At 59.3% G+C, this 56956-nt stretch carries 51 protein-coding genes, 3 tRNA genes and 1 pseudogene (1 of these 55 running past the window's edge); 26 read left to right on the forward strand and 29 right to left on the reverse strand.

The genetic code is table 11. The features are described from left to right. Positions 1 to 258: 258 nt before the first annotated feature. On the forward strand, positions 259 to 1395 hold the full coding sequence (gene mnmA, locus ACNA0I_RS21370) for a tRNA 2-thiouridine(34) synthase MnmA (RefSeq protein WP_415808044.1): 1137 nt from the start codon (positions 259 to 261) through the stop codon (positions 1393 to 1395). Positions 1396 to 1668: 273 nt separating this feature from the next. Further along, positions 1669 to 2493, forward strand: a complete 825-nt coding sequence (locus ACNA0I_RS21375; protein ID WP_415808045.1) for a sulfite exporter TauE/SafE family protein — start codon at positions 1669 to 1671, stop codon at positions 2491 to 2493. Between the two features lie 163 nt (positions 2494 to 2656). Here ACNA0I_RS21375 and ACNA0I_RS21380 read toward each other — a convergent pair whose 3' ends face one another. After that, a complete protein-coding gene (locus tag ACNA0I_RS21380) occupies positions 2657 to 3274 on the reverse strand; it encodes a glutathione S-transferase N-terminal domain-containing protein (protein WP_415808046.1) in 618 nt (205 codons plus the stop codon). Between the two features lie 156 nt (positions 3275 to 3430). Here ACNA0I_RS21380 and purB point away from each other — a divergent pair, with 156 nt between their 5' ends. The 3 genes from purB (at position 3431) to ACNA0I_RS21395 (ending at position 6766) form a co-directional block, all read left to right on the forward strand. After that, positions 3431 to 4807, forward strand: coding sequence for an adenylosuccinate lyase (purB, locus tag ACNA0I_RS21385; RefSeq protein WP_415808047.1), 1377 nt, complete (start codon positions 3431 to 3433; stop codon positions 4805 to 4807). A gap of 53 nt (positions 4808 to 4860) precedes the next feature. Continuing rightward, positions 4861 to 5319, forward strand: coding sequence for a c-type cytochrome (locus tag ACNA0I_RS21390; RefSeq protein ID WP_094838177.1), 459 nt, complete (start codon positions 4861 to 4863; stop codon positions 5317 to 5319). A 235-nt stretch (positions 5320 to 5554) separates the two neighbouring features. Then, positions 5555 to 6766: a tyrosine-type recombinase/integrase gene (locus ACNA0I_RS21395; RefSeq protein ID WP_415808107.1), complete on the forward strand. Its 1212-nt coding sequence runs from the start codon at positions 5555 to 5557 to the stop codon at positions 6764 to 6766. 263 nt (positions 6767 to 7029) lie between these two features. On the opposite strand, the gene ACNA0I_RS21400 is transcribed toward ACNA0I_RS21395, so the two are convergent. The 7 genes from ACNA0I_RS21400 to ACNA0I_RS21430 form a co-directional block, all read right to left on the reverse strand. Then, positions 7030 to 8517: an efflux transporter outer membrane subunit gene (locus ACNA0I_RS21400; protein ID WP_415808048.1), complete on the reverse strand. Its 1488-nt coding sequence runs from the start codon at positions 8515 to 8517 to the stop codon at positions 7030 to 7032. A gap of 10 nt (positions 8518 to 8527) precedes the next feature. Continuing rightward, positions 8528 to 9457, reverse strand: coding sequence for an efflux RND transporter periplasmic adaptor subunit (locus tag ACNA0I_RS21405; protein WP_415808049.1), 930 nt, complete (start codon positions 9455 to 9457; stop codon positions 8528 to 8530). Next, positions 9450 to 9644, reverse strand: a complete 195-nt coding sequence (locus ACNA0I_RS21410) for a DUF1656 domain-containing protein (protein WP_415808050.1) — start codon at positions 9642 to 9644, stop codon at positions 9450 to 9452. Before ACNA0I_RS21410 ends, ACNA0I_RS21405 begins: the two co-directional genes overlap by 8 nt. Beyond that, a complete protein-coding gene (locus tag ACNA0I_RS21415; RefSeq protein ID WP_415808051.1) occupies positions 9634 to 11769 on the reverse strand; it encodes an FUSC family protein in 2136 nt (711 codons plus the stop codon). Before ACNA0I_RS21415 ends, ACNA0I_RS21410 begins: the two co-directional genes overlap by 11 nt. Before the next feature lie 120 nt (positions 11770 to 11889). After that, the gene (locus ACNA0I_RS21420) at positions 11890 to 12822 is read right to left on the reverse strand and encodes a LysR family transcriptional regulator (protein ID WP_415808052.1); all 933 of its coding nucleotides are present in this window, start codon (positions 12820 to 12822) and stop codon (positions 11890 to 11892) included. 131 nt (positions 12823 to 12953) lie between these two features. Further along, positions 12954 to 13814: an EamA family transporter gene (locus ACNA0I_RS21425; protein ID WP_415808053.1), complete on the reverse strand. Its 861-nt coding sequence runs from the start codon at positions 13812 to 13814 to the stop codon at positions 12954 to 12956. 7 nt (positions 13815 to 13821) lie between these two features. Continuing rightward, positions 13822 to 14706 (reverse strand): MurR/RpiR family transcriptional regulator, encoded by an 885-nt coding sequence (locus ACNA0I_RS21430; protein WP_415808054.1) that lies wholly within the window; start codon positions 14704 to 14706, stop codon positions 13822 to 13824. A gap of 75 nt (positions 14707 to 14781) precedes the next feature. Between ACNA0I_RS21430 and ACNA0I_RS21435 the strand changes: the two genes are divergently transcribed. Further along, positions 14782 to 15672, forward strand: a complete 891-nt coding sequence (locus ACNA0I_RS21435) for an oxidoreductase (RefSeq protein WP_415808055.1) — start codon at positions 14782 to 14784, stop codon at positions 15670 to 15672. 170 nt (positions 15673 to 15842) lie between these two features. Here ACNA0I_RS21435 and ACNA0I_RS21440 read toward each other — a convergent pair whose 3' ends face one another. The 3 genes from ACNA0I_RS21440 to ACNA0I_RS21450 form a co-directional block, all read right to left on the reverse strand. Then, on the reverse strand, positions 15843 to 16535 hold the full coding sequence (locus tag ACNA0I_RS21440; protein ID WP_415808056.1) for a cytochrome b/b6 domain-containing protein: 693 nt from the start codon (positions 16533 to 16535) through the stop codon (positions 15843 to 15845). Positions 16536 to 16710: 175 nt separating this feature from the next. Continuing rightward, positions 16711 to 16998, reverse strand: coding sequence for a hypothetical protein (locus tag ACNA0I_RS21445; protein WP_415808057.1), 288 nt, complete (start codon positions 16996 to 16998; stop codon positions 16711 to 16713). Positions 16999 to 17408: 410 nt separating this feature from the next. Further along, positions 17409 to 17795 carry a hypothetical protein gene (locus tag ACNA0I_RS21450; RefSeq protein WP_415808058.1) on the reverse strand — a complete coding sequence of 129 codons (387 nt, stop codon included), beginning with the start codon at positions 17793 to 17795 and terminating at the stop codon, positions 17409 to 17411. Positions 17796 to 17890: 95 nt separating this feature from the next. Here ACNA0I_RS21450 and ACNA0I_RS21455 point away from each other — a divergent pair, with 95 nt between their 5' ends. From ACNA0I_RS21455 to ACNA0I_RS21465, 3 genes and pseudogenes are all read left to right on the forward strand, one after another. Next, positions 17891 to 18583 (forward strand): DUF3053 family protein, encoded by a 693-nt coding sequence (locus tag ACNA0I_RS21455; RefSeq protein ID WP_415808059.1) that lies wholly within the window; start codon positions 17891 to 17893, stop codon positions 18581 to 18583. Between the two features lie 58 nt (positions 18584 to 18641). Beyond that, a pseudogene (locus tag ACNA0I_RS21460) lies at positions 18642 to 19673 on the forward strand (AI-2E family transporter); the annotation flags it as partial. 399 nt (positions 19674 to 20072) lie between these two features. After that, on the forward strand, positions 20073 to 20444 hold the full coding sequence (locus ACNA0I_RS21465) for a hypothetical protein (RefSeq protein WP_415808060.1): 372 nt from the start codon (positions 20073 to 20075) through the stop codon (positions 20442 to 20444). A 17-nt stretch (positions 20445 to 20461) separates the two neighbouring features. Here ACNA0I_RS21465 and ACNA0I_RS21470 read toward each other — a convergent pair whose 3' ends face one another. The 7 genes from ACNA0I_RS21470 to ACNA0I_RS21500 form a co-directional block, all read right to left on the reverse strand. Then, on the reverse strand, positions 20462 to 21427 hold the full coding sequence (locus ACNA0I_RS21470) for a Bug family tripartite tricarboxylate transporter substrate binding protein (protein WP_415808061.1): 966 nt from the start codon (positions 21425 to 21427) through the stop codon (positions 20462 to 20464). 96 nt (positions 21428 to 21523) lie between these two features. Then, positions 21524 to 22702: a CaiB/BaiF CoA transferase family protein gene (locus ACNA0I_RS21475; protein WP_415808062.1), complete on the reverse strand. Its 1179-nt coding sequence runs from the start codon at positions 22700 to 22702 to the stop codon at positions 21524 to 21526. 30 nt (positions 22703 to 22732) lie between these two features. Next, positions 22733 to 24013: a TRAP transporter large permease gene (locus tag ACNA0I_RS21480; RefSeq protein ID WP_415808063.1), complete on the reverse strand. Its 1281-nt coding sequence runs from the start codon at positions 24011 to 24013 to the stop codon at positions 22733 to 22735. Then, on the reverse strand, positions 24010 to 24612 hold the full coding sequence (locus ACNA0I_RS21485) for a TRAP transporter small permease (protein ID WP_415808064.1): 603 nt from the start codon (positions 24610 to 24612) through the stop codon (positions 24010 to 24012). The genes ACNA0I_RS21480 and ACNA0I_RS21485 overlap by 4 nt, the downstream gene beginning before the upstream one ends. A 3-nt stretch (positions 24613 to 24615) precedes the next feature. Continuing rightward, positions 24616 to 25644, reverse strand: a complete 1029-nt coding sequence (locus ACNA0I_RS21490; RefSeq protein ID WP_415808065.1) for a TRAP transporter substrate-binding protein — start codon at positions 25642 to 25644, stop codon at positions 24616 to 24618. 74 nt (positions 25645 to 25718) lie between these two features. After that, positions 25719 to 26690: an SMP-30/gluconolactonase/LRE family protein gene (locus tag ACNA0I_RS21495; protein ID WP_415808066.1), complete on the reverse strand. Its 972-nt coding sequence runs from the start codon at positions 26688 to 26690 to the stop codon at positions 25719 to 25721. 15 nt (positions 26691 to 26705) lie between these two features. After that, on the reverse strand, positions 26706 to 27644 hold the full coding sequence (locus ACNA0I_RS21500; RefSeq protein ID WP_415808067.1) for a hydroxymethylglutaryl-CoA lyase: 939 nt from the start codon (positions 27642 to 27644) through the stop codon (positions 26706 to 26708). A gap of 254 nt (positions 27645 to 27898) precedes the next feature. Here ACNA0I_RS21500 and ACNA0I_RS21505 point away from each other — a divergent pair, with 254 nt between their 5' ends. Next, positions 27899 to 28783 carry a LysR substrate-binding domain-containing protein gene (locus tag ACNA0I_RS21505; protein ID WP_415808068.1) on the forward strand — a complete coding sequence of 295 codons (885 nt, stop codon included), beginning with the start codon at positions 27899 to 27901 and terminating at the stop codon, positions 28781 to 28783. Positions 28784 to 28895: 112 nt separating this feature from the next. Here ACNA0I_RS21505 and ACNA0I_RS21510 read toward each other — a convergent pair whose 3' ends face one another. Together ACNA0I_RS21510 and ACNA0I_RS21515 are read right to left on the reverse strand one after the other, a co-directional pair. Beyond that, positions 28896 to 29801 carry a LysR family transcriptional regulator gene (locus tag ACNA0I_RS21510; RefSeq protein ID WP_415808069.1) on the reverse strand — a complete coding sequence of 302 codons (906 nt, stop codon included), beginning with the start codon at positions 29799 to 29801 and terminating at the stop codon, positions 28896 to 28898. Between the two features lie 84 nt (positions 29802 to 29885). Continuing rightward, positions 29886 to 30701, reverse strand: a complete 816-nt coding sequence (locus ACNA0I_RS21515) for a prohibitin family protein (protein WP_415808108.1) — start codon at positions 30699 to 30701, stop codon at positions 29886 to 29888. Between the two features lie 321 nt (positions 30702 to 31022). Here ACNA0I_RS21515 and ACNA0I_RS21520 point away from each other — a divergent pair, with 321 nt between their 5' ends. The 8 genes from ACNA0I_RS21520 to rhuM all read left to right on the forward strand — a co-directional run bounded on the left by ACNA0I_RS21520 (position 31023) and on the right by rhuM (position 41305). Then, entirely contained in the window at positions 31023 to 32057 is a 1035-nt protein-coding gene (locus tag ACNA0I_RS21520) for a DNA/RNA non-specific endonuclease (protein WP_415808070.1), read from the forward strand. Positions 32058 to 32227: 170 nt separating this feature from the next. Continuing rightward, positions 32228 to 34600: a type VI secretion system Vgr family protein gene (locus ACNA0I_RS21525; RefSeq protein ID WP_415808071.1), complete on the forward strand. Its 2373-nt coding sequence runs from the start codon at positions 32228 to 32230 to the stop codon at positions 34598 to 34600. A 14-nt stretch (positions 34601 to 34614) separates the two neighbouring features. Beyond that, positions 34615 to 37227, forward strand: coding sequence for a DUF2169 family type VI secretion system accessory protein (locus ACNA0I_RS21530; protein ID WP_415808072.1), 2613 nt, complete (start codon positions 34615 to 34617; stop codon positions 37225 to 37227). A gap of 3 nt (positions 37228 to 37230) precedes the next feature. Then, positions 37231 to 38289, forward strand: a complete 1059-nt coding sequence (locus ACNA0I_RS21535) for a pentapeptide repeat-containing protein (RefSeq protein ID WP_415808073.1) — start codon at positions 37231 to 37233, stop codon at positions 38287 to 38289. Beyond that, positions 38289 to 39029 carry a DUF3540 domain-containing protein gene (locus tag ACNA0I_RS21540; RefSeq protein WP_415808074.1) on the forward strand — a complete coding sequence of 247 codons (741 nt, stop codon included), beginning with the start codon at positions 38289 to 38291 and terminating at the stop codon, positions 39027 to 39029. The genes ACNA0I_RS21535 and ACNA0I_RS21540 overlap by 1 nt, the downstream gene beginning before the upstream one ends. A gap of 24 nt (positions 39030 to 39053) precedes the next feature. Next, positions 39054 to 39440, forward strand: a complete 387-nt coding sequence (locus tag ACNA0I_RS21545; RefSeq protein WP_415808075.1) for a PAAR-like domain-containing protein — start codon at positions 39054 to 39056, stop codon at positions 39438 to 39440. Between the two features lie 42 nt (positions 39441 to 39482). Beyond that, positions 39483 to 39992, forward strand: coding sequence for a hypothetical protein (locus tag ACNA0I_RS21550; RefSeq protein ID WP_415808076.1), 510 nt, complete (start codon positions 39483 to 39485; stop codon positions 39990 to 39992). A 317-nt stretch (positions 39993 to 40309) separates the two neighbouring features. Further along, on the forward strand, positions 40310 to 41305 hold the full coding sequence (gene rhuM, locus ACNA0I_RS21555) for a RhuM family protein (protein WP_415808077.1): 996 nt from the start codon (positions 40310 to 40312) through the stop codon (positions 41303 to 41305). Positions 41306 to 41358: 53 nt separating this feature from the next. Here rhuM and ACNA0I_RS21560 read toward each other — a convergent pair. Beyond that, a tRNA-Met gene (locus ACNA0I_RS21560) sits at positions 41359 to 41435 on the reverse strand. A 225-nt stretch (positions 41436 to 41660) separates the two neighbouring features. Between ACNA0I_RS21560 and ACNA0I_RS21565 the strand changes: the two genes are divergently transcribed. Beyond that, positions 41661 to 41819, forward strand: coding sequence for a hypothetical protein (locus tag ACNA0I_RS21565; RefSeq protein WP_415808078.1), 159 nt, complete (start codon positions 41661 to 41663; stop codon positions 41817 to 41819). Between the two features lie 26 nt (positions 41820 to 41845). Here ACNA0I_RS21565 and egtB read toward each other — a convergent pair whose 3' ends face one another. The 5 genes from egtB to ACNA0I_RS21590 form a co-directional block, all read right to left on the reverse strand. After that, positions 41846 to 43153, reverse strand: coding sequence for an ergothioneine biosynthesis protein EgtB (gene egtB / locus ACNA0I_RS21570; protein WP_415808079.1), 1308 nt, complete (start codon positions 43151 to 43153; stop codon positions 41846 to 41848). A gap of 43 nt (positions 43154 to 43196) precedes the next feature. Continuing rightward, positions 43197 to 44174, reverse strand: coding sequence for an L-histidine N(alpha)-methyltransferase (gene egtD / locus ACNA0I_RS21575; protein WP_415808080.1), 978 nt, complete (start codon positions 44172 to 44174; stop codon positions 43197 to 43199). 218 nt (positions 44175 to 44392) lie between these two features. Then, on the reverse strand, positions 44393 to 46099 hold the full coding sequence (locus ACNA0I_RS21580) for an FMN-binding glutamate synthase family protein (protein ID WP_415808081.1): 1707 nt from the start codon (positions 46097 to 46099) through the stop codon (positions 44393 to 44395). 111 nt (positions 46100 to 46210) lie between these two features. After that, entirely contained in the window at positions 46211 to 47491 is a 1281-nt protein-coding gene (locus ACNA0I_RS21585; protein ID WP_415808082.1) for an arsenic transporter, read from the reverse strand. Positions 47492 to 47584: 93 nt separating this feature from the next. Further along, the gene (locus tag ACNA0I_RS21590; protein ID WP_415808083.1) at positions 47585 to 48526 is read right to left on the reverse strand and encodes an AEC family transporter; all 942 of its coding nucleotides are present in this window, start codon (positions 48524 to 48526) and stop codon (positions 47585 to 47587) included. Positions 48527 to 48633: 107 nt separating this feature from the next. On the opposite strand from ACNA0I_RS21590, the gene ACNA0I_RS21595 reads away from it, so the two are divergent. Then, the gene (locus tag ACNA0I_RS21595; RefSeq protein ID WP_415808084.1) at positions 48634 to 49074 is read left to right on the forward strand and encodes a GNAT family N-acetyltransferase; all 441 of its coding nucleotides are present in this window, start codon (positions 48634 to 48636) and stop codon (positions 49072 to 49074) included. A gap of 76 nt (positions 49075 to 49150) precedes the next feature. On the opposite strand, the gene ACNA0I_RS21600 is transcribed toward ACNA0I_RS21595, so the two are convergent. Continuing rightward, positions 49151 to 49235 (reverse strand) — tRNA-Leu (locus ACNA0I_RS21600). Between the two features lie 153 nt (positions 49236 to 49388). Here ACNA0I_RS21600 and ACNA0I_RS21605 point away from each other — a divergent pair. Beyond that, complete coding sequence (locus ACNA0I_RS21605; RefSeq protein ID WP_415808085.1) at positions 49389 to 50243, forward strand: tRNA-uridine aminocarboxypropyltransferase; 855 nt, start codon at positions 49389 to 49391, stop codon at positions 50241 to 50243. 41 nt (positions 50244 to 50284) lie between these two features. On the opposite strand, the gene ACNA0I_RS21610 is transcribed toward ACNA0I_RS21605, so the two are convergent. After that, positions 50285 to 50369 (reverse strand) — tRNA-Leu (locus tag ACNA0I_RS21610). A gap of 171 nt (positions 50370 to 50540) precedes the next feature. Here ACNA0I_RS21610 and rnr point away from each other — a divergent pair. The 4 genes from rnr (at position 50541) to ACNA0I_RS21630 (ending at position 56002) form a co-directional block, all read left to right on the forward strand. Continuing rightward, on the forward strand, positions 50541 to 53018 hold the full coding sequence (gene rnr, locus ACNA0I_RS21615; RefSeq protein ID WP_415808086.1) for a ribonuclease R: 2478 nt from the start codon (positions 50541 to 50543) through the stop codon (positions 53016 to 53018). A 242-nt stretch (positions 53019 to 53260) separates the two neighbouring features. Continuing rightward, positions 53261 to 53998, forward strand: a complete 738-nt coding sequence (gene rlmB / locus ACNA0I_RS21620; RefSeq protein ID WP_415808087.1) for a 23S rRNA (guanosine(2251)-2'-O)-methyltransferase RlmB — start codon at positions 53261 to 53263, stop codon at positions 53996 to 53998. 123 nt (positions 53999 to 54121) lie between these two features. After that, positions 54122 to 55363, forward strand: coding sequence for a cystathionine gamma-synthase family protein (locus ACNA0I_RS21625; RefSeq protein ID WP_415808088.1), 1242 nt, complete (start codon positions 54122 to 54124; stop codon positions 55361 to 55363). Between the two features lie 366 nt (positions 55364 to 55729). Then, a complete protein-coding gene (locus tag ACNA0I_RS21630) occupies positions 55730 to 56002 on the forward strand; it encodes an HU family DNA-binding protein (RefSeq protein WP_003812968.1) in 273 nt (90 codons plus the stop codon). Between the two features lie 226 nt (positions 56003 to 56228). Here the strand turns inward: ACNA0I_RS21630 and ACNA0I_RS21635 are convergent, their stop codons facing one another. Next, positions 56229 to 56594 (reverse strand): MerR family transcriptional regulator, encoded by a 366-nt coding sequence (locus ACNA0I_RS21635; protein ID WP_415808089.1) that lies wholly within the window; start codon positions 56592 to 56594, stop codon positions 56229 to 56231. Between the two features lie 89 nt (positions 56595 to 56683). On the opposite strand from ACNA0I_RS21635, the gene ACNA0I_RS21640 reads away from it, so the two are divergent. Then, positions 56684 to 56956: the beginning of an alpha/beta fold hydrolase gene (locus ACNA0I_RS21640; protein WP_415808090.1), read on the forward strand. The gene runs 636 nt beyond the window's last position; only the first 273 of its 909 coding nucleotides appear in the window; the start codon lies at positions 56684 to 56686; its stop codon lies beyond the right edge, outside the window.

Here is a 56956-nt window from a genome sequence, read left to right on the forward strand (position 1 = left end):
CGNNGGGGCCAAACTCGCTGCGCTCAAACATGCCCAGCCGACTGCCCCCCCGCCTGACAAGGCAGGTTCGGCGGGCTCTACGGGCCGGCATGGCATTTGCCCGCCAACACGCGGCTCACGTTGTCTTCAGGTTGCGGATGCTTGCACGGCATTGAGCATCAGACTTCCTCGGCGGGCTCACTGAAACAAAAACACCCTGTTATCCGCATGGGAATACAAACAAGGGAATCAGGCAAGACGCGATAAAATCCCGTCATCATGTCTTTAACTTCCCATTCTCCCTCCGGCAAAGGCCGCGTCGTCGTCGGCATGTCCGGCGGCGTTGACTCTTCGGTAACCGCTTGGCTGCTCAAGCAGCAGGGTTACGAGGTCATCGGCCTGTTCATGAAAAACTGGGAAGACGACGACGATTCCGAGTACTGCTCGACCCGCCAGGATCTGCTGGACGCAGCCAGTGTGGCCGATTTGGTCGGCGTGGATTTCGAATACGTCAATTTCGCTGCCGAATACAAAGACCGCGTCTTTGCGGAATTTCTGCGTGAGTATTCCGCAGGGCGTACGCCAAATCCCGACGTCTTGTGTAACGCCGAGATCAAATTCAAGGCGTTCCTCGATCATGCCATGACGCTGGGCGCTGACCACATCGCGACCGGGCATTACGCGCGCGTGCGCGCCGTCGAGGGTCAGCACGGCCCCGAATACCAGTTGCTAAAAGCCCTGGATGGCAGCAAGGACCAGAGTTATTTTCTGCATCGCCTGAACCAGGCGCAGCTGTCGCGCACGTTATTCCCCTTGGGCGAAATCCATAAAACCGAGGTCCGGCGCATTGCGCACGAAATCGGTTTGCACAACGCGGCCAAGAAAGATTCCACCGGCATTTGTTTTATCGGTGAACGGCCTTTCCGCGAGTTTCTGAATCGCTATTTGCCGACTGAGCCGGGCGATATCCTGACGCCAGAAGGCAAACGGGTCGGACGCCATCACGGTTTATCGTTTTATACCCTGGGTCAGCGCAAAGGCCTGGGCGTGGGCGGTGTCAAAGGCAGTCAACGCGACGACGGTACGGCGGACGCCTGGTATGTCGCCCGCAAGGATCTGGCGCGCAACGTGTTGTACGTCGTCCAAGGCCATGATCATCCCTGGCTCTTGTCAGACCGTTTGCAGGCGCTCGATGCCAGCTGGATCGCGGGCCGGCCGCCCGAGGCAAAGGATTACGGTGCCAAAACGCGCTATCGGCAGCCCGATGCGGCCAGTCGTGTGGTGTCGGCCGACTTGAGCGCGTTCGAGTTGTCGTTCAGCCAAGCGCAATGGGCTGTGACACCCGGTCAATCGGCGGTGTTGTATGACGGAGATGTCTGCCTGGGTGGAGGGATTATCGCGTCCTCCGAGACGTAGTTTGATGACGGAGACGGCGCGTCGCTCATGATCTGGCGCCACAACGGGCAGATTGGCGCAATGTACTTTCCAATGCCATGACGGACAATACGCGTTGTCCGTCATTACGCTATAAACCGGGATCGCTCGATGCGTTTCCTGGTGCAATGCCACGATGCAGCTTGAGCGCATCAGATGATTTGATCCGCCGTCCGGAGGGGACTGCGTTGTTACCTGAGTCACGGCACATGCTGCGATGGTCTCAGGTGTGTCGTTAACGAAGAGGAGGTCGAAGTGGATGTCAATGTCGTGCTAGTGGTGTGCTTGCTGGCGTTGGGGGCGGTTGCCGGGTTTGCGGCAGGGTTGCTGGGCATCGGCGGTGGAATGTTGTTGGTGCCGTTCTTGACGATGTTGTTTGCCTGGAATGGCATGCAACCAGACTTGATCGTGCATGCTGCGATTGCCACGTCGATGACCTCGATTCTGTTCACTTCGCTATCGAGTGTGCGGGCGCACCAGCGCAAGGGCACCATCCAGTGGAAGATCGTCCTCGCCATGGCGCCTGGCATTATCGTGGGCGGCCTGTTGTCGGGCGGCGCGGCATTTGCCGCGATCAGCACTGCCTGGCTGTCGCTGTTTTTCGCCTTGTTCGTCAGTTACTCGGGCTGGAACATGCTGCGTAACTCCAAGCCCAAACCATCTCGTCAAATGCCTGGCATCGTCGGTACCTCCGCCGCGGGGGTGGGGATAGGGTTCATATCCGGCCTGGTGGGGGCAGGGGGCGGCTTTCTGTCCGTGCCTTTCATGGTGTGGTGTAACGTCGCTCTGCATGCGGCGGTATCGACGTCGGCTGCCTTGGGCTTTCCGATTGCGCTGGCAAATAGCGCGGGATATATCATCTCGGGCCTAGGCCAGAGCATCTCGCAGCCGGGTATGCTGGGTTATATCTATTGGCCCGGTTTGCTGGCGTTGGTGGCTACCAGCGTATTGACGGCCCCCGCAGGCGCCCGTATGGCGCACCGATTGCCGGTCAGCACGTTGAAGCGGGTTTTTGCCTGCCTGTTGTTCGCCCTGTCGGCCTACATGCTGTTCAAGGCCGTGCAGGCTTTCAGTCACTGAGCGATGAGCAGGGCGCGGGCTGTTTTTTCACGAGACGGCCCTGCGCAGACAATCAAGTTTCAGGAAAAAGCAGCCCACACTGTGCCGTGTTGGCGGCCCGCTCAAAAAAAAGCCCCGCAGACCGGACTCGACATCCGGCATGCGGGGCTTTTTTTAGCCTTGCTCAGGCTGCGGGAGGCGGCGGGACGCTATCGATAAACGATTGGCGTGCCGAGAGTTTTTCGTAATGGCGTGCCAGGTTGGCATGGCTTTCGCGCCAGTTCAGGTGCGAAAAACGCAAGTCCAGATAGCCGAGGGCGCAGCCCACGGCGATGTCCGCCAGGCTGTAATTGATGCCCATGCAGTGAGCCTGTTCGCCCAGGCTCTCGTCCATGGCGTGCAGGGCGGCGTCGATTTTGCCATATTGGCGTTCGATCCAGTCAGCGCTGCGTAGCGCCTCGGGGCGCAGGTTTTCGCGAACGATCAGGATGCCGGCGTCCAACAGGCCATCGGCGATGGCCTCCCAGCATTTCACCGCGGCGCGATCGCGGCCAGATTGAGGAATCAGCCGCGCTACAGGCGAGAGCGTGTCCAGGTACTCGACGATCACGCGCGAATCAAACAGCGCGCCGCCGTCTTCCATGACGAGGCACGGCACTTTGCCTAGCGGGTTGTAGGTTTGGATTTGCGTGTCGGGTGACCAGACATTTTCGAGTTCGAGCTGATAATCCAGCTTTTTCTCGGCCATGACGACTCGCACTTTGCGAACGTAGGGGCTAGTGAGTGAACCGATTAGTTTCATGAGGGCCACAGGCGAAGTCGAAAGCGGGCGAAGTATAGCAGGGCAGACCCCGCAAAAATGCAAAGATCGGCCTACGTGACGTTTTTACCGCATGCTGGCCCGGTCCTGGGTGATAAAATCACAGGTTGCCTATCTCTTTTTTCATCCGTTCACGCCATGCAGATCGCCGACCAAATCAGTCACCTCAATGCTCTTTCGCCGCTAGATGGCCGCTATGCCTCGCGCGGGGATGCGCTGCGGGGCTTGTTGTCCGAAGCCGGCTTCATGGCGCACCGCGTCGAGGTCGAGGTCGCCTGGCTGGTGGCGTTGTCGGATGCCGGCCTTCCCGAGCTGCCGAGCTTTTCGCAGGGCGCACGGGCGCGCCTGGCCCAGTTGGTCAGCGACTTTTCCGAGGCCGACGCCGCTCGTATCAAAGACATCGAGCGCACCACCAATCATGATGTAAAAGCGGTCGAATATTGGCTGAAAGAAAAGGTCGCCGGCGATGAAGAACTGGCCCGCGCCGCCGAGTTCATTCACTTTGCCTGCACTTCCGAGGACATCAACAACACGTCCCACGCCCTGATGTTGACGCGCGCTCGCGCCGAGGTCGTGGTGCCGCGTTTGCGCCAGATCGCGGACACGCTGGGCGGCATGGCACGCCAGTATGCCGACCAGCCCTTGCTGTCGCGGACCCACGGTCAACCCGCCAGCCCCACCACGCTGGGCAAGGAATTCGCCAACGTCGCCGCGCGTCTGCAACGCGCGATCGTCGCGATCGAGGCCGTCGAACCGCTGGCCAAACTCAACGGCGCCACGGGCAACTACAACGCGCATCTGTCGGCGTATCCCGAAATCGATTGGCCCGCTTTCAGTGCGCGCGTGCTCGGCGGACTGGGTTTGACACAAAACCGTCATACCATTCAGATCGAACCGCACGACTGGATGGCTGCCTTGTTCGATGCCGTGGCTCGCGCCAACGTCATCGTGCTGGATCTGGACCGTGATATCTGGGGCTATGTGGCGCTGGGCTATTTCAAGCAGCGCTTGAAAGAAGGCGAGGTCGGTTCGTCCACCATGCCGCACAAGGTCAACCCGATTGATTTCGAGAATTCAGAAGGCAATCTCGGCCTGGCCAACGCCGTGTTGCGCCACTTGTCGGAAAAACTGCCCGTGTCGCGCTGGCAGCGTGATCTGACCGACTCGACGGTGCTGCGCAACCTCGGTGTGGGCTTGGGTTACTGCCTGGTGGCATGGGATTCCTGCCTGCGTGGCCTGGGCAAGCTCGAGGTCAACGCCGCCGCCATCGATGCCGACATCGACGCCTGCTGGGAAGTCCTGGCCGAGCCCGTGCAGACCGTGATGCGCCGCTATGGCCTGCCGCAGCCGTACGAGCAACTCAAGGCCCTGACCCGCGGCAAAGGCATTACCGAAACCGCCTTGCGCGAATTCGTCAGTGGGCTGGCCTTGCCTGACGAGCCCAAGGCACGTCTGTTGGCCATGACGCCGCGTTCCTATATCGGGCTGGCCGCAGGTCTCGCACGAGAGGTATAGTCGTGTGTGCCGGCTGGTCCGGCACCTCGTCGCACCTATCGGGAGATCCCCCTATGAAGCAATTCCCCTTGCTGGCCGCTGCGGCCTGTACGATCGCTGTGTCTTTGTGGTCCGCGCCTGCGCAGGCGCAGTTTGCCAAGCCGGCTGACGCTATCAAGTACCGCCAGGCCGCTTTGACACTGATGGCCTCGCATTTCGGCCGCATGCAGCCTGTGATCAAGGGGCAGGCCCCCTATGATGCCGAACAGATCAAAGCCAATGTGAAATTGCTCAACACGCTGGCCGAACTGCCCTGGGCAGGTTTCGGACCGGGTACCGAGGGCGGCGAGGCGCGCCCGGAGGTCTGGAGCGACGCCGCGGGTTTTCAGCAAAAGCGTGACGCACTGAAAGAAAATCTGGCCAAGCTGCAGGTGGCGGCCGACTCCGGCGACCTGGACAAGGTCCGAGCGGCGTTTGGCGGCGTAGGCTCCAGCTGTAAATCCTGCCACGACAGCTATCGCGAAAAGAAATAAGCATGTAGCAAATGGCCTGTAGACCCACCCGCTGCATCAGGCATGGGTGGGTTTTTTCATTTCACACTGACTCCAGTACCGCATTTCGCTGGACTGCGCCGAAGCTCGATACAGCAGGTTTATCAATAGCTTAGGCGCGTGCACCATATGCCGGTGCTTTCCGAAACCTGACCCGGCTTCCCTGCTGATGGTCCTCATGAGGCTCCTGGGAATCGGGTCGTTCCGAGGAGTCATCATGGCGAAAATCAAGCTCACCAAGTCCGCAGTCGATGCGGCACAACCCCAAGCGCAGGCCATCGAACTCCGGGATACGCTGGTGCCCGGCTTCTTGTGCAAGATCACCCCAGCGGGCCGCAAGGTGTTCATGCTCCAGTGTCGCACGAATGCGGGCGAGCGCCGCAAGCCTGCCTTGGGCCAGTACGGGGAATTGACCGTCGAACAGGCCCGCTCGCTGGCGCAGGAATGGCTGGCCCAGGTGCGCCGAGGCGGCGACCCCGCCGCCGACAAGGCAGCCGCCCGCAAAGCGCCCACGGTCAAGGAATTGTGCGCGAAGTTCATGGAGGACTACTCCAAGGTACGCAACAAGCTCAGCACGCAGGAAGGCTACCAGAGCGTTATCGACCGCAACATCGTCCCGCTGCTGGGCCGCATGAAGGTGCAGGAGGTGAAGCGCCCGGATGTGGCCGCGATGATGAAGAAGATGGCCCACAAACCCGCCGACGCGAACCGGACATTCAGCGTCATGCGCCGCATGTTCAATCTGGCCGAAGTGTGGGGCTATCGGCCCGACGGCACCAACCCGTGCCGTCATGTCCCGATGTTCCCCAACGGTAAGGCCACCCATCTCATCAGCGACGAGGACATGGGCAAGATATTCCGGCAACTGGACAAGACCGATGCCGAGGGACTGGAGAACTACGCCGTCCCGCTGGCGATCCGGCTGCAATTCGAGTTTGCCGGTCGGCGCGGCGAAATCGTTACGCTCCAATGGGCCTGGGTGGACTTCGAGAACCGGCGTGTCGTCTGGCCTGACAGCAAGGTCGGTGGTATGTCCAAACCCATGAGCGAAGAAGCCCATCGGCTGCTTTCGACAGCGCCACGCGTGGAAGGCGGCCTCTATGTCCTGCCGTCCCCGACCCATCCCGGCCAGCACCTGACCACGGGCGAGTATTACAACGGCTGGAGCCGTGTACTCAAAGCCGCTGGCGTAACTCATGTGGGCACCCACGGCATCCGCCACCGCTCCGCAACCGACATTGCCAATTCGGGTATCCCGGTCAAGGTCGGGATGGCGCTGACGGCGCACAAGACCGTGGCGATGTTCATGCGCTACAAAGTGCCACTGTGGCTATGTGCTGTAGACATGGAAGTAGGCCGCATCGAAGACGCATCGATCCGAGCTGCCTACCACACCGGGAAAAAGCTCAGCCTATGTATGCGAGTGTAAGGAATATTCAGTAGAATGCACTAATCGTCAAGGGGACGATTAGTGCATTGACGTAATAATACGGATAGCAATGGTCACAAAAACAGCAGCCCAAAAGGCACCTTCCAATAAGCGGCCCCGAAGCACATCAAACTTACATCGCTTTGAGCCGGCAAAGCTTGACTCGCTATTTGTTGTACTGGGCGAAATGGAGTTCTTCGGCAACGGCCAGGAAACAGCGAAGATGACGTAGCTCCATTGAGCACCTCCTCTGCCTCAAAGGGTCATTGCGTCGCCGCTGTTTCTGCGGCGGCGCGTTCGTCAGGCTCCGGGACCAACACCGTGTCCGTCCCTCCCGCGCCCAGCGCCTTGTACAAGGCAATGCCGCCTTGCAACTGCGCCAGTTGGCTGAGGGCAAGCGCATCGCGTGCCTGGTTCAGGCTGCGCTGCGCCACCAGCACCGGCAAGTAGGCGCTCAATCCCCGCGCGTAGAGTTGGGCGGTCTGTTCCAAAGCTTGTTGGCTGTCGACCAGTGCTTTCTGTAACGCTGCTTGCCGCTGGCGTTCGCTGGTCCATGCCGTCAAGGCATCTTCGACATCGCGCAGCGCCGATCGCACGTCCCGTTCGTAGACACGCCGTACGGCGTCGGCGTTGGCCTGCGCCGCTGTAACGCCGGCTTTGGTGCGTCCTGCGTCGTAAAGCGGCTGGCTGCCCTGCATCGCCGCCGACCACGCCAGGCTGGCGCCGGAGAACAGATCATGGATGACGCTGGCTGTCGTGCCGATTCCCAGAGGAATGCGGAACGTGGGAAAGCGTGCGGCCTCGGCTACGCCGATCTGCGCGGTGGCGGCGGCCAGGCGTCGTTCGTCCGCACGCAGGTCGGGGCGTTGGCGAATCACTTCCGAAGGGAGTGACAGCGGCAAGTCGGCCGGCATGGGCAATGCCGGTGCAGACGTGGCGAGGTCGGCATGCCAATCCCCGGGAAAGCCGCCCGCCAGCACACCGATGGCATGGCTGAAACGCGCGATGTCCGCTTCCAGCAAAGGCGGTTGCGCCTCGGCCGTTTCTCGCTCAGCGCGGGCCTGAGTGACGTCGGCCAGCGTGCCCAAGCCGCCGCGGTGTGCATGTTCGGCCAGGCGTTCGGCTTCGGCCAGCGTACGGATACTGTCTTGCGCAATGGCCAGACGCAGTTGCGCGGCGCGCAGCCCGGCGTAGTCGGATACCAATTCGGCCACAAGACTCACTTGCAGCGCGCGATGGTCTTCGGCGAGCGCCTGGATGCCGGCGTCAGCGGCTTCGACCGCGCGGCGCGTGCCGCCGAACAAGTCCAGTTCCCAACTGGCATCGAATCCCAGGTGCCAGGTTCGTGCCCGCCCGCCGGGCTGCGCGCTGAGTGCCTTGCTACTGCGCACCGCCTCGCCGGCGGCGCCGACCGAGACTTCGGGCATGGCGGCTGATGCGATCTGCACGCGTTCGGCGCGTGCCTGGCGCAGGCGTGCCAAGGCAATATCTAGGTCCTGGTTATGTGTCAAGGTCTGATCGACCAGGCGGTCGAGCAACGGATCCTGCAAGGCGCGCCACCAGGTACTACGTAGGCCATCGTGGTCGCCCTCGGACATGGCGGCGTCGGCCTCGATCCAGTGCGCGGGCACATCCAGCGTCGGCGTGCGGTAGTCCGGGCCCACGGTGGTGCAGCCGGCCAGGGCGGCCAGCAGTGAGGCCAGCATTGCCTGCCGAAGGCGCGGCTGTGTGCAGGGGATGGGTGCATGCATGGCTTTGTCCTCACATCCAGCGGTGTAGCAGCGAAATCAACCGGCCTTGCGGTACCGGCGTGCCTGCCGAAGGCGTGACCTCAATGCTGCCGGTCATGCCTGCGGCCAGCACGACCTCGTGCGGGACATGCTCGAACTCGACGCGTACGGGAATGCGCTGCGCCAGCCGGACCCAACTGAAGCTGGGCTCCACGCTCGGCAGGCCCTGCGCGTCGGCCTGCTGGTTGCTGTCGGTGATGCCGCGCCCGATGCTGGCCACCCGTCCTGGCAACACTCGGTCGAAGCCCATCAGGCGGATTTGCGCCGCCGCGCCGGGCTTGATGCCGCGCAATTTGGTTTCCTCGAAATAGCCGGTAATCCAGAAGCTATGGGCGTCGATCAGGGCCAGGTTCGGCTGGCCCGCCACGGCGTAGTCGCCCTTGTTCAAGCGCAGGCGCGTGACGTAGCCATCGGTTGGCGCACGCAGTTCGGTGCGCGCCATATCCAGCTTCGCCCTGTCCACGGCGACCCGTGCACCGCGAAGTTCGGCCTGGGCGATGGCTACGGCCTGATTCGCTCGCTGGATGTCCTCGGCAGGCACCAGGCTTTCCATACCCCGGCGGCGGCGCGCCTCCTCAGTCTTCTGGCGCAAGGACACCTCGGCCGCCGCCAGCTGCGCCTCGGCCTGGGCCAATGCCAGCGCGAAGCTGGCATTGTCGATGCGGTAGAGCACCTCACCCCGTTTGACATATTGATCGTCCGCGACCGAGACCTCGGCGACGGTGCCCGACACCTCGGGAGCGATGCGCACGATCTGCGCGCTGACGCGGCCATCGCGGGTCCAGGGGGCTACGACGTAGGCGCGCCACAGCGCACTGACCAGAAACCCGGCGGCAACGACCACCGCGAGAGTGAGTCCTGCCCGCAGCAGGCGCTGGGCGGAAAATGAGCGTTCAGACATAAAGCACCAACAGGGAAACGAGGCAAAGGGAGATGGCGAACTCGAACAGACCTGGATGCCACACCCAGCGCAGCACCCCGCTGCGCGCGAGCACGAAGCGAAGGCCCAGATAGACCGGCAGCGCCAGGCAGGCGTAGGCAAAGAACGGCGGCAGGTAGATGCCGCCCAACGAGAATTCACTGAGCATGGGTTTGGCCTCCAGAGGGGAACGGAACGTCGTTCGCATGACGCTCCAGCAATGCGGCGATGTCGAGCAATACGGCCGTCACGCGCCGCACGTCATCCATCGCGGCGCTGGGCCGTACCGGCAAACGCGCCAAGGAGGCCGCCGCGTGGCGGGCATGGCGTGCGGCCCGCGCGGGGTCACCGGTCCGCTGACGCATATGGAGCAGCGCGCGCGTCGCCACGCGCGGCCACTCGGCGTCCTGGGGCGCCTGGCGCAGCCAGCGGCGAAGGCGTAGCACCTCTCGGCCCAGGTGCAGACTGGTCAGCGCCTGGGCAATGGCACGATCCATCGCCTGCGGCTGCGCTTTGAGCAAGGCGCCGAGTTGCGCGATGCGGTGCTGCTGACGCCATTGCCAAGCCGGCGCATCCGTCGGCTCCCCGCGTAAGGTGCCCAGCGCCGAATCGCGGATTCGCAGGCGCAAGCGCGTGACGTCACGCCCCCCGTTGCGCGGCAGCACGATCCTGAAGCCCAACAGCGTGAAACACGTCGCCAGGATCCAGGCCACAGCCCCATTGAGGAACACTGCAAAGTCGTAGCGCATCGGGTTGTCCGCCGCTGCGAGTGTCGTGAATGCCACCAGATAAGCCACGCCGGCCAAGGCATAGCGTGGCATCGTGGTGGCAAGCACGCCGGGCAGCCAGAACAGGCTCAGGGTTACCAGCAGCAGCGGCAGGCCCGAGACGTGCGGCAGCACGATGAAGGTGCACAGGAAGGCCATCGCCACGGCGGCCACCGTACCCTTGATGAATTCGACCGCACCCAGTGCGGGATTGGGCGCGGTGGACAGCAGCGCGCAGGCCGCCGCCAACCCCGCCAGCATCATGTTGCCTTCCGTCCAACCGGTGGCGATCCAGAAGGCGCCGCCCATCAGCACGGTCAACAAGGCGCGTGCGCCGTTCTGGAGGGCTGCCACCGTGTCGCGGTGGAACGGCACGGACACGCGAGCCGGCGCCGGCCTGGGTTGGTGGAAACGTTCGATGCCTTCGAGGGCTTGCAGGTAATCGTCGAGTTGCTCGATCAAGCGATCGCCCGCGATCATCATTGTGGCTTGCTCGGAGGCGTCGTCGAACGAGGTGGCAGTGAGCGCGTCCACCAGCCGGGCGCGCAGGTCGGTCAAAAGCCGGATAGCACGTGCTCTTTCGGCCGTGCCAGATTCCTGCCCCAGCGAGTCGCCGACCTCCCGCCATGCCTTTTCCCAGTCCGGCTGCAACCCTTTCAGTACAGCGAGGCTGGCGCTTGGCCCGTGCAGGGGCGGCGCACCGCCCACAAGAGCGGAAAACAGCGACACCATTGCGTGCCGCACCGTGCCGGCACGATGGGCCAGGTCGGCGGATTCGGCCTTGCCCAGAGCCAGCAGATCGTCCACGCCATAGACCTCGGTGATGAGGGTGCGCCGTGCGGCATCGAGGGGCTTGGCATCTGGTCCGTCGCTACCTTGAATGGCCTGGTGATGCGTCGCAAGCACGCCGGCCGTGGCGCCCGCAAGGCGGTCGAGCACCGCGGCTAAGCGGCTGTGCACGCTGCGGCTGCTGAACAGGGCCGAGACCAGCGCCAGGCAGACCACGCCGATCATCACGGATGCCCCGCGTCCCATTACCTGGTCGAAGGTGCGTTCCGGATGCTGCATGGCGCCGTAGGCCGCCAGGCCCACGGTATAGCCTGCCAGCGTGGCACCATAGGCCCGGAAATGACGCAGCAGGGTCATACCCACCACACACACACCCAGCCACAGGCCGAAACCGAGCAGGAACAACCAGGGCATCTGGCCGAAGGCGCTCATCAGCACGAAGGCCGCCAGCATGCCGATCAGCGTGCCCAGTACTCGCCACACCCCCTTGCCGATCACGCCGCCCTGGACGGGGTTGATGACCAGCAGCACGCTGGAAGCCGCTGCGTAGGGCGCGTGCAGTTCCAGCAGATAGGCCGCTACCAAGGCCAGGCAAGCGGCCAGGATCGAGCGCATCACATAGGTCGCTCGTGGCGTGGTCAGATCGAGATAAGGCAGGCCACGCGCCAACCGCTGCCGCAACCGGGAGAGGTGTAAGGAGACGCCTGAATCCGCGTCAGGCACGTTTGCCGAATGCACGATGCAACCCTTCCACAGTGATCAATATGCATCACTGTAGGCAGGGTCGAGCATTCCGAAAAGTGAATTTATTGCACTCAGATGAGTGCGTAAAACGCATTCATAGAGCCAGTCGCCTAGTTAGGGCTTGGCGCGTTTGGCCGCTTGCGCCTGGCTCTCGTTGCATAGTGTATGGATGGTCTGCCGCAGCCATTGATGGGCCGGGTCGCCCTCCAGGCGTGGGTGCCATGCCTGTGTCAGCAGCACCGTTTCCAGCGGGGTCGGCAGGTCGAACAAGCGAATACGCAGGCCCGCGGACAGCGCAGTACTGGCCAGATGCCGGGGCATCGGCAAAAGCAGATCCGAATCTTGCAATGCGAACAACGCCGTGTACGGATTGGGCAGCACCAGCGCAACGTGTCGGCGCAGCCCCTTCGCCTCCAGCGCGGCATCGACCGGCCCGGCGGCCTTGCCACGCCGCGACACGTTGATGTGCTCCCAATGAGTGAGGCGTTCGGGCGTGATTTCTTCGTCGAAAATCGGATGGTTGGCACGCGCGACACCCACGAACGTGGTGGTGAACAGGGACTGCACGCGAATCTCCGGCACCAGCTTACGCGAGGCGCTGATGAACAGGTCGATGCGACCGCTGCGCAACGCTTCTTCGTCCACATCGTCTTCCTCCGGCGAAAAGCGCAGCATCGCCCGAGGCATCTCCCGCGCCATCGCATCCAGGAGATGGCCCAGGTGGATGCTCACGAACTCATCGGTAGCGCGGATATTGAACCGCCGATCCAGCGATTTGAGGTCGATCTCGGCGTCGGAGGCGAACACCTGCGAGGCCTGATCGACCGCTAGCCGCACCTGCTCGCGCAGCGCCAGCGCCCTGGGCGTGGGCACGAGCTTGCGGCCGACCTGGACGAACACCGGATCGCCAAGCGCCTCACGGATACGGCTCAAGGTGCGGCTCATCGCCGGCGCGCTCAGATGCATGCGGCGCGCGGCGCCGATGACGCTGCCCTCGTCGAGCAGCGCATCCAGCGCCAGCAGGAGATTGAGATCAGGACGCGACATGGCTGGCCCTCCTATAATTTACCTTCATGCAATCATAGGCTCTTTCGTATAGCGAACGAAGCATTCAACGGCAAGCCTGCCTTCAGTTCATCATCAATTGATGAATGCGCACCAGCGCGCGGCAAAAAGCATCACAGACTGATTGCCGCGATTCCGATCAGCACGACGACCGCACCCACGATGCGGCGCGCGAGATGGTCTTCACGAAAGAGCAGATACGCGAAGAGGGAACCGATGATGATGGACGACTCGCGTAAGGGTGCGACGAGTGCAAGGGGAGCCGCCAGCATGGCGTTCAGCACCAGGATGTAGGCCAGTGGGGAGAAGATAGCCACAACGAGAATAGGCACGGCATTGGTACGAAGTGCTGCGGGGATGTGCCGTTGATACCGCAGTGCGCCCGGCGTCAGAGTCAGGCTTTGGAGCAGAAGCGTTCCCGCGTAGTAGCTCACTGGCGCGACATGCAGCGACGTGACCGCGTAACTGTCCCAGACGGTATAGCTGGCGATGGTGGCACCTGTGGCGGCCCCCCAAAACATGCCCTGGAGCGGGCGGCGACTGCCGCTTCGGAACGGGTTGCCTGCGACGACAAGCACGCCTGAGACGACCAGGAGCGCTCCGAACAGCGCGACGACGTTGAGCCGCTCGTCCAGAACAAGTATCGCGAACAGCATCGTCAGCACTGGCCCCGCGCCACGGGCGATCGGATAAACCACCCCAAGGTCGGCGCGATCGTAGCCAGCCTGCAAGGTCAGCGAGTACGCAATGTGCAATGCCGCCGAAACAGCCGCTGCCACCGCCAACTGCCCATCTATCGTCTGCTGCCCTTGCTCCATGAGACCGACCGCGATAGGGATCCACAACAGTGTCGAAGCGCAGCTGTAGGCCCAGACGAATAGCAAGGTGTTTCCCCGCTTGTACTTCGACGCCAGATTCCACACCGCATGCGCTACCGCTGCGGCAAGAACCATGGCAATGGTGTCGGGCTGCATCAGGGCATCAGGAAATGTCAGGCAGATCAATGCCTGCCCGCTCCGCCAAGCGGCTGCGATCTGGATCGCGCAGCGCAAGGGTGGCGACCAGCGCGTCAAGAACGACGAGTTGCGCCAGCCGACTTCCCGCAGCGGCCATCTGTGCCGGTAGCGGCGCGCCGCCGACGACAAGTGCGACGTCCGCGAGGGTTGCTAAAGGCGTGTCGTACTGGTTGGTGATGGCAATCAGCGAGGCGCCGGCCGATGACGCTGCGTCGGCGACGGCAAGCGTGGATGACGTGCGGCCAGTCGAACTGACGGCGATGACGACGTCCTCGGCGCCCAGGAGCCGCGCTGCAATCATGGCCGACAAGTGATCTGTGATGCCCACCGTCATCACGCCGACCGCGCGCAGACGGAAGACAGCATCGGCGGCCACCGTCGAGGAAGGGCCGGCACCGAACGCAAAGACCTGCCGAGCGTGTTGGATCAAACCCACGGCCTTATCCAGCGCAGAGAGTTCGATGGCCCCGCCCAGCGCAGTGAGTGCATCGGCACCGGCACGGATGGAGGTTTCCAGCACGGAGGCCAACGTCGCATCCGCGCTGAGCACTTCGGGCGGAGCGAAGAACCGGGCTGTACCGCGAGCACGGGCAATTTCGATCTTCAGTTCGGGAAAGCCGCTGAACCCAAGCGCACGCGCCGCGCGGATCACCGTCGGCGGCGAAACGCCGGCCCGGGCAGCAACCTGGGCGGTCGTGCTGGCCCCAATAAACAAAGGATCGGTGAGCAGCAGATCGACAACCTTCGCCTCGCTCGCGGCGAGGTCACCGCTCCGCGCTTGAATGCTGCCGATCCATTGCTGCAATCGTCGCTCGCCTTCTGTAATTTCATTACCAATATCTTTATTCATGTGTAATATATTACATGCTCAGCATGAGTGGCACAACGGTCCCGTGCACAGATGCCGTTAAAGGAATTCGCTTTCATGAACACTGAAATCAACACTGCTGTCGTGGGGCCCGGTGCGATTGGAACCACGCTCGCGGCGATGCTGCATGAGGTCGGCCGCACGCCCTTGCTGTGTGGACGGACACCCCGCGATCACCTGACTTTGCTGGAGGGAGGCCGCTCCATGACCATCCCCGGTCCGGTTCGGACGAGCCAGAAGCAGATAACTCGCACGGCTGATCTTGTCTTTCTGTCGGTCAAGGCCACGCAGATCGAGGCGGCGGCAGAATGGCTGGCGGCACTGGTCGGCCCGCAAACCGTCGTGAGCGTCTTGCAGAACGGTATCGAACAGGTGGCAAGGGTTCGCTCACACGCGCCTGGCGGGCGTATCGTTCCCGCTGTCGTGTGGTTTCCGGCACAGGCGCAATCCGATGGCTCGGTCCGCCTGCGCGGCAAGGCGCGTCTGACTCTGCCGAATACGTCTGCCGCGCACGTTGTGGCCCAGGCACTGCAAGGCACACGGTGCGCCGTGGACTTGGCAGAAAACTTCAGCGCACTCGCCTGGCGCAAGCTGTTGCAGAACGCGGTGGCGGGCCTCATGGCACTCACGCACCGTCGCTCGGGCATGTTCGGCCGCGCCGACATCGCCGGGCTGGCACTGGCCTATTTGCGCGAATGCCTGGCCGTGGCACGCGCAGAGGGCATTGAACTTGGCGAGGACGTGCTGCAAGAGATCCTCGGCAAGTTCCAGTCGGCCCCAGCGGACATGGGCACCTCCATCCTCACGGATCGGGAAGCAGGCCGGCCACTGGAATGGGATATCCGCAACGGCATCATCGCGCGTCGCGGACGGGTTCATGGCGTTCCGACGCCGATCAGCGACATCCTGGTGCCGCTGCTTGCGGCTGCGAGTGACGGTCCTGGCTGACCCCTTAGGGTCGATGCTCTCCTAACGCTTATTTTCCTCCTCGCCCTTGGCGCAGTCCTCAGCGGTATGACCCATAAAGCTTTTCCTGCACCTGCCCGGCCCTCAAAAAGTCTTGACACCGGACATTTTCATTGTCGGATGGTGCAGGATGGGCGTGGCGACTCTGCAGCCTATGAAAACGAAAAATCCGCCACGATTTCCAGCGAGCGGATCCACAGCACCAGGGCGGTTACCGCGGCCGCGATGATCGCCGCGCGCAGCCAGATCATGGGGCCATCCTCGGTTGGCGGCGTGCCGGCCGGCAGGTCCTGAGGCCGGGCGTTACCGGTAATCATCGGACCTACGATACGCCGCCGGCGCATCGCGACGTACCAGATGATGGCGACCAGATGCAGGGCAACCAGCGCGATGATGATCCATTCATTACGCTCATGCCATGAGGCGAGCCAGGACGAGATCCCCTCATCGACTCGGCCGTATAGCGGGCCCTGCGTCATGATGTCGTCGGTGATGAACAGGCCGCTGACCGCCTGAAAACCGAGTACCGCCAGTATGGCGATGACGGACAAAGCGCCCAGGGGATTGTGGCCGGCAGAGGCGGCAGCGCCTTGCAGATAGCGTTTGATAGCGCCGGGACCTCGGACAAAAGTGGAAAAACGCGCGTAGCGTGGCCCGACCAGCCCCCAGATCACGCGGAACATAATCAGGCCCAGCGTGGCCAGTCCGAAGCGGACATGCCAGTCCATGTACAGGCCGCCCAGCTTGACGCTGACGTAGGCGCCGGTGACGCAGATGGCTAAGGCCCAGTGGAATAGGCGAGTGGGAAAGTCCCAGATACGGATACAGGAACGCGTGTGCAGCATGGGCGGAGCCGGCTCGGAAAAGGGAAAACCACTTTATCACGGGCTCGTTGCTTTCTGCGCTCCGAGGTCAGTGCTTAATCGTCCAACGCAGGCAGTGCGAGGCCCAAGCTTGCCGTATCAAGTGCCGTGCGCTCGGGCCGGCTGCCGTTGGACTGAACCGATCATTTGATGGGAATCAGGCCGCCTGTTTGCGGACAGGTTCGATCCGATGCACGTGTTCGTGACGGAATCGAATGCGCATGCCTGACTGATCCGAGCAGCCACGAGGGCGCACGACGTCGGTCGTGTAGGTCACGGTACCGTTGATCGGCGCGTTGTAAATCACCGTGGCGCGAATTGCTGGGCCATTGGCCGGACGCAGGTGCACGATATCGCCGACGTGGATCGGCACCTGATCGAGATTGGTATGTGCGCGGCGAGGCAGCAGTTCAGACGGCGTAATGGGGTGAATGTAGTGGTTCATTTGAGTTCTCGTTATGGTTATGGAAATGCAATGACAAGCCTTGAGCAAGCTGCGTAAAAGCAGGAATGACAAAAGGGTGTCAATCTCTAGTCGCAAATGCTGCACGGACGTTGGCCGTATGCGTTGCGGCGTATGCCTCGGTTGGGGCGGGGCGATTTAAACAAATGGCCAATGGCCACGGAATCAAGGCAGGATGGCGGATTGATGTTGGGTATATTTCGCCAAGACTGCCGTCGGGGATGGATTATGGATTTAAATAATGTGCCAGGCGTTTTGCCTGGCGTATCCCTGTGGCGCTTACTGCCAAGCTTTCTAATATAACGCTAAATTATTGTTTTGGCAAGAGTTTTCTTGGCTGGGTGGCATCATGGACCTGCTGGCGCAAGTCCACGGCAATAAATGACAAAATATTACTGACCGATTGCGGCCTGCTGGTGCGCCAGGCGTTGGGCTTCGATGATCTGGTCTTCGAGCTCCGGCGACATTTCCAAGGCGACTTGGGGCGTGGCGCCAGGCGCCGTCGTATCCAGTTTCAGGAGGATGCGCTGGCCATTGAACGCCGCGGGCGCAGCCTGGATATCGACATACCGTTGCACCAGAGCGTCGACCGCTTGTTGTGCGCGGGCCATGGCGGGGGCGTCCAGCGATTGGCCGGCTAACTCCTGGTTCACTACGCGAGCGAGATCCGATGTGAAAAACAGGAATGCCGACGAGCCCCGGCAGTCGGGATGGGTGTAACCCCAGGGTTGCGATTCGCTGGAGCCGGTAACAGAAGGCGAAGAGTTGGATGCGTTCATGTAGCCATTGTAGGGTAGTCTATGCGGCGTAAGCGATCCGGCTGCGGCGTGAGCGCCCCGCGGCCGGCGCAGTATCGGCGTATTTCAGGAGAATCATGCGGATCGCCTTTCAGTTCATCAGCATTGTCCTGCTGAGTATGGCCATTGCCGGCTGCGTCAATAAAGAGCCGGAGCAACGTGCCGCGTTTATTGCATGGCTGCAGACACAGGTAATTGATACGGCCGATCGCCGCGTTCCCGCCCTGGACGAGACACAGCGTGATGCGTTGGGTGATTATGCCGACCAATATGCGGTGCTGAGCGCCGTGGACAATGCTGTCCAGCAACAGATGCAGAATCTGGCGAATGCTTTCGAGCACGAGGAGCTGGTATCGCTAGCGCAGCTGCAGGCTCGCCAGCAGACCCTGCTGGCAGACCGCCAAGCCTTGGCTGCCGGACAAGAGGCACTGCACCAGGCACAGGCTCATGCGCAGTCCGAGCGTGCCGAATGGGAGCAGCCTGCGGATCTGCAGCCGGTATACACCAACGCCTACGACAAAATCGTGACCCAGCCTGTCGGCGTCCTGGACGAGCTGACCGCCACGGCCCTGGCTTCTTTGGACGACGCCCTGCGTGCAGCGGATTTCATCACCAAGCACGCGGATCAGATCACGATCGACGCCGACTCTGCCGCTGTGCGCGATCCCTCTGTACAACGCGAACTCAACCAACTGCTCGATACGTTGAATAGTCACGCTGCCGCTATCGAGCAGGCACAAGCCCGTCTGCAAACCTTGCAGCCCCTATGATCCGACCATTTGTACAATCGCAGCAATCGCGGCCAACGCCGCGCATGGAATTCACGCTATGAATGGCTCCAGCCTGCATTACCGCTTTTTCTTGTTTCTCCTGGTGGTCGTGTCGATCGCCTTTGTCTGGCTATTGTGGCCGCTGTATGGCGCCGTGTTCTGGGGCGCGATTCTAGCCATTATTTTTGCGCCGATTCATCGGCGCATCGCCGCCAAACTAGGCGGCAGGCGCAACCTCGCGGCACTGATCTCATTGATGCTGGTGTTGGTGGTGGTGATCGTACCGGTGACTTTCATTGCCGGCTCGCTGGTGCAGGAGGGCAGCAGCCTGTATCAACGCGTCAAGTCAGGGAATTTGAACTTCGGTTCTTATGTGCAGCAGATCCTGGATGCGATGCCTGCCAGCGTGCAAAACATGATGGACCGTTTCGGGATCGGCGATCTATCCAGCATGCAGGACAAGCTGACCGCGGGCGCCATGCAAGGCAGTCAGTACATCGCCACGCAGGCGTTCAATATCGGCCAGAACACCTTTGAGTTTCTGATCAGCTTTGGCGTGATGTTGTATTTGTTGTTCTTTTTGCTGCGTGATGGCTCGGTTGTGTCGGCGCGATTGCGTGAGGCGATTCCCTTGAGCGACACACACAAATTGCACTTGCTGCGCAAATTCACTACCGTGATCCGGGCAACCGTCAAAGGCAACATCGCTGTGGCGGCTGCGCAGGGTGCGTTGGGCGGCGTGATTTTTTACATACTTGGCATCCAGGGGCCCGTGTTATGGGGCGTAGTGATGGCATTTCTATCATTGCTGCCCGCCATCGGCGCAGGCCTGGTCTGGGGGCCGGTTGCAGTCTATTTCCTGGTCTCGGGCGAGCTGTGGCAGGGCGTGGCGTTGGCCTTGTACGGTGTGCTGGTGATCGGCATGGTCGACAACGTATTGCGTCCCTTGCTGGTCGGTAAAGACACCAAGCTCCCCGACTATGTGGTGCTGATTTCCACGCTGGGAGGGATGGGGTTGTTCGGGCTGAACGGTTTTGTAATCGGACCGTTGATCGCCGCGTTGTTCATTGCGTCGTGGGACTTGTTTTCGTCGGATTTTGCGACCTTGACGGGTCAACGAAAGACGGGGCAGCGTTCGCAGCGGCGTGACAGCCATGAATGGCGTATGCCGCATGATGGATCGTCCAGCCAAACTCGTCCGTCTCAAGCGCCTCGTGTGGCCCATGCGCAACGTTCTACAGATACAAAATCGGCGGATTCCACGTCGGAATCGCAACATTCCGACCAAAATAAACAGTCCCGTCAAAGCGCTCACTCTCGGGGAAGACGGCGGTCCAACAAGATTTGACGTCAAAAATCGGGCGCGAATGTACTGAATTATGGCTTATGTAACTTTTTCGTAATGGTTTTCAAAGATTGCAAATGGCCATAGTTTGATCATCTTATTGATCTACTCTGAATGGGCAGGACATCATCAGGGAGATCCGCTATGGACACTTATGCTGCGTTCGCTTCCAAGGTGAGCTATACCATTCGTCCTCGTGTGCACGAAGCCGACTTGGGCGAATATCGGGGATGTGTCGAGGTCATTGGCCGCGAATCCGATTGGACCGTCAGCTTTACGCGTTTTTGCGAGGTTGCCCGTCCCAGCCGTGAGCGGGCGGAACATGACGCCATGCGTCTTGCACAACATCTGCGGGACACCGAGTGCGGTGATGGCAAGAGCTGGATCTTGCCCGGGCAGATCAGCCAAGCAGGTGAGCAAGCGCTGCTCGCTGATATCCCGAGCAGCCTGCTCAATCCCAGCCCCACCCCGGTCACGGGCCGCCGCGGCAAGCGGCATCTGCGTGTGGCGGCGTAATCCTCGGAATCAGGCCGTCAGTCCAGTTTGAGATTGGCTGCCTTGATGACCGGTTTCCATTTTTTGAGATCGTGCTCGATCGTTTGCGCAAATTGTTCGGGCGTCGTCGGCATTGCCGTTGCGCCTTGAGCCGCCAGCGCGTCTTTAATGTCCTGGAGCGCGAGAATCTTGTTCAGCTCCGTGTTCAACGTCTGCACGATATGCTTGTCCGTCTGAGCCGGCGCCAGCAAACCGTACCAGACGCGCACGTCGAAATCGGGATAGCCCAGCTCGGCAACGGTCGGTACGTCTGGCATGGCGGGGCTGCGCTTGGGTGAGGTGACCGCCAAGGGGATCACGGTGCCTGCTTTGATCTGCGGCGCTGATGAAGGTATCGACGTAAAGATGATGGGAATCTGTCCACCCAACAGATCGGCCATCGCCGGACCCGAGCCCTTGTAGGGCACATGCACCAGTTTGATATTGGCCTTTTGTTGCAGCAGTTCCGCAGCCAGATGGGTAATAGTGCCTGCACCGGGCGAGCCATAGTTGATCGTGCCGGGTGCCTTCTTGGCGGCTGTGATCAAATCGTCCAACGTCTTGTAGGGGCTGTTCTTGCCCGCCACGACGATCAGCGGGGCTTCGCCTACGATGCCGATGGGCGCAAAGTCCTTGATCGGGTCATAAGTGAGTTTGCTATAGAGCGAGGGGGCGACCGCCAGATTGTCGGTCTGGCCCATGACGATTTCGTAGCCGCTGGGTTGCGCGCGTGCTGCGGCCGAGATGCCAACCGTGCCGCCTGCGCCTGCGCGGTTTTCTGCGACGACGTTCCATTTAGTGGTCTCGGCCAATTTGGCCGCAACGGTACGCGAGAGAAAGTCGGTACCTCCGCCAGGGGTGAACGGTACGATGATGCGAATCGGTTGGTCAGGATAATTCTTTTGCGCAACGGCGGGCATTGCAAGGGCCATAAAGCAGCCCGCTAGTAGGGTTGCACGTAGCATGATGTCGATCTCCTTTGGGGTTTGCGCTGGTCGTGGCGCCAGTGTCGTGTATTACTCGATGCAAATAAGGCCCTGGCACAGGCCTTGTGTAGTATTTCAGATTTTGCCGGCTTGGCGCAGTTGGGCGATGTACTCGCGAGCAAGCCCCAGCTCGGTGAGCACGTCGTCGGTGTCACCACCGAGTTCGGGAGATGCGCGATACGCCCGGCAGGGGGCTTCAGTGAATTTCACGGGAAAGCCCAGCATACGCACCTGCTGGCCGTCAGGATGCGGGACGTCAATCGCCATTTCCTGATCCGCGACTTGAGGATCGGCAAAGACTTCTTGCAGGTTCATCACGTGTCCGCACGGGACGCCATAGCGATTCAAGCGTTCGATCCAGTAGTGTGTAGCTTGTTGCCGGGTGCGCGCCTCGATGATGGCTTTGATCGAGGTCCGGTTCAGCATGCGATCGGCGTTTGCCTGAAAGTCTGGGTGGGTGCGCAATTCCTGTAATTCCAGCGCATCCAGCAATTTTTCATACATGGCGTCGTTCGACGGCGCAATCGCCACCTGACCGTCTGCCGTTTCGAACAGACCATAGGGCGCGACGATGCCGTGATCGTTGCCTGTGCGGGCAGGTAATTGTCCGTTGGCGAAATAGTTTGCCGCGTGAAAACTCAGCAGGCCTATCATGCTGCTCAGCAGGCTGACGCTGACCGTGTCTCCGCGGCCCGTGCGCTCGCGCCGCAGCAACGCTGCCATGACACCCAACGCGCCGTTCATCCCTGCAATCAAATCACTGATGGGCGGTGCGGCACGCATGGGGGGATCGCTTTCCGCGCCATTCAGGCTCATGAAGCCGCTCATGGCCTGAGCGATGAAATCGAACGACGGCCGGTCACGATAGGGACCCGATGTGCCGAATCCGTTGATACTGCAGTGAATGATATCGGGCCGCAGGGCCTTCAGTGCGTCGCTGCCCAATCCCATTTTTTCCATGATACCGGGGCGGTAGTTCTCGATGATGACATCGCAGCGTGGGATCAGGCTGCGCAGAATGTCTTTGCCTTCCTGGCTGTACAAGTCCAGAGTCACGGACTTTTTGTTGCGGTTGTAGTTCGCGAAATACCAGCTCAGGCCGTCGCGGATGACACCTTGGCGGCGTACGGGATCACCTTCGCCCGGTGTTTCGATTTTGATCACCTCGGCGCCCATGTCCGCCAGAATCGACGTGCAGTAGGGGCCGGAGATAATTCGAGTCAGATCGAGAACGCGAATTCCCGATAATGGCATGTTCGTGTCTTGTTCAGATGGATGCATGTGTCAGCCGCCCAGGCTGGGTAGCCATAAAGTCAGTGGAGGAAAGGCGCAGATCAACGCGAGTACGATCAGCGCCCAGATAAAGAATGGAATGACCTCGCGTACGATGGGGCCGATAGGCGTGCGGCCCACAGCAGACGTCACAAAGAGCAGAATGCCGACGGGCGGTGTCAGCATGCCGGTCATGAGATTCAGGATCAAAATCATCGCGTACTGGATCGGGTCCATGCCTAGTTGCGCGCCGATCGGCAATAGCGCGGGCAACGTGATGATCATGGCGGGCAGGGGTTCCAGGATCTTTCCCACCAGGATGAGAAACACATTCACCGTCAACAGGATCACCCAGGGTTGATCCGATATTCCGAGAATGGCATTGGCAATCGTGGCCGCGACACGCGATTCGCTGATCAGCCAGCTGAAAGGGCCTGCCGCCGCCAGCAGAAACAACACCACTGCCATGGTGCGCCCGGCCGAGTAAAACACTTCGCTCAAATTTCCCGGCTTCAGTTCGCGGTAGACCATCAGGCCCACCAACAGGGCATAGACTGCGACAAAGGCGGCTGCCTCGGTGTCCGTCAACAGGCCGAAACGAATCCCCACAATGATCAATATGGGCATCATCAGCGCCCAGATCGACGCACGCGTCACGCGAGCGCGCTCAGGCCAGCTGGCTTTAGGCCGCGAACGATAGTGATGACGGCGCGCCTGCCATGCGCATATCGCCATATAGCCGGCCAGCAGCATGAACCCCGGAATGATGCCTGCGAGGAACAGGCGGATGATCGATAAATTGGCCAGCACCGCATACACAATCATCGGGATGGAAGGCGGCAGGATAGGGCCTAGCATGGCGCCACAGGCGATGACCGCTTCGGGATAGCCGCGCCGATAGCCCTCCTGTTTCATGGAGGGAATCATCGCTGTGCCAATGGCGCTGGCATCGGCAACGGCCGAGCCGCTGATGCCGGCCATGACCAGATTAGTGGTCAACGAGACTTGCGACAGGCTGCCGCGCAGATGGCCCACCATGGCCATGGACCAGTTGATCAAACGCAGGGTGACACCGCCGCGGTTCATCAGCTCGCCTGCCAGAATAAACAGGGGAATGGCTACCAAGGCCGTTTCGTCGATGCCACCGAGCATCGTCAGCGGCGCCTGCACAATGTCGACGCCGCCGCCCGATTTGAACAGCATCCCTACCATCGCTGCCGTGATCATCGAAAAGCCAATGTCCAGGCCCATCAATATCAGCACGATGAACAGAATGACCGAGCCGATGATCATGATGGGTCTCCCGGCGATACGGTCGTGTTGCCCATGGCCGGCTCGGTGTGAAAGATATCCTCTGGAGCAGGCGCCTGGGGAATGATCAGGCGCAGCACCAAAAACAAGATGAAAAACACCATGCCCGTTGTCAGCGAGGCATAGCTCACGGCATAGGTAAACGGCGTACCGACGATGTCTTGAAACTGGCCGACGGCGACGACATCCAGTCCTTTGACGAATAGCGTGATGGCCAATACGAGCAACAGCGCGTCAAAAAGTTTGTCCCGGACGTTACGCACGCGTTCGGAAAGGTGGCGGTCGATGATATCGATGACCACGTTGCGGCGTTCCCTCAGTGCCATCGCTGCGCCTACAAAGGCGGACCACAGCATGCCGATACGGGCAATCTGATCCCATGCATCGAATTGAGTCTTCAACGCGTAGCGGTCCAGCACCTGGCAAAAACATGAAACCAGCACCACGGCCAGCGTCAGGACGACGCTCAATCTGCCGATCCAGCAGATCACGCGGTCCGCGCGCAGTACCCACGAGCGCCAGCCGCTGGGGGTTTGCAGGGCGGCGGAAGATGGTGCAGTGGCGCGTATCGGCACGCTCATGGGCTACTCCTGCATTTTCTGAATGCGTTCGACCATGCCTTCGGGCCAATCTTTGCCTTCGTATTGTTTGTAGACGTTCGCCAGCGCGGCCTGGAACGCGGCTTTGTCGGGTTGCGTATAGGTTACGCCGGCATCTTTCAGCAGCTTGATGGCGTTGTCGTCCAGCTCTTTGTCCAGTTTCGTCGCGACCTGGCCGCCGGCCTTGGCAGCGGCGACCAGAGCAGCACGCTCTTTGTCGCTCAGGCCCTGCCAGGTGCGTTCGGAAATGAACCAGCCTGTGAGTTCATAGGCATGGTCTGTCGCAGCCCAGTATTTGGCTTCCTCGTGAAAGCGCAGCGGGATGGACAGATCAAAACCGTTATCCTGCCCGTCTATCATGCCTCTGCCCAGGGCGGTATAGATTTCTGTCATTCCCAACGGTACAACCTGGGCGCCCAGCGTTTCGAACGTGGTCTTCAGGATAGGAATGGACGGAATGCGCAGTTTCAAGCCTTGCACGTCTTCTGGTTTGTTGATCGCGCGTGAGACGGTTTGCAGCGCGCGGGGCGAGCGAATGCCGAACGCGGCAAACACCCGTACGCCGGACTTTTTGGCGACCTCGTCGAAAAGTTTCTGAAATTCTTCGCTGTTGACGATACGTTCGGCTTGTTCGCCGCTTTTGAATAAGTAAGGTGCGTACAGAATGTTCAGGGGCTGTGCGCCGCGTAGAAAGACCACCGAGCCCAGACCAAAATATCCCATGTCCAAGGTGCCCAATTGCATGGAAGAGAGGATCTTGCTGATATCTCCCAGTTGCCCGTCGGTATAGACATGCACCTTGAGGTCGTCTTGTGATTGTTTGGCCGCCTCGTCAGCAAAGGCACGCATCGCGTGATCCCATGGACTGTTCGATGCGGCGATGGTGGCGATCTTCATCTCGCGCGCCTGCACATCGTCTGCGAAACCTAATGTGCCTGCGACGAGCGCGGCGGCCACCGATACAGTCAGGAATATTTTTTGTCTGCAGGCCTGCGTAAGCCGTTGCTGTTTCATGATGTCTCCTCCTTGGGGGCTCGTCGTCTACGGACGTATTGCCTTTGTGATGCGCATTAACATTGCGCCGATCTTTACCAGTTCCAGTGCACGGGTTTCAGCCCAGCGACGGGGGCGTCGAATATCGCTAACGAGGTGCCGTTGATGCAACCCATATACGCCGTTTTTCTATCAGGTCCGCCAAAGGCCAGGCTGGTGATGTTCTGCAGCTTTACGCTGTGGTTGTCGTACACCAGGGGGCGGCTCAGGCGATTCGCCAGGTATTCGGTTTCCAGCTTGTCGATATGTGCGGCATCGAGGTCTTCGATGATCAGTTGTTGTTTGCCTTCGGGACTGACGCGGATGACTCGGTTGGACACGACGCTGATGATCCAGATATGGCCTTCTTCGTCTACCGCCATGCCATCAGGATAGGCGCCTTTGCCAAATTCGGTAATGACGGTGCGCTCACTCAGCGCGCCGTGCGCCCCGATGCGAAAGCGCAGCAGGCGGCGGCCAAAAGTCTCGTTCACATAGAGGTACTGTCCTGTGGGATCCGTACGGCATTCATTGGTCCAATGTATGTCCTGTGCGACGACGCGCACGCCTTGCTGGTCCTGTACCGCGATGAATCCATCGGCAATATCACGGCGGAACTGATGATCGCCTTTACGCACCGTGCTGACACAGATCCATAGCCGTTCGGCATCATCCAGCCAGACAAAATTCACACTGGGCAGGGCGATGCCATCGATCTCCTGGATATGGGGCGCGGCCTGCCCATTGCGGGTAATGCGCCATACACCGCCGTTATCGGCCAGATTGGCGACGGTAAAAGATCCGTCGCGCATCAGCGCAAATCCATTGGGAATCAGGCCAGGCTGGGCACCGATCAGGCGCGCGTCGCCATTGGACTGGATGTGTCGAATACCGCCAGCCTTATCCGAAACATAAAGATCTCCCGCGGCAGTACAAAGCACGCATTCCGGACGGTTGAGGTTGACGGCAGTTTCACGTATTGCGGAGATCGGCAGTGCGGCAGGCGAGAGACGGGTCGTATCGTTCATCGGAGCTCCTCGACGTTAACCCACAGCGGCAGTGGCGGCATGCACATCATGCAAATTGAGACGGGGGCCCGCCTTCATCAGTTGCCCTGGCAGGCGCCTTCCCACCACGGTTTCCAGGCGCTGTGCAATGCGGATCAACGCCTGCAGGTCAATGCCGCTGTCTATGCCCATTTCGTCCAGCAGATAGACCAGGTCCTCGGTACAGATATTGCCTGTGGCGCCGGGTGCGAACGGGCATCCGCCGAGGCCGGCCAATGAGGACTCATAGGACGTGATGCCTGCGCGCAGGCCTTCGACGACATTGACCAGGCCAATGCCGCGCGTGTTATGAAAATGCAGGGATATCTTCATGTCGGGGGCTTCGGCGCGCAGGGCTTCTACCGTCTGTCGTACCAGTTTCGGTGTCGCCATGCCCGTGGTGTCGCCCAGCGTTACCGCGTTGAATCCGAGGTCTACGAAGCGATTGAAGATTGTCTTGACTACAGCCAGGTCCACGTCGCCTTCAAATGGACAGCCAAAGGCGACGGCGATGGCGCCATTGCGTCGCAAAGGTTTGTCCTTGAGCACTTCGGCGATCTCTTCGATGTCGCGCAGCGATTGCTCGATAGGGCGGTTCAGGTTCTTCAGGTTGTGGCTTTCCGTGGCCGATAAAAACACGACCACTTCGTCTGCCTGAGATTCCAGCGCACGCTCGACGCCTTTGCGGTTGGGGGCCAAGGCGCTCAGTACCACGCCCTGTTTTTTGCGCACCCCTGCGAGTACGTCGACTGCATCGCGCATCTGCGGGACGGCGCGCGGAGATACAAAGGACGTGGCCTCAAAATGCCGCACACCGGCGTCTATCAAGGCGTTGAGAATATCGACTTTCGTTTCGGTAGGCACAAACTCGGATTCGATTTGCAATCCGTCGCGCAGGCCTACCTCCACGATGTCGACTCGATCGGGAAGCGTCACGATGTCTGTCTCCTGATGGCCAGGCTCGCAGCGTCGAGCCCGGCGTGCTGATGTCGGTTTTTATGTTCGGAGATCAGCGCTGATGCGACAATTCGTGAATATTCGACGGGCCATCGCCAAACGCGATGGCTGATGCAGCAAAAATGGACCCGCTGCTGCTTCAGAGCCTGGAATGGGTGGCCTGGATACTTGAGTGGGTTGGCGTACTACAGCGTTATAGTAGCGATGCGTCATTAGCGTAAGACCCTTTACACATGGCTCGTCGCGACTTACTTCCTCCCCTGAATCCCGCCCGGGCCTTTGAGGCCACGGGACGGCTGCTTAGTATTTCCAAGGCAGCCGACGAACTCTGCGTGACACCTGCGGCGGTCAGCAGGCAGGTACACGCTCTGGAAAGCTTTCTCGGGACACCCTTGTTCGTTCGCATACGTGGCGGGCTCGAACTCACTCCCGCGGGCGCGCGTTATCTGTCTGATTTGATACCGCTATTCGCCGCCCTGCGGGAAGCCACACTGGCTATTACTGGCAGCGCCCAGGGCCGCAACACCTTGCGGATACGGTCGCCCGCCACATTCGCCGTGCGGTGGCTGATTCCGCGCCTGGCAAGTTTTCATCAACTGCACAAGAACATCGACGTCCAGGTCATGACGTCGTTCGCTCCTCTGGATTTTCAGCGCGAAGACATCGACGCCGGCATACAGTTGGGCGAGGGGCGTTGGCCGGGGATGCGTACGTTGCGGCTGGTGCGCAACGAGCTTATTCCCGTAGCGGCGCCCGCCATGCGTTTGACGAACAAGAAGCAGCTGGCGACGCAGACGTTGCTGCATTCCATGGCCCGCCCCGATGACTGGGCCACGTGGTTGCAGGCTGCCGGCCTACGCAACGTCAACCCAGCGCAGGGCATGAAGTACGGGACATCCTTGCTCGCCTATCAGGCCGCCATAGAAGGGCATGGCGTCGCCATTGCACAGAAAGCGCTGATTGAAAAAGAACTGGCCGACCATACCCTGGAAGCCCCGCTCGGCCTGGTGTTGGATCGCGAGGACTATACCTATTACTTCGCGTGGCCCACCGGTAAGCCATCGTCCGGGGCGCTGCGCGCGTTTCGCGAGTGGCTGTCCAGCCTCGTCACCCCCTGAGCTGCGACTGCATTCACTGCTGCTTATACAAAAAGTCAAAGCGACGGGCGATAAAGTCGATTGCCCGCCTGGATTCTCCGGCCGTACGGAGCTGGCGCCGAGTTTTTCGCTCTCAATCCACTTGGGAAGCCGCCTGCAATATCAGGTGGTCCAGCAGTAGCTTTGCCGCGCCTGACAGTGTTTCGTTGCTGCGCACGCACAGTTTCAACTGGCGCTGGGCCCAGCCGTCTTTGAGCGGAATGATGCGCAGGTCCTCAGCCGCGTGGATGGACAAGGCCTTTACGGGCACGATGCCCAGTCCCAGATTCGCTCGTACCATGGCAACCAGGGCATCGTAGGAGGTGACCTGGAAACGTAAGCGTAACGTTCGATTGATCGCCGCGGCTTCCCGGGTAAATAGGTAGTTTGCGGCGCTGCCTCGGTGCATGCCGACGTGGTCGAAGTCCAGGGTTTCCGCAAAAGCAACGGACTTGCGACGTGCCAACACGTGGCTGCGCGGGACCACCACAGCCATCACATCGCGATGATAGGGATAAATGTCCAGGCCCTCTTCATCGTCGGATTGTGTATACACGCCTATGTCGGCGGCATTGTCGGCGACCGCTCGGGTGACGCCCGAGCTGATGGATTCTTCCAGGTCTATCTGCACATGCGGATGCTGGTCCATGAAGCGCCGCAGCTCCATAGGCAGAAACTGTGCGATTGACGATAGGTTGGCCGCCACCCGGACACGGCCGCGCAGGCCGGTGGAATAATCCTGTATCTCTGCAGCCAGGTCTTGTGTTTGATGCAGCAATGCACGGGCACGCCGAGCAAGGGCGCGAGCGGCGCTGGTAGGTTCGACACCGCGCGCATGGCGTTGGAAGAGGATGACGTCGAGCGTGCGTTCCAGTTCAGACAGGCGCTTTGACAGTGCCGAGGGGGCGATGTGTTCGCGCACTGCGGCAGCAGCGATGCTGCCTTCTTCGAGTACTGCCAAGAAGACCTGCAGCGAGTAGAGGTCCAGCCGAGTCGTCATACTTCGCAAGTTTACGTGCCATGCGCCCCAGAATCCAGACGCTGACGTGGGGGGAAACGTCAGCGGTGGCCTGCGATATAGCGGTTACTTGATCCCGATGAACGGCAGGGCAGATCCTGGCACTTGCGTTTCCGGAAGCTTGCCGTCCCATTTCTCGACCGCGTTCAAGTTCACGAGATTGGTGTTGGTGGCCAATGCGCGGGCCTTGGCCTCGATCGCGGCTGCTTCGGCATCGCCGCGCAGCTTGATCCCGTCGGCCTCGGCTTTGTAGGAGGCCACGCGGGCGCGGGCGGCAGCCTCTGCCTGAACGACCTGGATTTCTGCCTGAATTTCCGCGGTCTGCTTTTGCTGGCGGGTCGTTTCGATCTGCACCTGGGCCAGCATGCGTTTTTCGATACTGTCTTCGTAGGCCTTTGAGAAGCCGACTTCTTCGATTTGTACGCTCACGACGTTGATGGGCACGTCCTGCAGCGCCGCACGCATGGCAGTGTTGGCATCCATGCCCATTTTCTCGCGCTGTTGAATCGCGCTGGCCGCGGTGTATTTACCGAAGACGTTCTTGATCACGTCGAAGGTGCGGCGCTCGATCACGCGCTGTTCCACGTTTTCGAGGGTTTGATATTCGGAATACAGTTCAGCGACCTTGGCGGGCGGCACCTGATAGGTGATCGACACGCGCAGCGTGGCCGGTTGCTGGTCATAGCTGTAGGCTTCCAGCGGCGCCGAATGCTGGCCGCCAAAAGTAATGGTGTGATCTCGCACGGAAATCGGATGCACCGCATCGATGACCGGTATTTTGAAACCCAGGCCGGGCTCGGCCACCGCCACGATTTTGCCGTTGCGCAAAACCACACCACGATCGCCTTGATCCACCTGGAACCACGATCCGAAAACGAGCATCAAGATGATCGCAAAGATCACGATGCCCAGGAATCCCCATTTCACTGCCCCGCGCGCCTGCTGTGCGACGTTTTCCATTTGCTGCTTGGTTGCCATGAGGCTCTTCTCCGATTATTTGAAACGGTTGCCGTTGCGTTCGGCAAAATAGGCCTTGATGCCTTTGACCAGAAAGAAAGCGACCACGGCTATCCCGATCAATATGAATACGGTACGCATGCGTATTATTCCTTTTTTGCTGGTACGGGCCGAATCATACGTCATCTACAATAGGGCGCTGTGCAGGCGATAGAGACGCGCCGGCCCGCCGCCTCATAAAGCAGTATGACCCGCCCCAAGAAATCAGCCCCGAAAAAGAAACGTTCAACTTCCAAGAGTCAATCCAGACCCGCCAATCGCCTGATGCGATTTACGCGGGCGTTCGTCGTTGCCGGGATAGCCGGTTTCAGTGCCGGCACGTATTTCCTGAATCCGCAATGGGACATGCCGTCTCAGTGGCGGTTGCCGAGTCAATGGCAGCTACCCGCATCGGCAAAGGAAATTCTGGCTCATTTGGGCTGGCCATGGGAGCGACTGACTCAGGGCGTCGGGCACGGGACATCCGCCCAGAGCGCGCCCGCCGTCAAACTGAGCGGCCCGTCGGTTCAAACTCAGTTTTTCGCGTGCCCGCAGTTTTTCCCCAGCCAGCATCCGCCCATCGTTCCGGCAACACAAGGCTTGCGGGAACTGTGTTTTTCCGGATTTGCCATCCTGCATAGTGGCCAGACCAAAACCCCGGTTTTTGTGGCCGAGCGCTTGAATCGCCAGTTGTTGACACAGGCGCAAGGATTGCAACGGACCGATAAGTTCTATAGCGAAGCGCGTTTGCCTCAGGCCGAGCGAGCGGATCTGGACGACTACAAGGGTTCGGGTTATTCGCGTGGCCATATGGCGCCTGCTGCGGATATGTATAGCTCGCAGACCATGGCGCAGAGTTTCTCGTTGGCCAATATGGTGCCGCAGGACCAGACGCATAATGCCGGTCCTTGGAGCCGTATTGAGCAGGATACGAGAAAATATGTGATGAGGGCGCCGGGCGACGTTTATCTGTTTACCGGGCCCGTTTACACCGAAAATCCCAAAGCCATCGGCGCCGGGGTCGCGGTGCCTGGCTATCTCTACAAACTCGTCTACGACGCGACGACAGGGCGGTCCTGGGCATATTGGCAGGCCAATAGCGCCAATACCAAGGCAGGCCCACCGATTACTTACGACGAATTGGTCAAACGAACCGGGATACAGTTTTTGCCCACAAGGGCCGCCGGAACTGCATCGGCAATGCGGGCCGGCGGGGCCGCTTCAGCCGCGTCAGCTCACTGACGGCCGGCGCCGTTGGGCGTCGGATGAGTATTTTCTACAGAGATGCTTCAAATGTAATCTTTGTTAACTGTCATATGGCTGGCATCTCGAAAATCTAGCATGGTCCCGAAAATGTCATAGTCGGATCAGGGTTATCCGCACTCATCTAACACCTGGATCGAGTTAGGGTCATGAATAGAGTCGTTGTTGCAGAGACCGCCCTGGGCGCGGTGCTGGAATTCAAATGCATGCATGGACGGGAAGCGCTGTCCGAACTGTATGAGTTTGAAGTAGAGCTCGTCGCGAAGACAACGGCCATCAGCGGCACCTCAGTATTGGGCAAGCCGCTGACGCTGGAAATAGAGACCGAGGGTGGCGCAAAGCGTTATCTGAGCGGCGACGTGGTCCGGTTTGCTTATGTGGGACAGGAATCGGGCGGTCGGCGCCTGGCACGCTATCGCGCCACTGTCAGCCCTTGGCTGTGGTATTTGACGCGCAACCGCGACTGCAAGATCTATCAGAACAAAAGCGTCGTCGAGATACTGGACGAGGTGCTCGGTTCATATGCGGGCTACGTTTATGAGAAACAGCTGCAGGGCAGCTATCGGACCCGCGAATATTGCGTCCAATACGAAGAAAGCGATTTCGATTTCGTCAGCCGGCTGATGGAACACGAAGGGATTTACTATTATTTCAAGCACGAAAAAAATCAGCATATCCTGGTGCTGACCGACGATATTGGCGAGCACAAGCCTTTGCCGGATTATCCTGCTTTGGATTATTTTCCGCGGGACAGGAATGTCCTGGCCAGCGAGCAGACGATTCATGCCTGGAGCAGCGGCGAAGAGTTGCGCGGCGTGGAATACGTCGTTAATGACTATAACTTCAAGAAATCCAGTTTGAACCTGCATAGCCGTCTCAAAGAGGCTTATCCCGTAGCGCAGGCCAATCGCGAGATCTATGAATGGCAGGGCGGCTACGCCGATATTCAGGACGGCGAGCATTACGTCAAGATTCGGCTCGAGGAAACGCGCTCGGCCAGTGAGCGCAGCAGCGGCAGCGCCAATGTGCGCGGGCTGGCTCCCGGCTATACGTTCCAGTTGCGGCGCAGCCCGCGCAAGGTGGATATCAAGGAATATCTCATTGTCTCGGTCGAGTATTTTCTGACCGAGGCGGGCTATCACTCTGGCAGCGATGACGGTGAATATCGATTCGACTTTACGGTTCAGCCGACGAGCTTGCCGTTCCGGGCGCCCGTGATCACGCCCATTCCCAAAACCACTGGCCCGCAGACGGCGGTCGTGACGGGCCCATCGGGAGCAGAGGTTTATACCGACGAATACCAGCGCGTGAAGCTGCATTTTCGCTGGGACCGGTATAACCAGCCCGATGAGAACAGCTCGTGCTGGGTGCGCGTCTCGAATGATTCGGCGGGCAATGGCTATGGGGCGGTCAGCACGCCGCGGGTTGGCCAGGAAGTCGTGGTGGATTTTATCGGCGGCAATCCCGACCGCCCCTTGGTGACGGGGCGCGTCTATAACGATCGCCAGATGCCGGCGGGCGGATTCACCCCGTCACCGACTATTGTGGGATTCAGCAGCCGTTCCCACCATGGCACGCCTGCCAACGAAAGCTATTTTTATATTGAAAACAAGCTGGGCGGCGAGTACGTGCGACTGCACTCGGAAAAAGATCTGCACGTGGTCGTCGAGGGCCTGGAGACGCGTGATGTGGGGGAATCGCGTACCACCACGATCGGTGATTATGAGGACAATACGGTTGTCGGATACCAGAAGAACCTGGTCAAGTCCTATCGGGATACGACCATCGAGGGATACGACAAGCTGACGGTCACCGGTGGTGATCGAGAGGAAATCTTCAAGCACAAATACAAGAACACGACGACATCGGACATCGACATGACGTCGACCTCGGGTCATGTCCACATTAAAGCGGACAGCGGCTATGGCGTATTCGAGGCGGATAACTATATACGCGTCAAATCGACTGGCGACAATAGTGTCTGGCTGCAAAAGGGCGGACCGGATCATCAGTTGGAATTCGCCGGCGACAACGCCACCCTGAAAGCGCCTACGGACGTTTACCTAGATGCCACCGGCGGCAAGGGCGAGTTCACGACGGCCACCAGCATGAAGCTGTTCTCGGATGCCGGGCCGCTGGATATTCAACGGGGTAGTGCAGCGCATTCGATCAATATGACGGGTGACGATATGACGCTGAAGGCGCCTACCAGCATCACCTTGTCGTCGGACAAGATCGTGATGGATGCGCCAACGGTCAAAGAAACCCACAAGAAACACTTCACCTACGGTATATGGAAGGGGGAAGCGTTCGTCGAGATTTTCCAATTCCGGGGATTTCATCAATCCGTCACGGGGTTTCGCCATCAGGCCAGCATTTCACAGAACACGTATTACGCAAAGAAAACCGACCTCGGAGCGCTGAAGATCGATTGCGGTTTTATTGGTGTCAAAGGCTTTTCCCAGGAACATGAGTTCGGGGCACTCAAGACGGTGTTCAAGGCGCTTTTTCTGATCGTCTGAGTATTCGCCGATTAATGAAAGTCATTAAACCCAATCGTCTGTCTTGTCTGACTCGACCCTACAGGTATTTGAACAACGATTATCTGGCCATAACTGGCTATGTGATGGTGGAATTTTCCTCGGAGTTCTACCTGGAGACTGAACAACGGTTATGGGGCGTCTTTAATGAAGAGTCTGTACTGAATTTCGGTGCGGAAGCGCTGGATTTTGGTATCCCGAAGCGCACTCCGGAAATTATTCTGAATGCCTACGGTTTTGGAGAGTACGCTGTCAACGGACGGACGGCGGTATCGGTGACCGTCAACAATGTCAGAAAGGATTTATGGGTGACGGGGGATCGCTATTGGTCGGATGGCAAACCCAGTCGAGCGCTTCCTTTCAGGAAAATCCCGATTAATTGGCGCAATGCCTACGGCGGTGCAGGTTTTGAACAAAACCCTCTGGGAAAGGGTTTTCAGGAAACGGACGTCAATGGCCTGCGTGCCCGATTTCTGCCGAATATCGAAGAGCCCGCCAATCCCATTATTCGCGAAGGCCAGCACTGTCGCCCGGCGGGATATTCAGCGATTGCCATCGAGTCACCGGACAGGAATAGGCTGCTGGGGACCTATGACGAGCAGTGGCGGATTCAGGAGTTTCCGGGATTTGCCCGCGATATCGATTGGAGCTATTTCAATCAAAGCCCGGATGGGCAACGGCTGAATCGTCTGGAGGTCGGAGACGAGATTACGTTCATCCATATGCATCCGGAAAAGGACAGGCTGGTCACGGCTGTTCCACCGCTGGCTGTTAAAGCGTTGATCAAGCGAGAGGCAGATACCGCAAAAAATGACTTTCTGAAAGATGTTCCGATGAGTCTCAGGACCTATTGGGCCTACCCGCACCTTGAAAAAGCGATACTGGTGTATCAGGGCGTTGTGGAGATCAGTGAGGATGACGCCAGTGACATTAGCCATATTGTGTATGCGGTGGAGCACTGCGACTCGCCCAAGACATTGATGTACTACGAGGACATTTTCCGCAAGCGCACTCATCCTCAAGAGGGAGGGTTTCATGCGCTGCTGGATAAGCAACTCGTTGATGCCCGTTGGATTCGTGCGACCTCGCTGGACGAGGTGGAGCTTTCTCCGCTGCTGCACAACAAGCTCAGGAAACTGGAGAAAGAGCTGACGAACAACGTTCTGCAGTACGTACCCAAATCAGAGAAATCCGCAGCGGTTCTAGAGGTCGAGTCAGAGCTCGCGTGGCTGAGAAAAAGCCAAAACGGAAAAATCGCGCAGGACGACATCATTGAAGAGATGCTCACTCGGCAGCGGGAAACCATGACGCTCAAGGCCGCCAAGGAGCGGTTCCGCAAGGGGCGTCAAAAGCCCAAGCCCACCTCCGATGAAGTGCCTCAATCGATGACCGACGCGCACCAGCGCTTTCTGAAGGAGCAGCAAGAAGCACTATTGGTGTCCCTCAGGGAAGAGGCCCGGAAGCAAGTTGAAGCCGTCGGGGGTGCGCAGGCCACGACCACTGGCGCCGCGCATATTCAATTGCAACAGTTACGGCAACAGCAACTCGAACAGTTCGAGGACACCGTGGCAAGAGCGCCCGGCGCACGGACCGGAAAGCGCGATTATTCCGGTAATCCGAGGAACTTGTATCGTATTTTTGGGTTGAATCAGCGCAATACGGAGCCGCTGCCTGCGGGTTTTGATGGCTACGGGTTGCACGAATTTATCGCAACCAGCGCCTCCTACTCGGGCTGGGACGTGAGCGGCTTGGTCATCAGTGATAGCCGAATCTCTGATTGTGATTTCAGCAAAGCGAAGATGGCGTGCTGTGATTTTGATCGCGTCGTTTTTACGGGATGCGATTTTTCATCGGTAGACTGGAACCGGGCGCACTTTAATGAGTGCCAGTTTATCGATTGCCGACTGTCTGGTGTGCAATCGGACAAAGCGAGGTTTGAGGGCTGCCGCTTTGTTCGGTCGGATCTGCAGGAGTGGATGCATTTCAGGATCAGGCTGAAAGACTGCCGTTTTGAGCACTGCCGCTTTGTCAATTTCCCCGTCGTGCGTGGCAGATTGGAGCGTGTCGCTTTTGAGCATTGCCATTTTTTGAGGCACACCTTTCTCAAAGGATCGATCGACGGGCTGCGCATGGAGGCTTGCCATATCGATTCGATGACATTCGTCGAGATGCAGAAGTTGCGGGCGTTTCACATGATCGAAAGCAATGCATCCAAACTCTATATTGCCCCCTCGACCACGATCGACGAGCTGGAAATTTCCCACTCGATTATTTCGGCATCGAGCTTCAGGAAACTCGATCTCACCCGAGGAAAGGTCATGGCCAGTGATCTGAGTACATGCGATTTCTCAGAGACGAGGATGCATGACGTCAGTCTGGCGGATAGTTTCTTTAAACAGAGCCTGTTTATCCGAACGGATTTGTCTGGCGCACACATTAGCAATTCGGATTTTAGCGAGGCGCAAATGAAGTCCGCCGATTTGCGTGCTGCGCGGATGCAGCACGTGTCTTTTTTCAGTGCCGAGCTGGCCATGATCAAGGCCGATTCAGGCACAGTTCAGCGCGATATGTTGATGGAACGATCCAACATTTATCCGTTGCGTAAATAAATCATGGAGCAAGCAGTAGTACAGCAGCAGTTTCTATCTAAAGTGAACGATGGGGAATCCATCGAGGGTTTGCTATGGAAAGACCTGCATTGGCAAGGGGGCGAATGGCACGGCGCGGAAATCCGGAAATGCATTTTTGAGCACAACAGATTTATCGGGATGGACTGGTGGTCATGCCATGTGGACACCGTCGTGTTCGCCGGTATCCGCTGGTCGGAAACAACGCTCAGGGATTGCGTATTTACGAGCTGCAGATTTGTGAACTGCATTTTTGAGAGAACGATTTTTAAAGCGCATCAATTTGTCGAGTGCGCGTTTGATGCCTGCGTATTCACTGAGTGTCAGTACCTCGAGGGGACGCTGGCCAATTCGCCCATGCTGGATTTGAACATAGAGGCCTCGCGGATCGAAAAGTTGGTCGTGACCGGCAGCAGGCAGGTAAGCCTGCGGTTCAAGGAGTCGACCTTTACGCATCTCGTTCTGACGGACTTTGATTTCACGTATCTGACCTTGGAAAATGCCGCCTTCACGAATCTGATTGCACTGGAATGCACGGCGAAGAACTATAGTTTTCAAGGCGTACAGTTGACCCAAAGCCAGTTTACGGACAGCGACATGTCGGGCAGCGATTTTTCGCACGCGAACTTAGTTCAGGCTTGCTTCAAGGGATGTGGTTTACAGGAGTGCCGATTCGATCATGCAGATATGCGCCAGGCCTTAATGATCGACGCCAATGCTGCTCACGCGGTTTTTGCAGGTGCGCAGCTAGAGTGCGCTAATCTGTCCGGCACCAACGGCGAACGTGCCGTATTCCGTGGTGCCAATATGACGATGACAGCGCTCAATCGCTGCAATCTGCAGTATGCGGATTTTTCCGATTGCAGCATGGAATTCACGGATTTCTCGTACGCCAATATCAGTCATGCTGATTTTCGTGGCGGGCGTTTCATGCGCAGCAAACATCATGCGGTGATCGACGACGGAACTCGTTATGGGTCCAAGCAAGGCATTCTCCCGCCGGATCACGAATTATTGCGTGCTGAACAATGGGTGAAATTGTGATGAATCATCGTCAATCGGATAGCGACGTGCAGATTGGTCTCGATAGCGAGGCGGGCAATCAGGTGGGGCGGCCGGATCCGTTGCAGCCGCTACTGCAAAAGAGGGCGAATACGCTCAATGGCGATACGCATGTTCATAGCGCGTTTCTGGTAGAGGCGCATGACCGTGCCCATTTCACGGTCAGCAATCGTGAACACGGACGTCAGTACGAGGTCAAGCGCGCGGCGAGTTGCCTGTTGTTGCCCGAGCCGGGCGACAAAGTCCTGGTATCGGGAGACGCCGCAGGCGGGCTGTATATCATTGCCGTATTGGAACAACGTGTGGCCGGCAACACGACCTTGCAGGTAGATGGCGCACTGACCGTATCCGCCGACGAGCTGTCGTTGCAGGGGGGGCGCCGTCTCGCGATGAATACGGAAGCCTTCAGCCTGGCTGCCGGTGCTGGGACCGTGGATGCGAAAAGCTGGGCAGTCAAAAGCCATTACTACATGCTGGCCAGTGCTGAGCTCAACGTCGTGGCGACGGCATCGAAATATAGCGGCGACCAACGAGAGTCGTATTACCGGTCGGTCACGGAAACGGTGGGCCAATCGTCACGATACGTGGCAGGCACGGACACGGTCAAAGCCATCAATCTGGACTATGCAGCGGATTTCGTCGCCCGGCTCAGCGGCAACACCACGCTCATCAACGGTGAGACGGTGGTGAAGGCCGACGGCAAACAAATTTTGGTGGGTTGATTAACTCCCGCAAAGGAAAACGTCATGTTTGCAAATGCACAGTTTGGCGGAATGGATCTGGGTTTCCCGGATGTCTGCAAGACGCCTATTCCACCGATTCCCTATCCGAATATTGCGCTGGGGCCGTTGACTATCCCCATCGCGTTCAATGTCTTGGCCGGTGGCGGACCATGGCATAACCTGATGAGCGCCCGTCCGTTGACGATGGGCGATACGCCGGGGATTGGCCTGGGGCTCGTTTCACAAACCGTGATGTCCCGGCAGCAGCATGTCACGGGCGCATTTACGGTTATCGTGAGGGGGACGCCGAGTACGCGGGTGACCAGTATCGGTCCGGCAAACCTCATCAATTGCCCGCTGTCATGCCGCATCGTTCCCAGCCAGCTGAAAGTGCTGGTGTGTGCGCCTTGATGAGTATGCAGGCGGTGTGATGGCTATCACGGATTCATCGCAATGACCGAAACACTGATTTCGTTGCTGGTGTGGATGACGGACGAGGTATGGCCGTTTCCAGTTTTTATTCTCGTTCTGGTGTTCGCTGTATTGTTGATTGCCAGGTTGATGCGCGTGCCTCAATCCAGCAAGTCGCTGCTTGCCGTACTGGTGGTGTTGATGCTTTTCATCCCATTTGGCACGCCGGCCTTGCTTATTTTTGGCTCCAGCCTGACCGCGCCATTGATCTATCACTATGGCGTCCCGGGGCAGGCGGTAATCGTCTCCAGCGCGGAGACCAGCAACATCTATAACAACCAGCCTGTAGAGCGTTATACCGTCGAGCTGCAAAAAGCCGACGGGCAAAAGATGGCAACGCACTTTGATAGCTCGGACTTCAACGTCTATCCGCCACGAAACCAGGTGCGTTATCCGGCAGTGGGCCAACCATTCGCGGTGCATTATCTGGCCAGCCGTCCGCAGAGTTTTGTGATTTTGTTTGAAGAACGGCAGGGGCTCTATAGAAAATAGATGCGCTGATGCCAGGGCGAAAAAGGGCGTCGCTCCTCCTTGCAGGATTGGTCCGGTTCCAACGTTATTCTGGATAAATAACCAGTTATTTGGTTTGGCATGGATAGTATCTCGGGGATGCAAACTAAATGCGTCTACCGATTCCGGATCGATCCGACTCTCGCGCCAGTATGATCGCCTTGGGTTACATCGGCGCGCGCTTGTGTTGCGCAATATATGTTGATCGTGACGATGGGCGTTGAGTCATCAGTTTGCGCGAGGCGAACTCTAGAAAGGTTAAAAACGACTTACAAGCGAATAGGCCTATGGGGCTATAAATGACTGAACAACAGATCCAGATTTTTGTCAGCGGGGATGGCAATGCACAGTTGGAAGTCACTGTAGACCAAGACACAGCCTGGCTTAGTCTTGATCAGATGGCTGCTTTATTTGATCGTGATAAATCAGTAGTCTCACGCCACATCCGTAATGTGTTCAAAGAGGGAGAACTTGAGAGGGGTTCAGTTGTTGCAAAAAATGCAACAACTGCGTCTGATGGCAAAACTTACCAGGTCGATTATTTCAACCTTGATGTCATCATCTCTGTAGGCTACCGAGTGAAGTCCCAGCGCGGTGTGCAGTTCCGACAGTGGGCCACCCGTGTGCTCCAGAGCCATTTGATACAGGGCTATAGCCTGAATCAGCGCCGCTTGGCCGAGCGTGGCATTGAGTTTGAGCAGGCGGTTAACTTGCTCAGCCGTACGCTTAGTAGTCAAGGGTTGATGTCCGCTGAGGGTGAGGCGGTGGCCAGAGTCATTAGCGACTATGCGCGCTCCTGGAGTTTGTTACAGGGCTACGACGAGCAAGCGCTTGGGGAAATCGCCCTCAATCAGTCGGACATGCACCCGCTGGATCTGAGCGAGGCCTTGCCCGCCATTGCCGAATTAAAGCAAACCTTGATCGCTAAAGGCGAAGCGACCGAACTGTTTGGACTGGTGCGTGGCAATGGCCTGGCATCTGCCTTGGCAACAATTGAACAGGGGTTTGACGGGGAGTTGTTTTACCCCAACGTGGCTAGTCGCGCGGCGCATCTATTGTATTTTCTGATCAAGAATCATGCTCTAGCCGACGGCAATAAGCGCTGTGGTTCTTTCTTGTTTCTTTGGTACCTGCGTCGTAACCGGCATTTGCTGGCTCGGTCTGTGGAGCAATTAATCAATGACAATACCCTGGTAGCGCTGGCATTGTTGGTGGCCGAAAGCCTGCCGGACCAGAAGACTCTGATGATCCGGCTGATTGAGCACTTTATCCTGTTAAAGGAGTCTGCTTCGTGACAGCGTAAAGCAAAACAAAAGGCCCACAATCGCTTGTGGGCCTTGGTATTCTTTGGTGGCGCATCCCTGATTCGAACAGGGGACCTGCGGATTATGATTCCGTCGCTCTAACCGGCTGAGCTAATGCGCCTTTGCATCCGAGGTGGCCAATGATGTCGGCTGGGCCTCTGCTGCAGTCTTGCGAAGCGTCGTGCTAAGCAAGAACAAAATTCTAGCACGAAAATTTTTACGTATGCAAATCGACATGGCCTAAAAGAAAAAAGATTCCTCTAGTAAAGGTCGTTACAAAGTGGCCCGCCTGGTTTCCTTATTTGGCAATACACTTGCGTCGCCTCAAATTTTCGGAAATAGGTTGATGAAACTCCTCTGTACCTTGGCCGTACTTGCCGGCCTCTTGGGCGGTTGTGCGGTCTACACACCGGACGGCGCCGTGATCGTGGACCCGCAAGGTGTGGGCGGTGGCGGCGGTGGTGGGTTCTGCCCGCCGGGCCAGGCTAAAAAGGGCAACTGTTGATCGGGTGATGTAGGCAGGCGCTTTGCCTACACATCCCGCGCCAGCCGTATCCCTGAGAATTGCCAACGTGCCTCGGGCGGAAAGAAGTTCCGATACGTCGGCCGGATATGGCTGGCCGGCGTTACACAAGATCCGCCGCGCAGCACATATTGATTGCACATGAATTTGCCGTTGTATTCGCCAACGGCGCCGGCGGGGGGTGCATAGCCAGGATAGGCATCGTAGGCGCTGCAGGTCCATTCCCAGACGTCGCCGAATAGCTGTGCGGGATTGCCGCCCGCAGGGGCAGCGGACGCAGCGATGGGACGCAGATGTCCGCTTTCCAGCAGATTGGCGGCCTGGTTGTGATCGCCGGGCATTTGCTGCGCCGCATGTTCCCATTCCGCCTCGCGCGGCAATCGCACGCGCGCCCAGCGTGCATAGGCGTCGGCTTCGAAATAACTGACGTGCGCGACGGGCGCCTGAGGCTCCAGGGGGCGCAGGCCGTGCAGCGTATAAATCTGCCAATTGTCCTTTTGCCCTTCCCAGTACAACGGCGCGCGCCATTGTTCGGCGCAGACTCGATCCCAGCCTAACGACAACCAGAGATCGGGACGTCGATATCCTCCGTCACGAATGAATTCCAGATATTCGCCTTGTGTGACGAGGCGATCAGCCAGGTAGAAGGGCAATAATAGGACGTCATGGGCAGGACTTTCGTTGTCAAAGGCGAATCCTGCGGATTGGTGGCCGATCCGTGTGCGGCCGCCTTCGTAGCGCACCCAGCCTGGCGCCGCGCTCGTGGCGGCAGCAGTGTCGTTTTGCGGCATGTACGCAGGCTGCAGCGGATTCAACGATAGCGCGTGCTTGATATCGGTCAGGATCAATTCCTGATGCTGCTGTTCATGATTCAGGCCCAGTTCCACTAATTGATCAAAGACAGGATCGGTGCCGGCCATGCGAATGAGCAGGCGGCGCATCGCCTCATCGACGACATTGCGATAACGCCAGATATCGTCCAACGGTGGGCGGGACAGCAGTCCGCGCTGGGGGCGCGGATGCCGGGCGCCGATCGCGTTGTAGTACGAATTGAACAGCATCCGGTACTGGGGGTGAAAGGCCGGCCGGTCAGGTTGGAAACGGCTCAGGATGAAGGTTTCAAAAAACCACGTCGTGTGTGCCAGATGCCATTTGACGGGGCTGCAATCAGGCATGGACTGTATCTGGCAGTCTTCGGGGCTGAGTGGTTCGGCGAGCAGGCGGGTCTGCTGGCGTATCTGCTCATAGCGAGCGGCCAGCGCGCGTGGGGAGTCTTGGCGCGTCATCGGATGGGTCAGCAGGCAGGCGGGATCCATGAAAGGAAGGGTTCCTGTTCTGTCGCAAGTGGCATGCCTAGGGTCAGGCGCGTGCGCTGAATACGGAAAACCATCCGCACGCATCCGACCAGTGTTCGACGTACGAAAAGCCAGCTCGCGTCAGGAGATTGCGAAAACCCTCTGGCGTGTATTTGTACGAGTTCTCGGTATGGATGCGTTCGCCTTTGCAAAACGCTCGATGTCCATGGGGCCACTGAATAGTCACGTCGGTTTGGGCTTGCAGGTGCATTTGAATTCGAGAATGGGCTTCGTCGTAATGCGCGACGTGTTGCCAGTGCTGTACATCAAAATCACTGCCAAGCCGTTGATTCACGTGACGCAATAGATTCAGATTGAACGCGGCGGTCAGATGCAGCGCGTCGTCGTAGGCAGGCTCCAGGATGTCACGCGATTTGACGCGGTCTACGCCTATCAGCAGGCCACCCTCGTCACAGTATGTCCGGATGCGGGTCAGCAGTGCCAGCGCGTGATCGGGGTCCAGATTCCCGATGCTGGAGCCAGGATAGAAAAACAATCGACCCGATTGTGGAATGGTATCGGGGAGCCTCAGATCATGATGAAAATCTTCACCAATCGGAGCGATTTTCAGATCGCGGTACGTGTTTTTTAAACGTTGTACGGCGCTATGAAGATACTCGACCGAGATATCAATCGGGACATACATTTCAGGACGCAGTGACGGAAACAGCTTTTCCGCCTTGATGCAGTCGCCTGCGCCCAAGTCAATCAATGTTTTGACTTTGCCTACGTGCCGAGCGATGCCTGCGGCATGATCTCGCAATATCTCAGCTTCGCATCGAGTGGGGTAATACTCGGGCAACTGCGTGATCGCGCTGAACAGACTGGATCCCAGTGCGTCGTATAAATACTTCGGCTCGATGTGGGCAGGGCGGGCTAGCAGTCCCGCCTGCAATGCTTCGATAGCGTGCGGAGGGCCGTGAAAAGGCGGCGCCACATAGTCGGACGGCGCCGTGGCTAGCATGCTGCTGGACTGGAACATATGGTGGTTCCTTGCAGAGTTGCATTGGCGAAGCCTATTGTGGCCTAACCCCCCTTTGCATTGTCAAGTTCTGCGGTGCTTTGGCACGCCCATTGGCATTTTTGTTTACTGCTGTTTCATACTGTTGTGCGCTGCCCGTCGTAAATGGGATATGGCCACGCTGCATTGGGGTACTGTGGTCGGTACCTCAATGCAGCGCAGGATGCTCCCGCAATACATTAGGGCGTCGCCGGTGCGGCAGCATTTGGCGTGATCGCGGCGGGAGGCGTCGTCGCGTTGGTCTGGGCCAAATGTATGGCGGCCAACGCTGCCGTCACGTCGTGCGCAGGCTTGAACGAATCTGCGCGCGCCATCGACCAACCCACTCTGAATACCGTGTGGCGGAACTCTCCGCGCAACAGTTCGCCCGGCTCCAGCTCGGGAAATAACGCAGACAGCAGACGAACCTCGCTGGGCGAGATGCGGCGGGCGATGTGATGCGGACGCAACTGATTGGGATGCGTGAGGCCGGCGGCTTGCAATAGCTCGGCCAGCGCGTGCAGGCTGTTGCGATGAAAATTCGCAGCGCGTTGCGCCTTGTCGGGGACGACGAGGGCGCGTTGGCGCACAGGGTCCTGGGTGGTGACGCCGGTCGGGCATTTGTCCGTGTGGCAAGCCTGTGCCTGGATGCAGCCCACGGCGAACATGAAGCCGCGCGCCGCGTTACACCAGTCGGCGCCCATGGCCATCACGCGGGCCATATCAAATGCGGTGATGATTTTGCCTGAGGCCCCCAGGCGGATGCGGTCACGCAGATTGACGCCGATCAAGGTGTTGTGCACGATGCGCAGGGCTTCGCGCAACGGTGTACCGACATGATCGACGAATTCGACGGGCGCTGCACCCGTGCCGCCTTCGGCGCCATCGACGACGATGAAGTCGGGCGTAATGCCGGTTTCCAGCATGGCCTTGACGATGGCGAACCATTCCCAGGGATGGCCCATGCAGAATTTGAATCCGACGGGTTTGCCTCCGGACAGCTTGCGCAACCGCGCCACAAATTGGAGCAGGCCGATAGGCGAATCGAATGCGCTGTGACTCGACGGCGAGTTGCAGTCCTGGCCGATGGCCACGCCGCGGGCTTCGGCAATTTCTGCGGTGACCTTCGCGCCGGGCAGGATGCCACCATGGCCGGGCTTGGCGCCTTGTGACAGCTTGATCTCGATCATCTTGACCTGCGGCGTACAGGCGTTGCGGACAAAGGCTTCTTCGGAAAAGGCGCCGTGTTCGTCACGGCAGCCAAAATAGCCCGAGCCGATGTTCCATACCAGTGCGCCACCCGGTTGGCGGTGATAGCGGCTGATGCCGCCTTCGCCAGTGTCATGCGCAAAATTGCCTTGGCGCGCACCCTCGTTGAGGGCGAGAACGGCATTGGCCGACAGGGCGCCGAAGCTCATTGCCGAAATATTGAACGCCGACATCGAGTAGGGCTGCTCGCAATCGGGGCCGCCGACGGTGACGCGAAAGTCGGGGTCGTTGATCTGTGCGGGGACCAGGGAATGGTTGATCCACTCGTAGCGATCGCCGTACACGTCCTCCTGGGTGCCAAAGGGCCGTTTGTCGACATCCTGCTTGGCACGCTGATAAACGATCGATCGCTGCGCGCGCGAGAACGGGGCGGCGTGTGTGTCGTCCTCTAAAAAGTACTGGCGGATTTCGGGACGAATGAATTCGAACAAAAACCGCAGATTGCCCAGCACGGGATAATTGCGCCGGATCGCATGGCGAGGCTGGATCAGGTCGTAGACCCCTAATAGTGCCAACAGGGCCAAGGGGACGGCGGCCCACCACCATGCGGCGGATAGCGACAAAGCCAGCGTCGATGTGACGAGGGCGCCTAGTAGTACCAGAATAAATGTCGTGTACCGGCCGGCAATCCAGCTCATTGGGAACTCCAGGGCTTTCGAATGGTAGGCAACCATAGCAGGGTGGCCGCCTATCGGCTAGCCCTGAGCCTATTTCTGGCAGGGAACAGAGAGTTCCATTGTTGACAACGATTATTGCAAACGCAAGGCCAGTGCAGCCAAGGTGACCAGTAACACCGGCAGCGTCAAGACAATGCCCACCTTGAAATAATAGCCCCAGGTAATACGCAGGCCCTTGCGCGCGAGGACGTGCAGCCAGAGCAGGGTGGCCAGACTGCCGATCGGCGTGATTTTGGGGCCCAGGTCGGTGCCGATGACATTGGCGTAAATCATGGCGTCGCGAATGACATCGGTCGCTGTTGTGTCGGCAATCGCCAGTGCGCCTACCAGCACGGCAGGCAGGTTATTCAATACGGAGGCCAGAAGGGCCGTTACCAGCCCCGTGCCCAGCGAGGCGGCCCAGACGCCATGGTGGCCGAAGACCTCCAGCAATTGCGTCAAGTAGGCCGTCAGGCCTGCGTTGCGCAGTCCATAGACGACCAGGTACATGCCCAGCGAGAACACCACGATATGCCAGGGGGCCTCGCGCATGACGCGACGTGTGCCGACGATGTGCTGTTGGCCGGCGACCAGCAGCAGTACCAGTGCGCCCACTGCTGCGATGGCGCTGACGGGGATGCCCAGAGGCTCCAGGATGAAAAATCCCGCCAGCAGCAATGCCAGGACCGCGATACCGACGCGAAAGGTAGTGCGGTCACGGATGGCAGACTGCGGGGACGGGATTTGCGCGACGTTGTAGCGCGCCGGAATCTGTTTGCGGAAATAGAGGAACAAGATCGCCAGCGATGCCGCGACCGCTGCAAAATTGACCGGGACCATGACCGATGCATATCGATCGAAGCCGATACCGAAAAAATCGGCCGATACGATATTGACCAGATTCGACACCACTAGAGGGGTACTGGCCGTGTCGGCGATAAAGCCTGCCGCCATGACAAAGGCCAGTGTTGCGCCCAATCCAAAGCCCAACGCCAGCAGCATTTCCATGACGATGGGGGTCAGGATCAGGGCGGCGCCATCGTTGGCAAATAAGGCAGAGACGGCTGCGCCCAGCAGCACGATCAACGCAAACAGCCAATGGCCGCGCCCGCCGCCCCAGCGGGCGACATGCAGTGCAGCCCATTTAAAGAAACCCGCGGCATCGAGGATGATGCTGGTGATGATGATGGCGATAAAGGTGGCTGTTGCATTCCACACGATGTGCCAGACGGCGACGACGTCGTTCGGTTGAACAACGCCGGTCAGCAACGCAACCACAGCGCCTGCCGAGGCGCTCCAGCCGATGTTCAGGCCTCGAGGTTGCCAGATGACCAGAATCAGTGTGGCAATGAAAATGGCGGCGGGCAGCAACATGATGGGGCAGGTGATTAGAAGGGAAAATTGTCAGGAAACGCAGTTTGTTGGTGCAGGCGATGCTTTATGTGACGCAATGCATGCTTGACTGCCTTAATGCAGAGCTTGTTTGCTGATCCACGCCACCAATAATGAAACCGTGATCACGGACAGTATCGTCGACAGCAAGATTGCGCGCGATGTGGCACGCGCATCGCGTCCGTAGAGTTGAGCCAGCATGAATGGTCCGGTTCCTATCGGCAGAGCGCTCATGAGCACTGCGCTCCAGGCCCATAGCGGTGGCACGGGAAAGACCCAAAAGACGAGGATGGCTGTGGCTGCGGGTTGCAGCAGCAGCTTGCCGGCGACGAGTTTACCGACGGCCTCGTGATCGCCGCCGGGCGTTGCCTGGGCCAGGAACAGGCCGATCGTCACTAATGCGCAGGGGCTGGCCGACGCGCCCAATAATTCGACATAGCGATCAATACCCAGGGGCAGCGTCAGGCCCGATAAGGCCCAGGCCAGTCCGGCCAGAGGGGAAATCAATAGGGGATTACGGATCAGTGCGCGAGCGACTTTCAGCAGTGTGGTTCCGAGGCTGCGATCGCGATGTTGATCAAATTCGATCAAGGCGATGGCAACGCCGAACAGGACGCAGGCCGTCATCAGGGTGCAGATGATGGCGGGCGCCAGGCTGGCGGGTCCGAGCAATGCCAGGCATAGCGGGATGCCCATATACCCCGCGTTGGCGTAGGAGGCAGCCAAGCCGTGGATGCTGAGATCGGTCAGGCGGATGTCGTGCCGGCGCGAGACCAGGCAGGTGATTGCAAAGGTGATGGCGATGCCGCCGGCCACCGACACCACGAAACGCCACGACATAAGGCTTAAGTCGGCCTGCGCCATGGCGCGAAACAGCAGCGCGGGCAGCGACAGATAGGCGACGTAGCGATTGAGCGCGTCAGTTGCTGCCGGACCGAGTACGCCGCAGCGGGCCGCCAGCCAGCCTGTCAGGATGAGGGCGAATACCGGCAAAGCGGCGGTGACAACGGCGTCCATGGTGCGGGGCGGAAGGAAAGAGCGGACATTCTACTGTGGCTTTATCATTAGCCATGCGGCGGTGTGTACGCCGGGTATCTGTTTTATGAGCAACGCAGGAGAACGTCATGCCTAAACCCCTTCCTATCCGTATCGTCTTGGGAACCTGGGATCGTCTGCGTGATGATGCGTATCTTGTCCGCCACGAGGTCTTTGTGGTCGAGCAGGCCGTGCCGGCCGAGGTTGAGCTGGACGATGATGATCCGTTGTCGGTGCATGCCGTGGCCTACGGGCCTGACAATGTCCCGGTCGCGACGGGCCGCTTGTTGCCCGATGGACACATCGGCCGCATGGCAGTGCGCAAATCGGCCCGCGGGACGGGGGTGGGTGGTCAGGTGCTGGATGCGCTGATTACCCAAGGGCACGGCGATGGACATCGGATGCTGCTGTTGCACGCACAGACCCATGCCCGTGGGTTTTATGAGGCACACGGTTTTACCGCCAACGGCGAGGAGTTCATCGAGGCAGGTATCGCGCACGTCGCCATGACCCGTGCTCTGGGCAACTGAAAAAGAAAAACCCCGATGCGGTTAAGCAATCGGGGTTTTTTCGGCGCACCGCGAAGGTAAGTCGCAGTGTAGTAATTGGTGCCCAGGAGAGGACTCGAACCTCCACACCTTGCGGCACATGGACCTGAACCATGCGCGTCTACCAATTCCGCCACCTGGGCGCTGTTGTTCTGGCACACTGTTGTCAGTGCGTTTGAACATCAGAGGACGCGCATTATGCACACTTTTTTTGAAGTGTGCAAATAGGCGGGCAAAATAATGTGAAAATTGCCGCCCTTAACAGGTAGGGCCAAGCAGACAGGGCCAAGGTGGCCATGGTTCAGCCTGTACGTCAGGCGGGGGTATCGGTATTGATGGCGGCGAATGGGATTGGCGGGAACGGGTATGCAGGCGGCGGTGGCGCGGATGATGCGTCGGCGAACAAGCGGCCCAAGTGCGAGCGTTGTCGGCGGCCGATGACGCATTGTTTGTGCGCGCTGATTCCTTCCCTGGATAGCCGCACGCGCGTGCTGGTGCTGCAGCATCCCGAGGAATCCCGTCACGCGCTGAATACCGGGCGGTTGGCGGTGCTGGGGTTGCGTAACGCGGCGCTGCATGTAGGGCGGAAGTTTGATGCGGCGCTCTGGAGTGCAGGGCAGTACGAACCCTGTTTGCTGTTTCCGGGCGAGGAGGCGCGGGTGTTGGTTCGCGACGCTGCCGTCCCGGACGGCGCAGCAAGGGCGTCGTCACGAGGTGCGGCGTCCGGTGGGCGCGGGGGTGATGCGCACGCAGCCGCCGCAGAACCCATCGGACCAGGCGCTCGCCTTGGCGCAGTGGCGCGTCCTGTTTTACTGGTGGTGCCTGACGGTACCTGGCGGCACGCGCGCCATTTGCTCGCGACGCATGCTGATCTGGCGGCGTTGCCAAGAGTGACCTTGCCAGAAGGCATGACGACGCGATACCGGGTGCGTCATGCAGGAGAATCGGCGGCCCTGTCCACCGTCGAGGCGATTGCGGCCGCGCTGGATGTATTGGAGGCGCCGCGATCGTTTGCGGCATTGTTGGCGCCGTTCGAGGCGTTGGTCGCCGCGCAGATCGCCGCCATGGGGGCTGAACGTTATGAGAGGCACCACGTGAGGCGGGAGGGTAGCCGTGAGGAGCGCACAAAAACAAACCCCCGGGAACCATAAGGTTGCCGGGGGCGTGCGACGATCGAATCGTCTGAATTCCGTGGTGCCCAGGAGAGGACTCGAACCTCCACACCTTGCGGCACATGGACCTGAACCATGCGCGTCTACCAATTCCGCCACCTGGGCACTGTGCAAAAATCTACGGGTTTGTGTGATACGCTTCGAAGAAATAGAGACGCATCAGCAGCTCCCAGACCAATTAGTGTTTTAAACTTTAAATCACCGCTTGGTTTTTGCTACAGTGATCAGCCTAGGGCAGACCACAGAAGCAAAAGATTATATACAGGATTTTAAACTTTGGCAAAACGATCGAATAAAGACTCCAATAACAATAACAACGGCAGATCCGGATCCGTCTTGCCCGAACCTCCCCCAGACTTTGATCCCGATGTGCCGAGCCGAGAGACCATTCTCAAGGCGCTGCGCTCGGCCGGGGCACCCCTGTCGCCGACCGAGCTGGCCGAGCGCATGGGCGTCGAACGGCCAGCGACGCTGGTGGGATTCGAGCGCCGCCTGAATGCCATGGAGCGCGACGGGCAGCTCATGCCCAATCGCAAGGGAGTGTTGCTGCTGGCCACGAAGCTCGATTTCGTGGCGGGCAAGGTGCAAGGGCATCGGGACGGTTTTGGATTTTTGTTGCGCGACGATGGCGGGCAGGATCTGTTTTTGTCGCCGCGGGAAATGCTCAAAGTCCTGCACGGCGACCGTGTGCTGGTCAAGCCGTCGGGCGAATACCGCGGCAAGCCCGAAGGCGTGATTGTCGAGGTCATCGAACGCCGCACCAACAAACTGGTGGGGCGTTTCCTGCATGAGCACGGTCTGTCGATTGTGGTGCCGGAGGACCAGCGCATCAAGCACGACATCCTGATTCCGCCAGGCGATACCAATGGTGCCCAACATGGCCAGGTCGTGTCGGTGCAGATCATGGAGCAGCCCACGCGTCATACGCAGCCGTTGGGACGCGTTTACGAAGTCCTGGGTGAAATCGATGATCCCGGTATGGAAATCGAAATCGCGGTGCGCAAGTTCGATGTGCCGGTGGATTTTTCCGAAGCGGCTGCCAAGCAGGCTTCGCGTTTGCCGGACGTGGTGCGCAAGGCCGACCTGAAAGACCGATTCGATTTGCGCGATGTGCCGTTGATCACGATCGATGGCGAGGACGCACGGGATTTTGACGATGCGGTGTACTGTGAGCCTGTCGAATTGGGCACCGGGCAGCGCAAGCGTCCCGGATGGCGTCTACTGGTGGCGATTGCCGATGTCAGTCACTATGTGACGCCCAACGACGCGTTGGACGATGACGCGCTCGAGCGTGGCACCAGCGTGTATTTCCCGCGCCGGGTCATTCCCATGTTGCCCGAGTCGCTGTCCAACGGCTTGTGTTCGCTCAATCCCAACGTGGACCGCCTGGTGCTGGTCTGCGATATGGTGATCCCGGCGACAGGGGCCAAGGCCGGTACGATTTCGGCCTATCAGTTTTATAACGCCGTCATCCATTCCCATGCGCGCACGACGTATACCCAGATCTGGGAGGCTCTGCAGCAGCCAGGCGGTCCGGTCGCCAATAGCTTGAGCGCGGTGATGCCGCATGTGCGCCATTTGCATGAGTTGTACCTGTTGCTGGTGCAGCAGCGTAAAAAGCGCGGCGCCATCGATTTCGATACTGTCGAGACCAAGATCGTGTGCAACGAGCTGGGCCGCATCGAACAGATTGTCGGGCTGGTACGTAACGACGCTCACAAACTCATCGAGGAATGCATGCTGGCCGCCAATACGTGCGCGGCGGATTTCATGACTCGCAGCAAGCACCCTGGGTTGTATCGGATCCATGAGGGCCCGACGCCCGAGCGTCTGACGTCGCTGCGTGAGTTCTTGCGCACGATGGGACTGTCGCTGGGCGGCGGCGATGCGCCCACGGCCAAGGACTACGGCGAGTTTCTGGATTCAGTGCGCGGCCGTCCTGACTTTCAGCTGTTGCAGACCATGTGTCTGCGCTCGATGCAACAGGCGATCTACAGTCCGGATAATGTCGGCCATTTCGGGCTGGCGTATCCGGGTTACAGCCACTTTACGTCGCCCATCAGACGTTATCCTGACTTGTTGACGCATCGCGTCATCAAGGCGCTGCTGGCAGGCAAGCGTTATGTGCCGGGTCTGGAGGATCAACCGCTGGTCATTGGTCGTACTCAACGTGAGCACGAACACGCCACTTGGGAAAAACTGGGCTTGCTGTTGTCTGCCAGCGAACGCCGTGCCGATGAGGCCTCGCGCGATGTCGAAGCGTGGCTCAAATGCTGGTTCGTCAAAGAGCGCGTGGGCGAGGATTTCAGCGGCACAGTGACGGGTGTGGCCAGCTTCGGCATATTCGTGACGCTGGACACGCTGCACGTCGAGGGTCTGGTGCACGTGTCTGAGCTGGGCGGCGAGTATTTCCAGTTCAACGAGGCGTTGCACGAGCTGCGTGGCGAGCGTACGGGCCTGCGATATCGCTTGACGGACAAGGTGCAGGTCCAGGTTTCGCGGGTTGACCTGGAGGCGCGCCGTATCGAGTTTCGTCTGGTCAAGGGCACGAGCTTTGACGCCTTGCGCAAGGCCGCGTCGCGCAATCCTGACGAACCGCGCAAGATCAAAAAGGCCGCCGCTCCCAAGCCGGCCGCCCTGAAAGGGCAGACCGCCAAGCAGAGGCGCGCTCAAGCGAAAAAAACGGCCAAACCCGCTGCGCCGGCGAAAAAGCGTTCCGCAGTCAAACAGGCACCGGCGCGCGGGCGTCGTTGAACTTTGCCTGATGCCCCGTTCGCGGGGCTTGCGCGCCGGCGGTATCTTTCTTCTGCATGCGTGTGATGCGCCATGGCCTCGCGGACTCGCGAGGCCTCGTTGGCCGGTCAGTTGCCGGCAGGTTGCGCACGCTGGCGGGCCACGCAGTAACATGACGGTTGCGCCGGGGATGCGTAGGCATCCGACTCGGCGGGCGGGCGCATTGGCGCCGGCTTTTCTTTACGCATATAAGGTGAATATTCATGGCGTCAGCCCAAGTCCTGGCGGGGTTTCATGCGGTGGTGGCGCGACTGCGGCACGCACCCGAATCCGTCAAAGAGATCTACGTCGAGGCCTCGCGCCGCGACAAACGCATGCAAGGGCTAATCGAGCAAGCCGAACGCGCGGGGCGCCGTGTGCATCCCGTGACCATCGAGCGGCTGGACGGTCTGGCGCGCGGGACGCGCCACCAGGGCGTGGTTGCACTGGCCGAGGAACGGCTCTTGGCAGTGGATGTCGACGAGGTATTGGACACCATCGAAGGTCCCGCGTTGCTGCTGGTGTTAGACGGCGTGACTGATCCGCACAATCTTGGGGCATGTCTGCGTACGGCCGACGCGGCTGGCGTGCATGCGGTGATTGCGCCGCGGGATCGCGCGGTCGGCCTCAACAGCACTGTGCAGCGCGTGGCTTGCGGTGCGGCCGATACGGTGCCTTACATCATGGTGACGAATCTGGCGCGGACCTTGCGTGCGCTGAAAGAGCGCGATGTCTGGGTGGTTGGCACGGATGATCAGGCGAGCGAAAGTCTTCATGCCGTTGACGCACGCCGTTCCATGGCGTGGGTCATGGGGGCCGAAGGCGAGGGGATGCGCCGCCTGACGCGCGAGACCTGCGACCAATTGGTGACGATTCCGATGCTGGGCTCTGTCGAGAGCCTGAACGTCAGTGTGGCCAGCGCGGTGTGTCTGTACGAATCCGTACGGCAGCGGCAGGCGTAAACTTTCACACGTAACACGCAAGGAACCGGGCATGCCCGGTTCCTTGCTCCGTCGTGGGGCCGTTTGAGTCGAGCCCGGTCCCGCGTGCCGTCATCGGCCATTTACTTTTCTCAGTCATTCATCATGCATAAGAACGGCTTTACTACTACGATTCTTCATTCTGATCGTCGCCTGTCCGTCGAGCACGGCGCTGTGCATAAGCCTATTCACACCTCGTCCGAGTTTGCCTACGCCGATGCACGCGAGCTGGCGGCGGTGTTTCAGGGCAAGGCAGGCTTCACCTATGGCCGCCAGGGCACGCCGACGACGACTGCGCTGGAAGCGAAAATCACCCAAATGGAAGGCGGCGCGGCAACGGTCTCGTTCGCAACGGGGATGGCTTCGCTGGCGGCGGTGTTTTCGACTTTGTTGCGCAAGGGCGATCATCTGCTGTCCAGCCAGTATGTGTTCGGCAACACGAACAGTCTGTTGGGCACGTTGATTGAATTGGGAATCGAGATCACCTACGTGGATCCTACCGATCTGGATCAGGTGCGTGCGGCGTTGCAACCCAATACGCGTATGGTGTTTACCGAGACGATCGCCAATCCGGGTACCCAGGTGGCAGACCTGGCGGGTATCGGCGAGCTGTGCCGCGAGCGCAATCTCGTTTATGTGATCGACAATACCTTGACCTCGCCCTGGCTGTTCCAAGGCCGTTCGGCCGGCGCATCACTGGTGATGAACTCCCTGTCCAAATACATCAGCGGCCACGGCGATGCGCTCGGCGGGACGATCACGGACACGGGCCTGTACGACTGGGCAAGCTATCCCAACATTTACGATAGCTACCGCAAGGGGCCGTCTACCGGCTGGGGGCTGTTGCAGGTCAAGAAGAAGGGCCTGCGCGACATGGGCGGCACGTTGTCGGCCGATTCCGCGCATCGCATCGCCATCGGCGCGGAAACCTTGGCGTTGCGTATGGCGGCGCATTGCAGCAATGCCTTGGCGCTGGCGCAAATGCTCGACGCCCATCCCGGCGTGACCAAGGTGCATTACCCCGGCTTGCCCACCCATCCGCAGCATGAGCGTGCGGCAGCATTGTTCGGCGGCCGATTCGGCGGGCTATTGGGCATAGAGCTGGCAGACGGAATCGATTGCTTTGATTTCCTGAATCACTTGCAGATCGTGCTCAACGCGACCCATTTGGGTGATACCCGCAGTTTGGCGCTGCCGGCTGCGCACACGATTTATTATGAAATGGGTCCGGAGCGTCGTGCCCAGATGGGTATTGCGGACAGCCTGATCCGGGTGTCCGTCGGGATCGAGGACCAAGCGGATCTGCTGCACGATTTTGATCAGGCCTTGCAGGCTTGCATGGGCTGAGGCTGGTGCACCCGACCGGCGTTCCATGGGTTTGCAGCGTCTTGCGAGATTGTTGCGGAAATACGCGCAGATTGGGTGCATATTACGAAAACACCTGGAAGCCAGTATCCACGCGGCTTACAGCGGAGTCTTTCCCCTTGACGCCGTCGCAACGAGGGGCCTAATATGTTCCTGCGTCGCTGATGTTTTAGCACTTTCTCTGGTGCGAAAGACATCCGCGACGTAGCAATTTTGCCGTTGCGCTTGGCAAGGCACTGGGATATGCGCAGTGCCCAAGAAGCATATCTACCTCCGTTTGCCGGCACCTTGATTGTTCTGGTGTCGGCGCGCATCCGACAGAACCAACACCTTGAGGGGTAAACCTGAATGAACAAAACCGAACTCATCGATCATATCGCCAGCAAGGCCGATATCTCCAAAGCTGCCGCCGGCCGTTCGCTTGATGCCCTGATCGGTGCCGTAAAAACCACGCTCAAAAAGGGCGGCACAGTGACGCTGGTTGGCTTTGGCACGTTTGCTGTGTCGGCACGCGCTGCTCGCACGGGCCGTAACCCTCGCACTGGCGAGACCATCAAGATCAAAAAGGCCAAAGTGCCGAAATTCCGTCCGGGCAAAGCCCTGAAGGATGCCGTCAACTAATCGACGGTCGCGATCCTGCGGCGAGCACCATCGCCGCAAAACACGAAAGCCCTTGGAGACAGCGTGCTGCGCTGAATATTCAAGGGCTTTTGTGTTTGTGAGCAGGTAGGGACGGACGGCGGCCGGGCAAAAAAAAACCGCGCTGCGCCATGCTGCCCCCCCGAGGGGGTGTTTTTGCCTTGGCAATCAAGCAATCAGTTCAGGGCATCGTAATGCAAACGGCGGGCTAGACTCCTTCCGTCAGCATCCCGCGGAGTCGTGCACGCCGCTGCTCAAGATCCGCGATCTGTCGCTCTATGGAAGCGAGTCGTCGGCGTTGCACTTCGGTCGTTTCGGGGCACGCCGCAGCGCCTTCGATCATGCGCATGCAATCGGGAAACCCGCGGATTTCCACCAGGCTGAAGCCTGCGGCGATCAGCCTCTGGATCTGGCGAACTTGCGTCACGGCTGCCGGGGGGAACAAACGATAGCCATTTTCTGCGCGTACAGAGGTCAGAAGTCCGTTGTCGTCGTAATGCCGGATTGAGCGCAGGCTTGCTCCTGTCTTATGGGCAAGCTCGCCAATGGTCATAGGGCCTTGGGGTTTGGACATGGACACACGATACCACTTTTCCGCTTGACACTCACATCAATGTGAGGCTTGAGACTGTGCGCATCCCAAAAACCCAGGAGTATTCGCTCATGTCTCTGTCGAAGCTTCATAGTGCACTCGGCGCACTGATCGTGGCACTCGCGGTCCTGGCAGCCTCGCCGGCTGCGTTTGCCGGAACCAAGGACTACACCGTCACTGCGCCCGATGGCGTGGTGCTGGCCGTGCAGGAAGCCGGTGATCCCGACGGCGCTCCCATCATTTTCGTTCATGGCCTGCTTGGCAGCCGGCTGAACTGGACCAAGCAACTGCACGACCCTCGATTTCAGCACTACCGATTGATTACCTACGACCTGCGTGGACAC

This window comes from Bordetella muralis (assembly GCF_965139205.1).
GTDB classification, from domain to species: Bacteria; Pseudomonadota; Gammaproteobacteria; order Burkholderiales; family Burkholderiaceae_B; genus Bordetella_A; species Bordetella_A muralis.

Excerpts from the sequence above, each read along its gene's own strand:
- ACNA0I_RS21525 (WP_415808071.1), top strand. The coding sequence starts at position 32,228 with ATGAATAGAGTCGTTGTTGCAGAGACCGCCCTGGGCGCGGTGCTGGAA.
- ACNA0I_RS21635 (WP_415808089.1), bottom strand. The coding sequence starts at position 56,594 with ATGTCCAAACCCCAAGGCCCTATGACCATTGGCGAGCTTGCCCATAAG.
- ACNA0I_RS21490 (WP_415808065.1), bottom strand. The coding sequence starts at position 25,644 with ATGAAACAGCAACGGCTTACGCAGGCCTGCAGACAAAAAATATTCCTG.
- ACNA0I_RS21485 (WP_415808064.1), bottom strand. The coding sequence starts at position 24,612 with ATGAGCGTGCCGATACGCGCCACTGCACCATCTTCCGCCGCCCTGCAA.
- mnmA (WP_415808044.1), top strand. The coding sequence starts at position 259 with ATGTCTTTAACTTCCCATTCTCCCTCCGGCAAAGGCCGCGTCGTCGTC.
- ACNA0I_RS21390 (WP_094838177.1), top strand. The coding sequence starts at position 4,861 with ATGAAGCAATTCCCCTTGCTGGCCGCTGCGGCCTGTACGATCGCTGTG.
- ACNA0I_RS21380 (WP_415808046.1), bottom strand. The coding sequence starts at position 3,274 with ATGAAACTAATCGGTTCACTCACTAGCCCCTACGTTCGCAAAGTGCGA.
- ACNA0I_RS21455 (WP_415808059.1), top strand. The coding sequence starts at position 17,891 with ATGCGGATCGCCTTTCAGTTCATCAGCATTGTCCTGCTGAGTATGGCC.
- rlmB (WP_415808087.1), top strand. The coding sequence starts at position 53,261 with ATGGCGTCAGCCCAAGTCCTGGCGGGGTTTCATGCGGTGGTGGCGCGA.
- ACNA0I_RS21410 (WP_415808050.1), bottom strand. The coding sequence starts at position 9,644 with ATGCTCAGTGAATTCTCGTTGGGCGGCATCTACCTGCCGCCGTTCTTT.
- ACNA0I_RS21405 (WP_415808049.1), bottom strand. The coding sequence starts at position 9,457 with ATGTCTGAACGCTCATTTTCCGCCCAGCGCCTGCTGCGGGCAGGACTC.
- rhuM (WP_415808077.1), top strand. The coding sequence starts at position 40,310 with ATGACTGAACAACAGATCCAGATTTTTGTCAGCGGGGATGGCAATGCA.
- ACNA0I_RS21495 (WP_415808066.1), bottom strand. The coding sequence starts at position 26,690 with ATGAACGATACGACCCGTCTCTCGCCTGCCGCACTGCCGATCTCCGCA.
- ACNA0I_RS21580 (WP_415808081.1), bottom strand. The coding sequence starts at position 46,099 with ATGAGCTGGATTGCCGGCCGGTACACGACATTTATTCTGGTACTACTA.
- ACNA0I_RS21625 (WP_415808088.1), top strand. The coding sequence starts at position 54,122 with ATGCATAAGAACGGCTTTACTACTACGATTCTTCATTCTGATCGTCGC.
- egtB (WP_415808079.1), bottom strand. The coding sequence starts at position 43,153 with ATGGATCCCGCCTGCCTGCTGACCCATCCGATGACGCGCCAAGACTCC.
- ACNA0I_RS21515 (WP_415808108.1), bottom strand. The coding sequence starts at position 30,701 with ATGCTCGTTTTCGGATCGTGGTTCCAGGTGGATCAAGGCGATCGTGGT.
- ACNA0I_RS21530 (WP_415808072.1), top strand. The coding sequence starts at position 34,615 with ATGAAAGTCATTAAACCCAATCGTCTGTCTTGTCTGACTCGACCCTAC.
- ACNA0I_RS21510 (WP_415808069.1), bottom strand. The coding sequence starts at position 29,801 with ATGACGACTCGGCTGGACCTCTACTCGCTGCAGGTCTTCTTGGCAGTA.
- ACNA0I_RS21585 (WP_415808082.1), bottom strand. The coding sequence starts at position 47,491 with ATGTTGCTGCCCGCCGCCATTTTCATTGCCACACTGATTCTGGTCATC.
- ACNA0I_RS21470 (WP_415808061.1), bottom strand. The coding sequence starts at position 21,427 with ATGCTACGTGCAACCCTACTAGCGGGCTGCTTTATGGCCCTTGCAATG.
- ACNA0I_RS21540 (WP_415808074.1), top strand. The coding sequence starts at position 38,289 with ATGAATCATCGTCAATCGGATAGCGACGTGCAGATTGGTCTCGATAGC.
- ACNA0I_RS21520 (WP_415808070.1), top strand. The coding sequence starts at position 31,023 with ATGACCCGCCCCAAGAAATCAGCCCCGAAAAAGAAACGTTCAACTTCC.
- ACNA0I_RS21440 (WP_415808056.1), bottom strand. The coding sequence starts at position 16,535 with ATGCTGCACACGCGTTCCTGTATCCGTATCTGGGACTTTCCCACTCGC.
- ACNA0I_RS21550 (WP_415808076.1), top strand. The coding sequence starts at position 39,483 with ATGACCGAAACACTGATTTCGTTGCTGGTGTGGATGACGGACGAGGTA.
- ACNA0I_RS21630 (WP_003812968.1), top strand. The coding sequence starts at position 55,730 with ATGAACAAAACCGAACTCATCGATCATATCGCCAGCAAGGCCGATATC.
- ACNA0I_RS21400 (WP_415808048.1), bottom strand. The coding sequence starts at position 8,517 with ATGCATGCACCCATCCCCTGCACACAGCCGCGCCTTCGGCAGGCAATG.
- ACNA0I_RS21425 (WP_415808053.1), bottom strand. The coding sequence starts at position 13,814 with ATGCAGCCCGACACCATTGCCATGGTTCTTGCCGCAGCGGTAGCGCAT.
- purB (WP_415808047.1), top strand. The coding sequence starts at position 3,431 with ATGCAGATCGCCGACCAAATCAGTCACCTCAATGCTCTTTCGCCGCTA.
- ACNA0I_RS21545 (WP_415808075.1), top strand. The coding sequence starts at position 39,054 with ATGTTTGCAAATGCACAGTTTGGCGGAATGGATCTGGGTTTCCCGGAT.
- egtD (WP_415808080.1), bottom strand. The coding sequence starts at position 44,174 with ATGTTCCAGTCCAGCAGCATGCTAGCCACGGCGCCGTCCGACTATGTG.
- ACNA0I_RS21395 (WP_415808107.1), top strand. The coding sequence starts at position 5,555 with ATGGCGAAAATCAAGCTCACCAAGTCCGCAGTCGATGCGGCACAACCC.
- ACNA0I_RS21505 (WP_415808068.1), top strand. The coding sequence starts at position 27,899 with ATGGCTCGTCGCGACTTACTTCCTCCCCTGAATCCCGCCCGGGCCTTT.
- ACNA0I_RS21420 (WP_415808052.1), bottom strand. The coding sequence starts at position 12,822 with ATGTCGCGTCCTGATCTCAATCTCCTGCTGGCGCTGGATGCGCTGCTC.
- ACNA0I_RS21465 (WP_415808060.1), top strand. The coding sequence starts at position 20,073 with ATGGACACTTATGCTGCGTTCGCTTCCAAGGTGAGCTATACCATTCGT.
- ACNA0I_RS21590 (WP_415808083.1), bottom strand. The coding sequence starts at position 48,526 with ATGGACGCCGTTGTCACCGCCGCTTTGCCGGTATTCGCCCTCATCCTG.
- ACNA0I_RS21535 (WP_415808073.1), top strand. The coding sequence starts at position 37,231 with ATGGAGCAAGCAGTAGTACAGCAGCAGTTTCTATCTAAAGTGAACGAT.
- ACNA0I_RS21435 (WP_415808055.1), top strand. The coding sequence starts at position 14,782 with ATGAACACTGAAATCAACACTGCTGTCGTGGGGCCCGGTGCGATTGGA.
- ACNA0I_RS21475 (WP_415808062.1), bottom strand. The coding sequence starts at position 22,702 with ATGCCATTATCGGGAATTCGCGTTCTCGATCTGACTCGAATTATCTCC.
- ACNA0I_RS21450 (WP_415808058.1), bottom strand. The coding sequence starts at position 17,795 with ATGAACGCATCCAACTCTTCGCCTTCTGTTACCGGCTCCAGCGAATCG.
- ACNA0I_RS21480 (WP_415808063.1), bottom strand. The coding sequence starts at position 24,013 with ATGATCATCGGCTCGGTCATTCTGTTCATCGTGCTGATATTGATGGGC.
- ACNA0I_RS21565 (WP_415808078.1), top strand. The coding sequence starts at position 41,661 with ATGAAACTCCTCTGTACCTTGGCCGTACTTGCCGGCCTCTTGGGCGGT.
- ACNA0I_RS21605 (WP_415808085.1), top strand. The coding sequence starts at position 49,389 with ATGGTTCAGCCTGTACGTCAGGCGGGGGTATCGGTATTGATGGCGGCG.
- ACNA0I_RS21445 (WP_415808057.1), bottom strand. The coding sequence starts at position 16,998 with ATGAACCACTACATTCACCCCATTACGCCGTCTGAACTGCTGCCTCGC.
- ACNA0I_RS21430 (WP_415808054.1), bottom strand. The coding sequence starts at position 14,706 with ATGAATAAAGATATTGGTAATGAAATTACAGAAGGCGAGCGACGATTG.
- ACNA0I_RS21595 (WP_415808084.1), top strand. The coding sequence starts at position 48,634 with ATGCCTAAACCCCTTCCTATCCGTATCGTCTTGGGAACCTGGGATCGT.